Source organism: Cryobacterium sp. TMT4-31 (assembly GCF_004403385.1).
GTDB classification, from domain to species: Bacteria; Actinomycetota; Actinomycetes; order Actinomycetales; family Microbacteriaceae; genus Cryobacterium; species Cryobacterium zongtaii.
The window spans coordinates 112222-167097 of the sequence record NZ_SOGI01000010.1 but is presented as its reverse complement, the minus strand read 5'-3'; the positions used below and the strand labels follow the sequence as shown (position 1 = coordinate 167097).

Annotated in this window: 59 protein-coding genes (1 of these 59 only partly in view); 20 read left to right on the top strand and 39 right to left on the bottom strand. The window is 67.7% G+C overall.

Annotation, left to right across the window (positions count from 1 at the left end; all coding sequences use genetic code 11):
* Nucleotides 1-59: 59 nt before the first annotated feature.
* From E3T19_RS02760 to E3T19_RS02745, 4 genes are all read right to left on the bottom strand, one after another.
* Entirely contained in the window at nt 60-848 is a 789-nt protein-coding gene (locus tag E3T19_RS02760; protein ID WP_088456939.1) for an alpha/beta fold hydrolase, read from the bottom strand.
* Nucleotides 849-880: 32 nt separating this feature from the next.
* Nucleotides 881-2575: an alpha-amylase family protein gene (locus tag E3T19_RS02755; RefSeq protein WP_134408062.1), complete on the bottom strand. Its 1695-nt coding sequence runs from the start codon at nt 2573-2575 to the stop codon at nt 881-883.
* Entirely contained in the window at nt 2572-3552 is a 981-nt protein-coding gene (locus E3T19_RS02750) for a TIGR03885 family FMN-dependent LLM class oxidoreductase (protein ID WP_103461784.1), read from the bottom strand. Before E3T19_RS02750 ends, E3T19_RS02755 begins: the two co-directional genes overlap by 4 nt.
* Before the next feature lie 240 nt (nt 3553-3792).
* The gene (locus E3T19_RS02745) at nt 3793-5001 is read right to left on the bottom strand and encodes an MFS transporter (RefSeq protein ID WP_134408061.1); all 1209 of its coding nucleotides are present in this window, start codon (nt 4999-5001) and stop codon (nt 3793-3795) included.
* Nucleotides 5002-5409: 408 nt separating this feature from the next.
* On the opposite strand from E3T19_RS02745, the gene E3T19_RS02740 reads away from it, so the two are divergent.
* Nucleotides 5410-6210: a nuclease-related domain-containing protein gene (locus E3T19_RS02740; protein ID WP_166788774.1), complete on the top strand. Its 801-nt coding sequence runs from the start codon at nt 5410-5412 to the stop codon at nt 6208-6210.
* A gap of 59 nt (nt 6211-6269) precedes the next feature.
* On the opposite strand, the gene E3T19_RS02735 is transcribed toward E3T19_RS02740, so the two are convergent.
* The gene (locus E3T19_RS02735) at nt 6270-6755 is read right to left on the bottom strand and encodes a DUF2809 domain-containing protein (protein ID WP_134408059.1); all 486 of its coding nucleotides are present in this window, start codon (nt 6753-6755) and stop codon (nt 6270-6272) included.
* A gap of 121 nt (nt 6756-6876) precedes the next feature.
* Here E3T19_RS02735 and E3T19_RS02730 point away from each other — a divergent pair, with 121 nt between their 5' ends.
* Nucleotides 6877-7452, top strand: a complete 576-nt coding sequence (locus tag E3T19_RS02730; protein ID WP_088456934.1) for a dihydrofolate reductase family protein — start codon at nt 6877-6879, stop codon at nt 7450-7452.
* A 129-nt stretch (nt 7453-7581) separates the two neighbouring features.
* Here E3T19_RS02730 and E3T19_RS02725 read toward each other — a convergent pair whose 3' ends face one another.
* The 5 genes from E3T19_RS02725 to E3T19_RS02705 all read right to left on the bottom strand — a co-directional run bounded on the left by E3T19_RS02725 (nt 7582) and on the right by E3T19_RS02705 (nt 12938).
* Nucleotides 7582-9894 (bottom strand): bifunctional diguanylate cyclase/phosphodiesterase, encoded by a 2313-nt coding sequence (locus E3T19_RS02725; RefSeq protein ID WP_166788773.1) that lies wholly within the window; start codon nt 9892-9894, stop codon nt 7582-7584.
* Nucleotides 9895-10150: 256 nt separating this feature from the next.
* On the bottom strand, nt 10151-11131 hold the full coding sequence (locus E3T19_RS02720; RefSeq protein ID WP_088456932.1) for a hypothetical protein: 981 nt from the start codon (nt 11129-11131) through the stop codon (nt 10151-10153).
* Nucleotides 11132-11133: 2 nt separating this feature from the next.
* Nucleotides 11134-11484: a GntR family transcriptional regulator gene (locus E3T19_RS02715; protein ID WP_103461779.1), complete on the bottom strand. Its 351-nt coding sequence runs from the start codon at nt 11482-11484 to the stop codon at nt 11134-11136.
* Nucleotides 11485-11598: 114 nt separating this feature from the next.
* The gene (locus E3T19_RS02710) at nt 11599-11898 is read right to left on the bottom strand and encodes a CDGSH iron-sulfur domain-containing protein (protein WP_103478620.1); all 300 of its coding nucleotides are present in this window, start codon (nt 11896-11898) and stop codon (nt 11599-11601) included.
* Nucleotides 11895-12938: an iron-containing redox enzyme family protein gene (locus E3T19_RS02705; RefSeq protein WP_241979967.1), complete on the bottom strand. Its 1044-nt coding sequence runs from the start codon at nt 12936-12938 to the stop codon at nt 11895-11897. Before E3T19_RS02705 ends, E3T19_RS02710 begins: the two co-directional genes overlap by 4 nt.
* Before the next feature lie 293 nt (nt 12939-13231).
* Between E3T19_RS02705 and E3T19_RS02700 the strand changes: the two genes are divergently transcribed.
* On the top strand, nt 13232-14125 hold the full coding sequence (locus tag E3T19_RS02700) for a MerR family transcriptional regulator (protein ID WP_134408057.1): 894 nt from the start codon (nt 13232-13234) through the stop codon (nt 14123-14125).
* Between the two features lie 162 nt (nt 14126-14287).
* Here E3T19_RS02700 and E3T19_RS02695 read toward each other — a convergent pair whose 3' ends face one another.
* From E3T19_RS02695 to E3T19_RS02680, 4 genes are read right to left on the bottom strand one after another with little or no spacing between them, the layout of a single operon-like run.
* Nucleotides 14288-15097 carry an ABC transporter ATP-binding protein gene (locus tag E3T19_RS02695; protein WP_103461775.1) on the bottom strand — a complete coding sequence of 270 codons (810 nt, stop codon included), beginning with the start codon at nt 15095-15097 and terminating at the stop codon, nt 14288-14290.
* Nucleotides 15094-16149 carry an iron chelate uptake ABC transporter family permease subunit gene (locus E3T19_RS02690; RefSeq protein ID WP_134408056.1) on the bottom strand — a complete coding sequence of 352 codons (1056 nt, stop codon included), beginning with the start codon at nt 16147-16149 and terminating at the stop codon, nt 15094-15096. Before E3T19_RS02690 ends, E3T19_RS02695 begins: the two co-directional genes overlap by 4 nt.
* The gene (locus tag E3T19_RS02685; protein WP_241979966.1) at nt 16146-17147 is read right to left on the bottom strand and encodes an iron ABC transporter permease; all 1002 of its coding nucleotides are present in this window, start codon (nt 17145-17147) and stop codon (nt 16146-16148) included. The genes E3T19_RS02690 and E3T19_RS02685 overlap by 4 nt, the downstream gene beginning before the upstream one ends.
* A gap of 44 nt (nt 17148-17191) precedes the next feature.
* On the bottom strand, nt 17192-18220 hold the full coding sequence (locus tag E3T19_RS02680) for an iron-siderophore ABC transporter substrate-binding protein (protein WP_134408055.1): 1029 nt from the start codon (nt 18218-18220) through the stop codon (nt 17192-17194).
* Nucleotides 18221-18463: 243 nt separating this feature from the next.
* On the opposite strand from E3T19_RS02680, the gene E3T19_RS02675 reads away from it, so the two are divergent.
* Genes E3T19_RS02675 through E3T19_RS02660 form a run of 4 tightly spaced genes read left to right on the top strand, consistent with a single transcriptional unit; the run spans nt 18464 to nt 21452 of the window.
* Nucleotides 18464-19432 carry a hypothetical protein gene (locus E3T19_RS02675; protein WP_134408054.1) on the top strand — a complete coding sequence of 323 codons (969 nt, stop codon included), beginning with the start codon at nt 18464-18466 and terminating at the stop codon, nt 19430-19432.
* Nucleotides 19429-19812, top strand: coding sequence for a GntR family transcriptional regulator (locus E3T19_RS02670; protein WP_134408053.1), 384 nt, complete (start codon nt 19429-19431; stop codon nt 19810-19812). The genes E3T19_RS02675 and E3T19_RS02670 overlap by 4 nt, the downstream gene beginning before the upstream one ends.
* Before the next feature lie 9 nt (nt 19813-19821).
* Nucleotides 19822-20787: a TIGR03557 family F420-dependent LLM class oxidoreductase gene (locus E3T19_RS02665; RefSeq protein WP_134408052.1), complete on the top strand. Its 966-nt coding sequence runs from the start codon at nt 19822-19824 to the stop codon at nt 20785-20787.
* Complete coding sequence (locus E3T19_RS02660; protein ID WP_134408051.1) at nt 20784-21452, top strand: HAD family hydrolase; 669 nt, start codon at nt 20784-20786, stop codon at nt 21450-21452. The genes E3T19_RS02665 and E3T19_RS02660 overlap by 4 nt, the downstream gene beginning before the upstream one ends.
* A 106-nt stretch (nt 21453-21558) precedes the next feature.
* On the opposite strand, the gene E3T19_RS02655 is transcribed toward E3T19_RS02660, so the two are convergent.
* The 3 genes from E3T19_RS02655 to E3T19_RS02650 all read right to left on the bottom strand — a co-directional run bounded on the left by E3T19_RS02655 (nt 21559) and on the right by E3T19_RS02650 (nt 22957).
* The gene (locus E3T19_RS02655; protein WP_198415081.1) at nt 21559-22056 is read right to left on the bottom strand and encodes a hypothetical protein; all 498 of its coding nucleotides are present in this window, start codon (nt 22054-22056) and stop codon (nt 21559-21561) included.
* Between the two features lie 213 nt (nt 22057-22269).
* The gene (locus E3T19_RS19480) at nt 22270-22401 is read right to left on the bottom strand and encodes a hypothetical protein (protein WP_255578473.1); all 132 of its coding nucleotides are present in this window, start codon (nt 22399-22401) and stop codon (nt 22270-22272) included.
* Between the two features lie 4 nt (nt 22402-22405).
* Nucleotides 22406-22957 (bottom strand): hypothetical protein, encoded by a 552-nt coding sequence (locus tag E3T19_RS02650; RefSeq protein ID WP_134408050.1) that lies wholly within the window; start codon nt 22955-22957, stop codon nt 22406-22408.
* Nucleotides 22958-23004: 47 nt separating this feature from the next.
* Between E3T19_RS02650 and E3T19_RS02645 the strand changes: the two genes are divergently transcribed.
* Both E3T19_RS02645 and E3T19_RS02640 read left to right on the top strand, forming a co-directional pair.
* On the top strand, nt 23005-23595 hold the full coding sequence (locus tag E3T19_RS02645; RefSeq protein WP_134408049.1) for a MarR family winged helix-turn-helix transcriptional regulator: 591 nt from the start codon (nt 23005-23007) through the stop codon (nt 23593-23595).
* Nucleotides 23592-24521: an aromatic alcohol reductase gene (locus tag E3T19_RS02640; RefSeq protein ID WP_134408048.1), complete on the top strand. Its 930-nt coding sequence runs from the start codon at nt 23592-23594 to the stop codon at nt 24519-24521. Before E3T19_RS02645 ends, E3T19_RS02640 begins: the two co-directional genes overlap by 4 nt.
* 68 nt (nt 24522-24589) lie before the next feature.
* Here the strand turns inward: E3T19_RS02640 and E3T19_RS02635 are convergent, their stop codons facing one another.
* From E3T19_RS02635 to E3T19_RS02625, 3 genes are all read right to left on the bottom strand, one after another.
* Nucleotides 24590-25207, bottom strand: coding sequence for a hypothetical protein (locus E3T19_RS02635; RefSeq protein WP_134408047.1), 618 nt, complete (start codon nt 25205-25207; stop codon nt 24590-24592).
* 88 nt (nt 25208-25295) lie between these two features.
* Entirely contained in the window at nt 25296-26078 is a 783-nt protein-coding gene (locus tag E3T19_RS02630; protein ID WP_088456915.1) for a DUF4386 family protein, read from the bottom strand.
* A gap of 104 nt (nt 26079-26182) precedes the next feature.
* Nucleotides 26183-26923, bottom strand: a complete 741-nt coding sequence (locus E3T19_RS02625; protein WP_134408046.1) for an alpha/beta fold hydrolase — start codon at nt 26921-26923, stop codon at nt 26183-26185.
* 73 nt (nt 26924-26996) lie between these two features.
* On the opposite strand from E3T19_RS02625, the gene E3T19_RS02620 reads away from it, so the two are divergent.
* Nucleotides 26997-27692, top strand: coding sequence for a YafY family protein (locus E3T19_RS02620; protein ID WP_134408045.1), 696 nt, complete (start codon nt 26997-26999; stop codon nt 27690-27692).
* Nucleotides 27693-27781: 89 nt separating this feature from the next.
* Here E3T19_RS02620 and E3T19_RS02615 read toward each other — a convergent pair whose 3' ends face one another.
* The 6 genes from E3T19_RS02615 to E3T19_RS02590 all read right to left on the bottom strand — a co-directional run bounded on the left by E3T19_RS02615 (nt 27782) and on the right by E3T19_RS02590 (nt 33483).
* A complete protein-coding gene (locus E3T19_RS02615; RefSeq protein ID WP_103461758.1) occupies nt 27782-28570 on the bottom strand; it encodes a class I SAM-dependent methyltransferase in 789 nt (262 codons plus the stop codon).
* A 9-nt stretch (nt 28571-28579) separates the two neighbouring features.
* The gene (locus tag E3T19_RS02610; protein WP_134408079.1) at nt 28580-30118 is read right to left on the bottom strand and encodes a bifunctional diguanylate cyclase/phosphodiesterase; all 1539 of its coding nucleotides are present in this window, start codon (nt 30116-30118) and stop codon (nt 28580-28582) included.
* 39 nt (nt 30119-30157) lie between these two features.
* Complete coding sequence (locus tag E3T19_RS02605) at nt 30158-30529, bottom strand: STAS/SEC14 domain-containing protein (RefSeq protein WP_134408044.1); 372 nt, start codon at nt 30527-30529, stop codon at nt 30158-30160.
* Between the two features lie 398 nt (nt 30530-30927).
* Nucleotides 30928-31326 (bottom strand): HNH endonuclease, encoded by a 399-nt coding sequence (locus E3T19_RS02600; protein WP_134408043.1) that lies wholly within the window; start codon nt 31324-31326, stop codon nt 30928-30930.
* Between the two features lie 82 nt (nt 31327-31408).
* Complete coding sequence (locus E3T19_RS02595) at nt 31409-32467, bottom strand: magnesium and cobalt transport protein CorA (protein WP_088456908.1); 1059 nt, start codon at nt 32465-32467, stop codon at nt 31409-31411.
* A gap of 335 nt (nt 32468-32802) precedes the next feature.
* Complete coding sequence (locus E3T19_RS02590) at nt 32803-33483, bottom strand: TetR/AcrR family transcriptional regulator (RefSeq protein ID WP_134408042.1); 681 nt, start codon at nt 33481-33483, stop codon at nt 32803-32805.
* A gap of 135 nt (nt 33484-33618) precedes the next feature.
* Between E3T19_RS02590 and E3T19_RS02585 the strand changes: the two genes are divergently transcribed.
* Nucleotides 33619-34116 carry a DUF6326 family protein gene (locus tag E3T19_RS02585; RefSeq protein WP_134408041.1) on the top strand — a complete coding sequence of 166 codons (498 nt, stop codon included), beginning with the start codon at nt 33619-33621 and terminating at the stop codon, nt 34114-34116.
* A 115-nt stretch (nt 34117-34231) separates the two neighbouring features.
* Here E3T19_RS02585 and E3T19_RS02580 read toward each other — a convergent pair whose 3' ends face one another.
* From E3T19_RS02580 to E3T19_RS02540, 9 genes are all read right to left on the bottom strand, one after another.
* Nucleotides 34232-34885 carry a class I SAM-dependent methyltransferase gene (locus tag E3T19_RS02580; RefSeq protein ID WP_134408040.1) on the bottom strand — a complete coding sequence of 218 codons (654 nt, stop codon included), beginning with the start codon at nt 34883-34885 and terminating at the stop codon, nt 34232-34234.
* A gap of 95 nt (nt 34886-34980) precedes the next feature.
* Nucleotides 34981-35160, bottom strand: coding sequence for a hypothetical protein (locus tag E3T19_RS19295; RefSeq protein ID WP_241979965.1), 180 nt, complete (start codon nt 35158-35160; stop codon nt 34981-34983).
* A gap of 215 nt (nt 35161-35375) precedes the next feature.
* The gene (locus E3T19_RS02570) at nt 35376-36668 is read right to left on the bottom strand and encodes a family 1 glycosylhydrolase (RefSeq protein ID WP_134408039.1); all 1293 of its coding nucleotides are present in this window, start codon (nt 36666-36668) and stop codon (nt 35376-35378) included.
* 44 nt (nt 36669-36712) lie between these two features.
* Nucleotides 36713-37603, bottom strand: coding sequence for a carbohydrate ABC transporter permease (locus tag E3T19_RS02565; protein WP_134408038.1), 891 nt, complete (start codon nt 37601-37603; stop codon nt 36713-36715).
* Nucleotides 37600-38553 (bottom strand): carbohydrate ABC transporter permease, encoded by a 954-nt coding sequence (locus tag E3T19_RS02560; protein ID WP_134408037.1) that lies wholly within the window; start codon nt 38551-38553, stop codon nt 37600-37602. The genes E3T19_RS02565 and E3T19_RS02560 overlap by 4 nt, the downstream gene beginning before the upstream one ends.
* A gap of 11 nt (nt 38554-38564) precedes the next feature.
* On the bottom strand, nt 38565-39830 hold the full coding sequence (locus tag E3T19_RS02555) for an ABC transporter substrate-binding protein (protein ID WP_134408036.1): 1266 nt from the start codon (nt 39828-39830) through the stop codon (nt 38565-38567).
* 145 nt (nt 39831-39975) lie between these two features.
* Nucleotides 39976-41019: a LacI family DNA-binding transcriptional regulator gene (locus tag E3T19_RS02550; protein ID WP_241979960.1), complete on the bottom strand. Its 1044-nt coding sequence runs from the start codon at nt 41017-41019 to the stop codon at nt 39976-39978.
* A gap of 146 nt (nt 41020-41165) precedes the next feature.
* Entirely contained in the window at nt 41166-41417 is a 252-nt protein-coding gene (locus E3T19_RS02545; RefSeq protein WP_134408034.1) for a hypothetical protein, read from the bottom strand.
* Nucleotides 41418-41470: 53 nt separating this feature from the next.
* On the bottom strand, nt 41471-42181 hold the full coding sequence (locus E3T19_RS02540) for a GntR family transcriptional regulator (protein WP_166788772.1): 711 nt from the start codon (nt 42179-42181) through the stop codon (nt 41471-41473).
* 177 nt (nt 42182-42358) lie between these two features.
* Here E3T19_RS02540 and E3T19_RS02535 point away from each other — a divergent pair, with 177 nt between their 5' ends.
* Genes E3T19_RS02535 through E3T19_RS02510 form a run of 6 tightly spaced genes read left to right on the top strand, consistent with a single transcriptional unit; the run spans nt 42359 to nt 49558 of the window.
* Nucleotides 42359-43276 (top strand): ABC transporter permease, encoded by a 918-nt coding sequence (locus E3T19_RS02535; RefSeq protein WP_166788771.1) that lies wholly within the window; start codon nt 42359-42361, stop codon nt 43274-43276.
* Complete coding sequence (locus E3T19_RS02530; RefSeq protein ID WP_134408031.1) at nt 43273-44148, top strand: ABC transporter permease; 876 nt, start codon at nt 43273-43275, stop codon at nt 44146-44148. The genes E3T19_RS02535 and E3T19_RS02530 overlap by 4 nt, the downstream gene beginning before the upstream one ends.
* Complete coding sequence (locus E3T19_RS02525) at nt 44145-45776, top strand: ABC transporter ATP-binding protein (RefSeq protein WP_134408030.1); 1632 nt, start codon at nt 44145-44147, stop codon at nt 45774-45776. The genes E3T19_RS02530 and E3T19_RS02525 overlap by 4 nt, the downstream gene beginning before the upstream one ends.
* A 52-nt stretch (nt 45777-45828) precedes the next feature.
* The gene (locus E3T19_RS02520; protein WP_166788770.1) at nt 45829-47370 is read left to right on the top strand and encodes an ABC transporter substrate-binding protein; all 1542 of its coding nucleotides are present in this window, start codon (nt 45829-45831) and stop codon (nt 47368-47370) included.
* The gene (locus tag E3T19_RS02515; RefSeq protein ID WP_241979958.1) at nt 47367-48581 is read left to right on the top strand and encodes an amidohydrolase family protein; all 1215 of its coding nucleotides are present in this window, start codon (nt 47367-47369) and stop codon (nt 48579-48581) included. The genes E3T19_RS02520 and E3T19_RS02515 overlap by 4 nt, the downstream gene beginning before the upstream one ends.
* Entirely contained in the window at nt 48578-49558 is a 981-nt protein-coding gene (locus tag E3T19_RS02510) for an ornithine cyclodeaminase family protein (protein WP_134408028.1), read from the top strand. The genes E3T19_RS02515 and E3T19_RS02510 overlap by 4 nt, the downstream gene beginning before the upstream one ends.
* A gap of 23 nt (nt 49559-49581) precedes the next feature.
* Here E3T19_RS02510 and E3T19_RS02505 read toward each other — a convergent pair whose 3' ends face one another.
* Nucleotides 49582-50013: an anthrone oxygenase family protein gene (locus E3T19_RS02505; protein ID WP_134408027.1), complete on the bottom strand. Its 432-nt coding sequence runs from the start codon at nt 50011-50013 to the stop codon at nt 49582-49584.
* Complete coding sequence (locus tag E3T19_RS02500; RefSeq protein WP_134408026.1) at nt 50010-50816, bottom strand: SDR family oxidoreductase; 807 nt, start codon at nt 50814-50816, stop codon at nt 50010-50012. Before E3T19_RS02500 ends, E3T19_RS02505 begins: the two co-directional genes overlap by 4 nt.
* 80 nt (nt 50817-50896) lie before the next feature.
* On the opposite strand from E3T19_RS02500, the gene E3T19_RS02495 reads away from it, so the two are divergent.
* Nucleotides 50897-51832, top strand: coding sequence for an AraC family transcriptional regulator (locus E3T19_RS02495; RefSeq protein ID WP_134408025.1), 936 nt, complete (start codon nt 50897-50899; stop codon nt 51830-51832).
* A 49-nt stretch (nt 51833-51881) separates the two neighbouring features.
* Here E3T19_RS02495 and E3T19_RS02490 read toward each other — a convergent pair whose 3' ends face one another.
* Nucleotides 51882-52340 carry a hypothetical protein gene (locus E3T19_RS02490; RefSeq protein WP_134408024.1) on the bottom strand — a complete coding sequence of 153 codons (459 nt, stop codon included), beginning with the start codon at nt 52338-52340 and terminating at the stop codon, nt 51882-51884.
* On the opposite strand from E3T19_RS02490, the gene E3T19_RS02485 reads away from it, so the two are divergent.
* On the top strand, nt 52334-53035 hold the full coding sequence (locus E3T19_RS02485) for a DUF998 domain-containing protein (protein ID WP_134408023.1): 702 nt from the start codon (nt 52334-52336) through the stop codon (nt 53033-53035). The two genes, E3T19_RS02490 and E3T19_RS02485, sit on opposite strands and share 7 nt — an antisense overlap.
* Nucleotides 53036-53631: 596 nt before the next feature.
* A complete protein-coding gene (locus tag E3T19_RS02480) occupies nt 53632-54462 on the top strand; it encodes an HNH endonuclease (RefSeq protein ID WP_166788769.1) in 831 nt (276 codons plus the stop codon).
* 211 nt (nt 54463-54673) lie between these two features.
* On the opposite strand, the gene E3T19_RS02475 is transcribed toward E3T19_RS02480, so the two are convergent.
* Nucleotides 54674-54876, bottom strand: partial view of a hypothetical protein gene (locus E3T19_RS02475; protein ID WP_134408021.1) — the 3' portion only. 838 nt of this gene lie beyond the right edge of the window; the window shows 203 of its 1041 coding nt (coding positions 839-1041); the start codon falls outside the window, past its right edge; the stop codon is at nt 54674-54676.

The following is a 54876-nucleotide window of genomic DNA, read 5'->3' as shown; positions in this document are numbered from 1 at the left end:
GCTCGCGGGGTCTCGACAGGCTCGACCGGCGGGATGGTCGCGCCCGTGTGTAGGCGCGCTCAGTCGGAGCCGGGCAGCCCCAGGAACTCGATCGCGGCATCCCGGAACGCCCGGGAGGTCGGCGCATTGAAGTGGTTGCGGCCGGGGATCTCGAAGAACGCGGCCCGCGGGGTCGCCTCGGCCAGGGCGCGGGACGCCTCCAGGATGCGGTCCTCACTGCCGGTGGCGAAGAGCACCCGCTGCTCGGGCGCATTAGCCGCGTGCGGCTGGGGGCCGTCGCGCATCCCCTCGACCAGCGCGATGAGCGCTTCGAGGTCGTTGTCGCGGATGGCGCCGGCCATCTTCAGGTAGGCGGCGGTGAGTTCATCCGTCACCGGCACGCCGTCGCGCACCAGAGCCCGCGCCTGGTCGACCCGGAACCGGGTGAGCGGGTCGCCGTCGGGGATGCCGCCGAACACGGCGCGGTCGATGCGGGTGGGCATGAAGCGGGCGGCGTGCCAGCCGACCCGGGCGCCGAGCGAGTAGCCGACGTAGTCGACCTCGTCGAGCATGAAGGTGTCGAGCACGGTGAGCACGTCGGTGACGAGCAGGTCCATCGAGTACGCGTCGGCGGAGTGCGGCTTGTCGCTCTGCCCGTGGCCGCGCTGGTCGATCGCGATCACGTGGTAGCCCTCGCGCACCAGGTCGCGGATCCAGCCGGTGGCGTGGAAGTTCGCCAGCGCGCTGGACGCGAAGCCGTGCACCGCGAGCACGGTGGGGGCATCGGGGTCGCCGAATTCGTAGGTGGCGATCTGCACGTTGTCGGGGGCGATGACGGTGCGGGCGGGCGGGGCTGGGGGAGTATGCATCGGTTCTATTCGACCACACGACCGGGGGCGGGTCAGCCGAGTCGGGTGTCGGCGTCACTGGTGATGCGCAGCCACCGGTACCCGTACGGGTCGAGTCGCAGCGTTACCTCGCCGTCGTCGATTGCAGTGACGCCGTTGTGCAGCATGTCCACCAGCCGGGAACCCGGAGCGACGTCGGGCAGCGTGAGGGCGAGCTCCACGGGTGCGTTCGCGAAGTTGTGCACCGCCAGCATCGAGCCGATGTCCGCCCGCACAAGGTGGGCGAACACCCGGTCGTCGCCGTGCTTGAGGATGGTCAGGTCGCCCCAGCCGATCTCGGGGGAGTTGCGGTAAGCCTGAATCAGGGTGCGCATGAAGTGCGCGAGCGAGTCCGGGTCGCGGCGTTGAGCGGCGGCGTTCACCCACTCCGGGCCGAACGCTCCGGTGACAACCGGCGTCACGAGCTGATCGGCGGGCGCTCGCGAGAACCCGGCGTTGGGCCCGTCGGTCCATTGCATCGGTGTGCGCACCGCGTACCGGTCTTTCACCGCCAGGTTCTCGCCCATGCCGATCTCCTCACCGTAGAACAGCACCGGCGCGCCCGGCAGCGAGAACATCAGGCTGTACGCCATACGGATGCGCCGCGCATCGCCGCCCAGCATCGTCGGCAGCCGGCGCCGGATTCCCCGGTCGTACAGCCGCATGTCGGGGTCGGGTGCGAACGCGTCGAACACCTCCTGCCGCTCGGCGTCGCCGAGCTTGTCGAGGGTGAGCTCGTCGTGGTTGCGCACGAAATTTCCCCACTGGCAGTCGGCGGGCAGCTCCGGCCGGTCGGCCAGCGCTGTGGCCAGCGGCCGGCAGTCCTCCCGCACCATCGACAAGTAAATGCTCTGCATCACGACGAAGTCGAACTGCATCTGCAGTTCCCGCCGCTCGCCCGCACCGAAGTAGGCGAGCTGCTCCTTGTGGCTGAGATTCACCTCGCCGAGCAACATGGCCTCGCTGTTGCGCCGGGCGAGGAACCCGGAGATATCGGCGAGGTAGTCGTGCGGGTCGGGCAGCGGTTCGTCCGAGGCATCCGCGTCGGAGTCCTCGCCGCCGGCCTCGGACTTGGCCTCGATAAGGAACGGCACCGCATCCACCCGGAAGCCGGACACGCCCAGCTCGGTCCAAAAACCCACGATGCGGGCGATCTCGTCGCGCACCGGAGGGTGCGCGATGTTGAGGTCGGGCTGGTGCTTATAGAAGTTGTGCAGGTAGTACTGCTTGGTCTTCTTGTCGAACTCCCAGATGCTCTTCGCATCATTCGGGAACGCGGAGGGCTGGTCCTTGGTGGGCGGGTCGTCGCGCCACACGTAGAAGTCCCGGTACTTCGACTCGGTGCTCGAGCGGGAGTCCAGGAACCACGGATGCTGGTCGGACGTGTGGTTGATCACCAGGTCCATCACCACCCGGATGCCGCGGTCGCGGGCGGTGCGGATGACCTCGACGAATTCGCCGAAGTTGCCCAGCCGCGAATCGATCGCGTAGAAATCGGTGATGTCGTAGCCGTCGTCCCGGCCCGGGCTGGAGTTGAGCGGCATCAGCCACAGGCAGGTGATGCCGAGCTCGGCGAGATAGTCGATGCGCTGGGCCAGGCCGCGCATATCGCCGCAGCCGTCGTCGTTGCTGTCGAGGTAGCGTTCGACGTCGAGGCAGTAGATCACCGCGTTCTTCCACCAGCGGTCGCTGGTGTCCGAGATCCTCATGCCCCCACCGCCTTCGCCGTGAGCGCACTGGTGAGTTGGGGCAGCACCCGTTCGCCGAACGCATCCAGGAATCTCTGTTGCTTCCGGCCCACGTGGTGCAGGTAGATGTCGTCGAAACCCAGGCCGGCCAGCTCGGCCAGCTTGTCGGCATGCCAACCCAGGTCGCTGTTGATCAGTACGGATGCCCGCAGATCCTCCGCGGCGACGTGCTTGGAGATCTCGTCGAAGTTCTCCGGGGTGTCGATGTCCCACGGCACGGGTGGGTCGAAGGCGTTGGTGCGCCACTGGTCGTGCGCGATGGCGAGGGCTTCTTCGTCGGTGCTCGCCCAGCTCAGGTGAATTTGCAGGGCCCGTCGGCCGGTGCCGCCGGCCTGCTCGTACGCATCCAGCACCCGCCGGAGTTTCTCGGGCGGCTGGGCCACGGTGACCAAGCCGTCGGCCCAGGAGGCCGCCCAGCCGGCGGTCTCCGCCGACACGGCCGCGGCCACCAGCGGCGGCGGGGTGTCCGGCCGGCTCCACACCCGGGCCCTGTCGACGCTGACGTGGTGATCCAGGCTGACCTCCTCGCCGTTCAGCAGAGCCCGCATCACCTTTACGCACTCCTCCAGGCGGGCATTGCGCAGGTCCTTACGCGGCCAGTGTTCGCCGGTGATGTGCTCGTTCACGTTCTCGCCCGAGCCCAGCGCTGCCCAGAACCGGCCGGGGTACATCTGGCCGAGCGTGCCGATCGCCTGCGCGATCACGGCCGGGTGATACCGCTGCCCGGGGGCGTTCACCACCCCGAACGGCAGGTCGGTCGCTTCCAGGGCTGCGCCCAACCACGACCAGGCGAAACCGGACTGGCCCTGCCGCACGCTCCACGGCGCGATGTGATCCGAGCACATCGCCGCGGTGAAGCCCACCTCTTCGGCATGTTTCACCGCGGCCAGCAGTGCGCGCGGGTCGATTTGCTCGTGGGATGCGTGAAATCCGATCACGGCCGTGCCCTTCTCTGGGGAACTGCCCGCGGCGCCGACGGCTCGGGACTGGTTGCACCATGCAAGCAGACCTCGTCGGCCGGTTCAAGCCCCCGGCTTCGTGGCCCGCCCGGAGCTCACTGCCACACCGGGCGAAGTATCCCCGTCGTCGGTTGCCGGCCGAGTTGCCGCATACTGCCCCTTCCGGCCCGCTGAATGGGCACCTTCCGGCACGTCGCGGGTGCCGGTGCCAGGCGGGCGCTACAGGTGGTCGTGCTCGGCGTGCGCGCGGGGCACGACGGGCACCGCCAGTGCCGGGAAGACCGCCGCCACCGCGAACGTCAGCGGATAGCCGACCACCCCGATCAGGGCGCCCATCAGCGGTCCGACCAGGGACGCGGCGACGAACTGGCCGGTGTTCTGCACCCCGAGGGCCTTGCCCGACCAGCCCGGCCCGGCCATTTCCGCCACCGATGTGAACGCCAGCCCGTTCGGCGCCACGGTGCAGGTGGTCGCGAGCACGAACACCACGGCGGCGGCGCCCCAGTGCGCGGCATCCACCGCGGCCAGCACCAGCAGCACGCTCGCCACACTCACCGCCACCCAGCGCAGCGGCCGCACCCGGCTGCCGACCCTGTCGCTGACCACACCGATCACGATGCGCCCGATCGCGCCCACGAACTGCGCGGCGCCCACCAGCACGCCGGCGGCGAGCGCATCCCAACCCTGGTCACTGACCAGCCAGACCAACCCGAACGTCGAGATGGTGAACTGCGGCACTACCAGCAGAACGGATGCCGCGTGGATCCGCCAGAGGAACCCGCTGGACCGGTACGGGTTGCCGGCTCGCATGGACGGGGTGCCGGCGCGCGGGGCCGGCCGGGGCGGGTTGGCCATGCCGATCGCGCACGCCACGGCCAACACCGCGGTGAGCACGAACGACACGAACAGGGCCGCACCCACCCCGGCATCCGCAGCGATCACCGGGATGGTCACGGCCGCGATCGTCACGCCTAGTGGCTGCGACATCTGCCGGATGCCCATGGCCAGGCCGCGCTTGTGCTTGGGGAACCAGCCCACCACTATGCGTCCGCTGGCGGAGTTGGTGCTCGCCGACGCCATGCCGCCCAGCAGCAGGAACACGCCCAGCGCGAGGTATCCGTCGGCGAGGATCGCGCCGCCGGCCGCGAGGGCGGTGAGGATCAGGCCGCCGGTGATGACCCATTTCTCGCCGATGCGGTCGGCCAGGGCGCCCCAGAGGATGAGGGTGAGCACCATGCCGAAGGTGGGGATCGCGGCGAGCAGCCCGGCCTGGGCCAAGGAGAGGCCCCGCTCGGTGTGCAGCAGGGGGATGAGGAACGCGGGGGCGCTGACGAAGACGGTGCCCGCCGTCTGTGCGGCAACGCCGAGGGCGAGCACGACCCAGGCGCGGGCGCTGATGGTCGGTGTCGCGGCGGTGGCGGTGGCCATGGGGTCTCCTCGGTGTTCCTGCCATTTTGCCGGATGCCGCGCTCGCCGCTCGCCGGCGCTCGCCGCTGCACCGGGCCAACTGTTGCCGAAACGGACTTCTGCACCCGGTGCGCCGGACGCAGATGTCCGCACGGGCAACAGTTGTGCGCGCCGGCGCGGGTTTGCCGCGCGGCGGGCCGGGCGCACGCTCATCCGCTGTGCGCCGCCACCCACAATGGGGGTGCCGCCGGGGCCTGTCCGGTCGCTAACCTCGAACCACCGAACGTGGTGGGTGCCCCGCCCGCACCGCTCCCTGGATGGTCTGCACGCCCCGAAGCGGCGCACATCCGTGTGGTGGTCCCGGCGCGACCGCCCCGCCCACGCGGTCTCCCTGGCGCAGCCGCGTCCGGGCGCGTCCGAAGGAGCAACGTGACCCTGCACCCACCCGCGATGCGCAACCGCATCGCTGCTCAGCTGGTCATCGAACACCTCCTGTCCCGCCAATCCGCGGTGCCGCCGCGCACCAGGGTGGCCCGACTGTTCGGCCAGTCGCCGCTCTGCCCCGAGAGCGTGAGCTGGTACCTCGGCGCGCAGGGCGAGATCACGGTCGGCAAGATGCTCGCCACCCTGCCCCCCGACTGGACTGCTTTTCACGCCGTGCCGATCGGTAAGAACGACACCGACATCGACCACATCCTGGTGGGCCCCGGCGGCATCTTCACCATCAACACCAAGCACCACTGCGGCAAACACATCTGGGTGGGCACCCGCACCGTCACCGTCTCCGGCCACAAGAAGGCCTACCTGCCCGCCGCCGAGCACGAGGCCGAACGGGTCACCACGGTGCTGCGTGAGCGGATGCCGCTGGTCGCACCGGTGCAACCGGTGATCGCTCTCGTCGACCCCAAGCAGATCACCTTCCGCGACAAACCCGTGCAGGTGAAGGTGCTCGATGCCCGCACCTTACGCCGGTGGCTGCTCAAGCTGCAGCCGGTGCTCAGCGACGAGGAGATCGCCGAGGCCGTGGTGATCCTGGACAGCCCGGCCACTTGGCGCCAGCATCCGACCCCGGCCCCGGCGGATGTGATGACCCGATTCGCGGCGCTCGACGGGCAGGTGCGTCGGGCCCGGGTCCGCCGGGTGTTCTGGGCCGCCACCGGAACGACGGCGCTGTGCGCGGGCTCGGTGGGCGGAGCGCTGCTCGCGGCGCAGGCCCTGCTGGCCGGCTGAGGCGGCGCGAGACCGCGAATGCGGCGTCAGACCGGCTGCTAGCGGATAGTCAGCCGGCGTCAGCCCGGCCGTCGCCAGGTGCTCACGGCCGTGGCGGCGAGCACGCCGACGACGTAGGCGACCAGGTCGAGGGCGTTGAACGTGGTGCCGAGCAGGTACCGCACCGGCGCGAAGAGCTCGGCGAGGCTGCTGGGCACGCCGGTGAGCTGTAAGAGCTCCACGGCCACGCAGATCAGGATCGCGACGGCCGCCACCTGCCGGCTGGGCGTACGGACCGCGATAATCGACACGATCAGGTACACCAGGACCGCATAGAGCGCGTCGCCGACGAAATCGCCGACGATGCCCTCGGTCAAGAAGTGCACGACCAGACCGGTGGGCACTATCAGCACGCCGATCGCGGCCAGCTTCAGCCGGCGGTTGCGGAAGCCCAGGTTCCGGGCACCCTGGGCGGCCTCGGAGTCGCCCATCGCCTGCGGGTGCTCGTCGTCCAGGAATTCCGGCTGCAGGTCACCCCCGTGCGACATGTGGTGCGTCCGATCCATATGCTGACCGTACCGTGTGCCGAAGCGTCGACGAAAGCAGGATGCGTTCGAATGGTTTGCGGGTGGACCGGCAGCAGCCGCACCCCTCGCCTGTGTCGGCGGCCACTGCTACCGTGCTGGCATGACCCCCACCTCTGAGTCGGGCGGCGCCGTCCCGCCCCTGATCGGCTGCGTGTTCGTGGGCACCAGCCTCGACGGCTTCATCGCCCGCGAGAACGGCGACTTCGACTGGCTCGTCGCCGCCGGGGACGCCCTGGGCGAGACCGGCTACGACGAGTTCTTCGCCAGCGTCGACGCCCTCGTCGTAGGCCGTGCCACCTTCGACACCGTGCGCGGCTTCGTCGACTGGCCCTATACCGGCAAGCGGGTGCTCGTGCTCAGCCGCACCCTGCTGCGCAGCTTCGACGCCGAGGACGAGCCGGACACCACCGCACACGCCACGCTCGACGACGTGATCGCCACCCTCGTCGCAGAGGGCCGCCGCCGGGTATACGTCGACGGTGGCCGCACCATCCAGAGCTTTCTGCGGGCCGGGCTGATCCGCGAAATCACCATCACGCGCGCCCCGGTGCTGCTCGGCACGGGCATCCCGCTGTTCGGCCCGCTCGACGGCGACGTGCACCTGCGGCACGTGGGCTCCCGCGAGCTCGGCGCGGGCTTCACCCAGTCCAGCTACGAGGTGCTGCCCAGCAGCTAGCGGATGTCTCGTCGGTCGAGCGTGTCGAGACCTGGTGACCGGATCTGCGGGCCACAGCCTCGTGTGGGGCTGTCGGCTTGCGAGGTCTCGACAAGCTCGACCAACGGGTGGGCGCGCCTTGAGGTTGGCTTACGGGGTCTCGACGGGCGCGACGGGCTCCACCAGCGGGGGAGTGCCGGTGCGGGCCAGCCACTCACGCAGCTCGGCCAGCGGCACAGCCGAGCAGTACAGGTGCCCCTGCACCGCGTCGGTGCCGATCTGCGCCAGCAGCTCCTGCTGGTCCAACCGCTCCACACCCTCGGCGATGGTGTCGATGCCCAGCTTCGCGCTCATCTGCACGATGGCCTCCACCACCGTACGGTCCACCGAGTTGCTCAGCGCACCGGACACAAAACTCGCGTCGAGCTTGACCACCGAGATCGGCAGCGACCGCAGCGTCGCCAGGGACGAGTACCCGGTACCGAAGTCGTCGATCGCCACGCGGATGCCGTGGGCGGCGAGGGCCTTCAGCCGGTCCACCGCCGCGATCGACTCCAGCACCACAGTCTCGGTGAGTTCGAGCACCAGACGTTGGGCGGGCAGCCCGCTGTCGGCCAGGCACCAGAGCACGGAGTCCACGAAGTGATCGCTCTCGAGCTCCCGCGCGGAGATGTTCACGTTCACCGTCATCGGCACGCCCGGCCGGACCTCCGGCCAGGTCACGGCATCCGTGCAGGAGCGCCGCAACACAAACGCGCCGATGCCCAGGATGGCACCGGAAGTTTCGGCCAGCGGGATGAAGTCGCACGGCATCAGCATGCCCCGCTCCGGATGCCGCCACCGCACGAGTGCCTCGGCTCCGGTGCAGTGCAACTCGGGCAGGGACACGATCGGCTGGTAGTGTACCTCGAGCTGGCCGCCACCGGCGGCCCGGCCCAGCTGCCGCTCGAACGACACCAACGCTGACTCATTCTGCAGAAGTCCCGGCTGGAACAGCTGTACCTGGCCCTTGCCGTGGGCCTTGGCGGCGTACATGGCCACGTCGGCCTGGTGTACGAGCTCATCGAGGTTGGCGCCGGGAGCGGCCGTGGCCACCCCCACGCTGGCGCCCACCCGGCAGGGCCGTCCGTCCACGATGATGGGCGCGGCCAGCGACCCCACCATGCGTTGCGCAATCGCCTCGGCGGCGGCAATCGTGGTGCCGGTGAGCACCACCGCGAACTCGTCTCCGCCCAGCCGGGAGCAGATGTCCTGCGGCCGGGTGCAGTTCCGCAGCCGCTCGGCCACCTCGGTGAGCACGGCGTCGCCGGCACGGTGCCCCATGTGGTCGTTGACGTCCTTGAAGTCGTCAAGGTCGAGGAACAACACGTGCAGACCCTCGGTGGTGTCGGTGCGAGCGAGGAGGGCACCGAGCTGGGAGGTGAAGGAGAGCCGGTTGTCGAGTCCGGTGAGGGTGTCGTGCTGCGCCTGCGCGGTGAGCTGATGGTGCGAGCGGCTATTGCGCAGTGCCAGGTTCACCTGGTTCACCAGGCTGCGCACCGACAGAATGGTGCCCTCGGGAATCCGCTTCGGCGCCCCGACGAGCAGCCACGCGTCCTCCTCCTGCTCGGTGAGCGACACGCACTCCCAGAGCAAAGGCAGGCCTGCCGCATCGTCGAGCGGACCGGTTCGCATGATTTGCGCGTCGCCGTTGGTCCCGATGGTCCGCAGCACGTCGCCGGGAAATGACGTTGGCGGCGGCACGATGAAGTCTCCGGTGTGGGCTCCGACCAGCAACAGCTCCTCGTGGCGCACGACCTTGACCACCCGTAACCCGGGGGTGGTGGCACCGAGCTCGCCGGCGGTGGTCCAGGAGAGAAGGCGGATGGCGTTGGCGTCGGTCATGCCGAGCAGCCTGGAGCCGGTCTCGGTGAGTGCCTTGTCGCGTTCGATGGCCCAGTCGTTGGCCTGCAGCACGGTGCGCAGCTGTTCCGCTACCAGGATAATGAGCAGCATGATGGAGATAGTGGCGGCCTGGCGAGCCATGTCGGGGGCGGTGGGGTGCCCAGGCGTCAGCGGCCAGAGCACCGTGATGGTGAGCACCGCAACCGTGTAGAGCGCGCCGCGAATCGCGGACCGCCACGACGTGCCGTAGAGGGTGCGCAGCCAGGCGGCGGCGAAAAAGACCGGGGCTGCCGCCAGAGGCACCGGCCCGGCCAGGGCGAACGCCGTGAGAGCGAGGGCATCGAGAACCTCGAGGGCGAACGGCACCCGCTGCCGCATCAGGCTGTATATCCACGAGCCGATCAGTGCAACTGTGGACACGGATGCCAGCAGCAGGTCCAGCCGGCTTGCGGTGACGTTGGGGATGATGCCGGGCAGGCTGAACACCACCGACAGTAGCGCCAACCAGGTGAAGAGCCACCGAGTGCCCTCCAGCACTCCAGCGGGTCGGTCCAGCAGCGCGGATCCGAACGTGGTCATCCTGTGACCGGCTCTGTTCAACGTGGATCGTTCCCCGACTGCGACCATCTGACTGCTTTCTTTGGATCGTGTCGGAGCAGCACCTGGTGGCGGCGGCGACACATACCTTGAACGTACCAGTGAGTCGCTCTCACTCTTGACGGATGACGGTGCCCGAGCCGTGCGGGTTGCGGCACCGCCGTCACTCAATTGCGGACATCCCCCCTTCGTGGGCGCTGCGACGGCGGGAAGTCCGCAAATGAGAATGCAGACGTGGTCAGCGCGCCGCGAGGGTGGTCAGCAGCGCGGCCGGCAGCTCGGGGTCGGGCACGGTCACGGCGAACAGAGTGCCGTTGTGTCGCTCGACGACGATGCCGGGGCCGCTCGTGAGCACCACGGCCGAGCGGCCGGGCAGGACCCGGTAACCCCAGCCGCCCCATTCGAGCGGGCGGATGGTCTCGGCCCGCGCCGAGGCGACCTGGTCGAGGGCGATCTGCTTGATCGGCAGCCGCAACAGACTCGAGACCACCCGCAGCCCCCGACGGTCCACGCTGACTCGCAGTCGGGCGAAGGTGAGGCAGATGCCGGCCGCCAGCAGCAACGTGAGGACCCCGCCCGTGCCGGCGCCGTCCTCGAGGATGCTGAAGACTGTCAGTCCGACCGCGCCGAGTGCCAGCCCGCCGGCCAGCCAGAGGAACATCGGCACGGTCACGGTGGTGAACCAGGCGCCGGACTCGGTGGCGCCCAGCGGGACCGAAGTCGGGCCGGCGGTTGCCGCCAGCTCGCGGCGGTGCGGGCGGCGCGGTGACAGCGCGAAGGGGATCAGCCCGTAGCCGAGGGCCAGCACCGCGAACAGCGGCCAGGCGCCCGCCTCCGGTTCGGCTGAGCCGGTGGCGATGACTAGGCCGGCGACCACCAACCAGACGCCGGCTGCCAGACCCGCGGCGCAGCCGGCCGCGAGCACCAGGCCACGACGGATGTCGGCCGCGGCGTCGGAAAGGGCGACCAGCCCCGCCAGAGCGGCGAGGAGCGCGATGGTGCCCGTGATGCCGATCATGACCTCGGTGCCGGCGGTCGAGGTGATCTCCGCGCCGTTCCACTGCTTGGGCAGCACGGCCGGCAGCCGGTCGTACCAGAGCGTGGCCGTCAACGAGATGGCGACCACCGGCAGCCAGAGCGTGGCGGCGGCGAACCGTTCTCGCCCGGTGGCGTGCGGGGTGAGCGCGGGTGTGGCCTCGGGGATGGTTCGGGTGGGCATGGTCAGCCTCTCGTCTGGATCAGGGTGAGGACGTCGGGCAGGGCGACCCCCATTTTGCGCGCCTCGGCGAGCAGCGCGTCGGCGAGTTCGACGAGGCGCACGGTGCCGGCGCCCGCATCCGCTCGCACAGAGGCGCCACGGCCCTGGCGCATCTCGAGGATCCCGTCGTCGCGCAGCTGGGCGTAGGCGCGCAGCACCGTGTGCATGTTGATGTCGAGCGCGCTGGCCAGCTCCCGGGCCGGCGGCAGCCGGGTGCCCGGCGCGAGCGTGCCGTCGGCGACGCCGGCTCGCACCTGCACGGCGAGCTGCTCGGCAAGCGAGACCGTCGAGGCCGGATCCACACGAAACAACATGTTTGCAATGTTAGTAGAACAATGCCGTTGTGTCGAGGGCTGCGGCGGCTGGCGCACCTCTCAGGAGGTCTCGACAGGCTCGACCGACGAGCAGGCGATCAGGTGATCAGCCGACTAGGCGGACAGTGGCGGCTGCGGAGCCGGCGGTTCCTGCTCGGTCTTGAACCCGATCGCCTTGTGGCTGCCGTCGCAGAAGGGCTTGAGCGTCGACACCCCGCAGCGGCACAGCGCCACGGTCTTGCGCCGCGGCGGGATCACCTCGCCCGACGGGGTGAGGATCTCGAAGGTGCCGCGCACCAGCAGCGGGCCATTCGGGTACGCGGTGATGCTCACGGGCTCGTCCGCACCGGCAGCGGGCTGATCGGCCCACTGGTCGTCCCACCGAGTGGCGGGCTGCTCGTCGGGCTCGGTCATGCCGGCAGGCTCGCGGTGTCCGCAACGCGCAGCGTCGACGTGCCGGCGGTCCAGGCGTCGAGCTGCTGGGTGCCGGCCAGGCCGTCCACGAAGAGGCCGGACGCCGCCCCGAAGAACACGTCCTCGAGCAGCTCGGGTTCGTCGGTGGCCAGGGAGCCGGCCAGGTCGCGGGCCGCGATCTGCTCGTGCACAGCATCCGCTTCGACGTGCTCGTCGAAGTAGAAGGTGACGTCCTTGTCGTAGCCGAGCCGGCGGAAACCGTTGCCGTAAAGCCGGTTGGGCTGGGACGAGGTCATCTCGAACGCGGCGAGGTGCCCGGCGATGGCGCCACGCAACCGCCGGTGGGAGCCGAACATCGTCATCATGTTGCTGGAGGCCAGCGTGATCGCCGGCACCACGTCGACGTAGTGACCGTTGGTGGCGTCCAGGCCCACGCCGCGCATCGTGCGGGCGAACAGCTCAGAGTGCATGCGGTCGAACCGACCGCCGCCGTACTCGTCGGCCTGAATCTCGACCAGCGCGGCCTTGGCCCGGCTGCGCAGGCGCGGGATCGCCCAGCTGTGCGGGTCGGCCTCCTTGAGCTGGTAGATCGAGCGCAGGATGAGGAACTCGTGCGCCTGCTCGTCGGTGGCCTTCTTCGCCATGTAACGCGAGACGCTCGGCCCGGTGTCTGACCCGGTGAGCTCGAACAGGGCGGCGGCGACACTCTCCACGCCGGGTGCGGGCAGCTCGGGCATCGGGGCGCGTTCGCGCAGGGCCTTCTCAAACTCGAGTTCGATGCCGGCGCAGAGCGCGAGCACCTCGGGGTGCCATTCCCAGTCGTCGTCGACGCCGCGCAGGCCGCTGTAGCGCAGCTCGTAGGCCAGGAACAGGGCGGTCTGCAGGTCATCATTCTGCAGGATGTCGGCGGTTTCGCCCAGGGCTGCGGCGGTGAGCTCGCGCAGCGTTGTGGCGAGGTCAGTCTCGGCCGCAGTAGGAGAAGTTTTCAGGAGTTCAAGCAGGGCGGCGCTCACCGGACCTCGGGACTGGGGGATTCTCACGTGCCATACCTCGCTCTTATCGACCGGCTCGCACGCCCGAGTGGCGGCGCGGCCAGGGAGTGACCATAGCAGGGGAGGTTGGGAAGGACCCGAGGCTGAAACGGGTTTCGGGGTCCTCCAACGACTCGTCGCCCGTGCTCGTCGCCCGTGCTCGTAGAGACCGCGCGACCCGACCTCGGGAACGTCCCCCTTGCGTCGGTCGAGCTTGTCGAGACCCCGCCGCCGGCTTGACCTCGCCCCAGGGGCGACGCCCATGATGGGGAGACACCCATCAACCCAGAGCCAGGAGCACCATGACCGATGACCTGACCGCCGGCGAATTCCAGGCGATGACCGGACTCACCGCCAAGGCACTCCGGCTCTACGCCGAACGGGGGATTGTGACGCCGGCGTGGGTCGACCCCGGGTCGGGGTACCGCTACTACGCCCGGCAGCAGCTCCAACACGGCGCGACCGTCGATCTCCTGCGCCGCGCCCAGGTGCCGCTGGCTGAACTGGCCTCGGCACCGGACTTCCCCTTCGACCGGTGGCGGCAGACCGTGGCGCTGCGGCGGCACCTGGAGGACTTCTCCCTCGCCGTGGCCGAGAAGATCAGCACTTTCGACGCCGACGACTTCATCGCCCACAGCACTCCCGCCGCCGCCCAAGACTGGGTCGGCATCATCGTCGATCTCGACCTCCCCGAGGATGCCGAGGGCCGCGTCGAGACCTTCACCGGGCTGGCCGTGGACATGCCCGCCATCGAGGTGGGCCTGCGCGACGCACTGACTGACCTCGGGGCAGAGCCGGCCACCGTGTGCTGGACCGCGGTGCCCGACACCGGAGTCCGGAACGCCAGCGGGCAGATGCTCCTGGCCCGCTCCGGCGGGGCCGGCCTCGACTCGGCCGCCCTCGCGCGCATCGAGAAGGCCGTGCACGCGAGCACCGGGAGCACGGTCACCGCGGTGGCCGGCACTCTGCCGCGCCGCGTCGAGGTCACGTTCGCCGCTGCATCCGCCACCGAGCCGACCCCGGTCGACGAGGCCGCCGCCGGAAACCTGCACCTGCTGGCCTTCGAGGAGCACCGCGCCCGGCACCATCTGACCGCGATCCGGCCCACGGCCCGGCAGGTTGTGCACGGGCCGTCGTTGTTCACCGGCGACGGTGGCGGTGCTCCGATGAGCGTCTTTGACGTGCAGCCGGGGTGAGTGCGGGGGCATCCGTGCCGGCTGGCCTGGCGCAACGGATGCCCGATTCGCGTTATGCGGGCACGGCGCCGCTATGCGCGTGGCGCGCCACCCGCATAGCGGCGGGTGACCCGCATACCTCGGGCCGACCGTGGCCTCGACGAGCTCGACCCCGAGAGAGCGCTAGACCGGCACCACCACGTTGTGCCGCCCGATCGGCAGCATCATCGGGCGGCCCGACGTCGGGTCGACCAGCACCCGGCTCGACAGCCCGAAGACCGCCTGCACGGTCTCCTCGGTGAGGACCTCGTGCGGCTCGCCCACCGCGTGCACCCGGCCATCCGCCAGGGCGATGAGGTGGTCGGCGTACCGGGCGGCGAGGTTGAGGTCGTGCAACACCATCACGATGGTGGTGCCGCGGGCCCGGTTGAGGTCGGTGAGCAGGTCGAGCACCTCCACCTGGTGGCTCACGTCGAGGAACGTCGTCGGCTCGTCGAGCAACAGCAGGTCGGTCTGCTGGGCCAGCGCCATCGCGATCCACACCCGCTGGCGTTGCCCGCCGGAGAGTTCGTCGACGGACCGGTCAGCCAACGACGCGGTGTCGGTGGCATCCAGCGCAGCGGCGACGGCCTCGTCATCGAGAGCGCTCCAGCGGGAGAACATCCGTTGGTGGGGGTTGCGGCCCCGGCCGACCAGGTCGGCCACGGTGATGCCCTCGGGCGCGATCGGCGACTGGGGCAGCAGCCCCATCGTGCGGGCCAGCTCCTTGGCGGGCATCCGGTGCACCTGGGTGCCGTCGAGCAGCACCTGGCCACCCCGCGGCACGAGCAGCCGCGACATCGAGCGCAGCAGGGTGGACTTGCCGCAGGCGTTCGCGCCGACGATCGCGGTGATCCGGCCGGTCGGCACGACCAGGTCGAGGCCGTCGATCACGGTGCGGTCGCCGTAGCCGAGGGTGAGGTTCTCCACCGTGAGGGTATGAATGAGTGTCACAGGGAGCCTCCGGCGCGGTTGGTGCGGATGATGAGGTAGATCAGGTACGGCGCCCCGAGCACGCCGGTGACGACGCCCACCGGGAACCGGGTGCCGAACGCGTACTGACCGGCGAAGTCGCCCACCAGCACGAGCAGTGCGCCCACCATCCCGGCCGGCACGAGCAGCGAGACGCCCGGCCCCACGATTCGCGACGCGATCGGCCCGGCCAGGAACGCCACGAACGCGATCGGCCCGGCCGCCGCGGTCGCGAACGCGATCAGTCCCACCGCGGCGACGATCAGAATCACCCGAGACCGCTCTACCCGCACCCCTAGAGCGGATGCGGTGTCGTCACCGAGCTGGCTCATCGACAGGTTGCGGGACTGCCCGAGCAACACCGGCGCGAGCACTACCAGCGCGGCCAGCACCGGCAGGGTCTGCGCCCAGGTGCTGCCGTTCAGGCTGCCGGTGAGCCAGCGCATGGCCACCTGCAGGTCCCACTCGGCGGCCTGGGAGAGCACGTACGCGGTCATGCTGTCGAGCATCGCGGCCACACCGATGCCGATCAAAATCAGCCGGGTGCCGGCCACGCCGCCCTTGTACGCGAGCGCGTAGACGGCCAGCGCCACGGCCAGCCCACACACGATCGCGACCACCGACACCGCGGTCGAACCCAGCCCCAGCACGATGATCGCGAACGCGGCCGCGGCGCTGGCGCCCGAGCTGATACCGATGATGTCGGGGCTGGCCAGGGGGTTGCGCAGCATGGTCTGGAAGGTCACGCCACCCAGCCCGAAACACAGCCCGGCCAGCACGGCCAGGGTCGCCCGCGGCAGCCGCAGCCGGCCCACGGTGAAACCGGCGCCGGGAACGTCCTGACCGAGCATCACGGCGAGCACCTCGGCGGGGGAGTAGATGGTCTGGCCGACCATGAGGCTGACGAGGTAGCCGACGGCGATACCCAGCGCCAGCACGGTGATCACCCGGCGACGACGGATGCCGCGGCGCGCGCGGCTGCGGGCCACCGCATCCGCTGTCGACAGCGGCTTCACGGCAATGGCGGCGCTCACAGCTCACGCACCTTGCGTCGGCGCACGATGTAGATGAAGAACGGGGCGCCGATCAGGGCGGTGATGATGCCAACGTCGATCTCGCTGGGCCGCGCCACGATGCGGCCGAGCACGTCGGCGCCGGTGAGCAGCGCGGCGCCGAGCACCGCGGAGAACGGCAGCAGCCAGCGGTGGTCAACGCCCACCAGCAGCCGGCAGGCGTGCGGCACGACGAGGCCGACGAAACCGATCGGCCCGGCCACGGCCGTGATCGAGCCGCACAGCACGACGGCGCCAAGCGCGGCGGCGGCGCGGGCCACGGCCACGCGTTCGCCCAGCCCCGCGGCGAGGTCGTCGCCGAGCGCGAGCGAGTTCAGCGCCCGGGCGGAAAGGAAGCAGAGCACGAAGCCCACCAGGAGAAACGGTGCCACCTGGCGGATGCTCTCCATCGTGGCGCCGCCGACGCCGCCGATCTGCCAGGACCGCACCCCGCCGGCGATGTCGTTGCGGGGCAGAACCACGGCGGTGACGAATGAGGCCAGCGCCGCGGAGGTGGCCGCACCCGCCAGTGCCAGTTTGAGCGGGGTGGAGCCGCCGCGACCGAGCGACCCGATCGTATAGACGAACACGGCGGTGATGCCGGCGCCGACGATCGCGACCCAAATCATCGACGAGGCGGAGGTGAGCCCGAAGTAGGCCATGCCGCTGACCACGGCCAGTGCCGCGCCCACGTTCACGCCCAGGATGCCCGGGTCGGCCAGCGGGTTGCGGGTCACGCCCTGCATCACCGCGCCGGACATGCCCAGGGCGGCCCCGGCGACCACGGCCAGCAGGGTGCGCGGGATGCGGGTGGCCACCGCGGCCCGGTCGAAGCCGTCGGTGGCGCCGCCGAGCGCGGCGAGGATGTCGTCCCAGCCCACCGCGCGGGAGCCGATGGTGATCGAGGCCAGCATCAGCAGGGCGAGTACCCCGAGCGCGGCGAGCAACCACAACGACCGCAGCCGCTTCGGGCGTCGCACGGTGGCGACGCTCGAAGCGGCTGATGAAGCAGTGGTTGTTGAGGTCACCGAGCGTTGTCGGCCGCCGCGGCGAGCAGGGCGGCGTAGTCGTCGAGGATGTACGAGATCGACAGCGGGGTGGGGTTCGCGGCGGTGCCCATGGGGCCGTCGCCGGAGAGGTTCACGATGGACTTGTTGGCCACCGCGGGAATCTGCGACAGCAGCGGGTCACCCTCGAGGGTGGCGACCAGGTCGGCGCCGCCGTAGGTGACGATGAGGTCCACGTCGCTGAATGCATCCGACTGCTCGGCGCTCACGGTGAGGGAGTACTTGTCGGTGGCGTCGGAGGCCTCGATGATGCTCGGTGCGCTCTCCATGCCGAGGTCGTCGAAGAACATCGTGCGGGTGTCGTGGGTGGTGTAGAAGCTGACCTCGCTGAGGTCGGCCTCGTCCACGTGGGTGAGGAACATCGCGGTCTTGCCCTCGAGCGACGGGTACTTCGCTGCGGTGGCGGCGATCTCGGTCTCGAGTTCGGCGATGAGGTCGTCGCCCTCGGCGGCCATGCCCATGCCGGCGGCGTTCTGCGAGATCATGTCGCGCCAGGAGGTGCCCCAGGCGGTCTCCGGGTAGGCCACGACAGGTGCGATGGCGGTGAGGGTGTCGTAGTCCTCCTGGGTGAGGCCGGAGTACGCGGCCAGGATCACGTCGGGCTTGGTGTCGGCGACGGCTTCGAAGTCGATCCCGTCGGTTTCGTCGAACAGCACGGGGGTCTCTGCATCAAGCTCGTCGAGCTTCTCCTTCACCCAGGGCAGCATGCCGTCGGTGTCGTCGTCGCCCCAGGTGGCGGCGGCCATGCCCACGGGTACCACGCCGAGGGCCAGCGGCACCTCTTGGTTGGCCCAGTTGACGGTGGCGACGCGCTCGGGCTTGGCCTCGATGACGGTCTCGCCGAAGGCGTGCTCGATGGTGACCGGCGTGAAGTCGCCGGATGCGGCCTCGGCGGTGTCGGCGGCGGGGGAGGTGGAGCAGCCGGCCAGGCCCAGGGTGAGCACGGCGGCGGCCGAGAAGGCAATGAGAGTGGATGCGCGGGGCATGGTTTTCCTCGTGATCGTGATGCAGGGGTCAGGGACGGACCGGCGGCAGCTGTGATGCCGCACCCGTCGGCCGTGCGCAGAGGTCCAGTCCGGCGCGGTCGTAAGGGTTGCCTAACCTTACCAGTGCGTTCGCATGCAAAAGCAAGTCGTTTCTGCGCCGGTCGACTCGACCGGACGGCGCTGTATCAATCACCTGACACAGCTGATACTGTATTGACCACTTGGTACAGAAGGGTGCCGCTTATGGGTTTCATCCCGCTCGTCGTCATCATCGCCGCGTTGGCCCTCGTCTGGCTGGCGGTCGCTCGGCTGCGTTCCACCGAGGCGTTCCGGCGCGTCACCGTGCCGGCCGGTTTGGCGCCCAGCCTGCACGCTGCGCGGCGCGCCTTCCGGCGTCGTGCAGCCCTCGCGACCACGGCGGCGGTTGTGGTGGGTGCCCTGGCCCTTGCCGTCGACCACGCGATGCCCGCCGGCTACGACCTGGTTTTCCTCCTGGTCCCCGCCCTGATGAGCCTGGCCGGCCTGCTCGTCATCGCCGCCCTGCCCGGGGTGCCGGTGGCGGAATCCGGTAGTCAACGCAGTGCCGACCTCGCGCCGCGGCACCCCTGGAGTTTCGCACCGGCCTGGGCGCGGGTGCTGCCGGCCACTGCCGGGGTGCTGTTGCTCGGCATGATCGTCGCCTTCGGACTCACGTCTGAGGCGGCCGAGGACGGCCTGTTCCGCGCCATCCGCATCGACAGCGGCGCCTACAGCAGCACCGCGACCCCGTACCCCGGCTGGTACTACGGCGTGCCCGTGCTGCTCGTCACCGTGGCCCTCGCGATCGCGGCCGCGACGGCACTGGCGCGGGTCGCCGCATCCGCCCGCCCCACCCACACGACACTGCGCGAGGCCGACCAGGTGATGCGACTGCTGATCACCCGGGTGATCGTGAAGCTCACCACCGGCACGTTCATCGTTTATCTGGGCGGGCTGATGTTCATGGGTGGCAGGGCTATGAGCGCGGCGAGCGGGCAGTGGTTCGACGGCAGCTACGCCGAGATCCAACCGTGGTTCACGGTGGCGCTCACCCTGTTCTGCGTCGGGCTCATCGTGGTGGGCATCGGTGTGGCTCTGCTGCTGCTGGCCGTACTGGATGCCGTGACGCCGCCGTTCACCGTGCGCCCTGCGACCAGCACCCTCCAGCCCGCCGGACCGACCACGCGCGCATGATCACCATCGACGAGGCCAGCCCCACCCCGCCGTTCGAGCAGATCAGACAGCAGCTCGCCGACGAGATCCTCTCCGGCAACCTCGCGCCCGGCGACAAGCTCGCCTCCGTGCGCCAACTGGCCGGCGACCTGCGGCTCGCCCCCGGAACCGTGGCGCGCGCCTACTCGGAGCTGGAATCCGATGGTCTGCTCGTCTCCAACCGCTCGGGAACCCGGGTGCGCGATGTGACGCCCCTGCCCGCCGAGGCCCGAGCGGCCGCGCGTGAGTACATCGCCGCGCTCGGCGGGCTCACCCTCGCCGAGGCCATCCGTGCCGTGCGGGTGGAGTGGACCGAGCCGATGCCGCCGCAAAGGCTTGCACCGGCGCATCCGTCTGCGTAGCGTCGAAGGATGAAAATCGGATACAAGCTGATCGCTGAAAGCTTCGGACCTCAGGAACTTGTTCGCCAAGCCGTGCGCGCCGAACAGGCCGGCTTCGATTTTGTGGAGATGAGCGATCACTTCCACCCCTGGGTGGAGGCCCAGGGCCATTCACCCTTCGTCTGGAATGTGCTCAGCTCCATCGCCGCCAAGACCACCACCCTCGAACTCGCCACGGGCGTCACCTGCCCGAGCGTGCGGTACCACCCGGCCATCATCGCGCAGGCCGCCGCCACCCTGGCGCTTCTCTCCGACGGTCGCTTCACCCTCGGCGTCGGCTCGGGCGAGCGCCTCAACGAGCACATCGTGGGCCGGGGATTCCCCGGCATCCACGAGCGGCACGCCACCTTCAACGAGGCGCTGGACATCATCCGCCTGCTCTGGAAGGGCGGCTTCCAAAACTACGACGGCAAGTACCTCAAGCTCGAAGACGCCCGCATCTACGACCTGCCCGACGTGCTGCCCACCCTGGCCGTCGCGGTGAGCGGGCCCAAATCCGTGGCGCTCGCCGCCGAGCACGGCGACGGCCTGTTCGCCACCGAGCCCAAGGCCGACCTGGTCACCGGCTACCGCGATGCCGGCGGCACCGGCCCGCTCTACGCCGAGGCGCCGCTCGCCTGGGCGCGCACCGAGCAAGAAGCCGTCACGGCCGCCCACCGCACCAATGCCTGGGCGCTGAGCGGCTGGAAGGTGATGAGCGAGCTGCCGAACCCGGTGAACTTCGAGGCCGCGGCCGCCACCGTGCGCGAGGACGACATCCGCGAGCAGTTCGCCTGCGGCCCGGACGTGGAGCGACACCTCGAGGTGATCGGTGAATTCACCGAGGCCGGCTTCGACCACATCGCCCTCATGAACGCCGGCCCCGACCAAGACGGCTTCTTCGACTTCTTCGAAAACGACCTCCGCCCCCGACTGCTCGACGAAAGCACCCGATGACCACACATGCGCCCCAGGCCGTGCTCTTCGACATCGACGGCACCCTGGTCGACTCCAACTACCTGCACGTCGATGCCTGGCATCAGGCCTTCCAGACCCTCGGCGTCGACGTCGAGGCCTGGCTCATCCACCGCTCCATCGGGCAGGATGCCGGTGAGCTGTTGACCTCGCTGGTGGGGGAGAGGGACGAGGCCTGGATCACCCGCGCCAAAGACCTGCACGCCGAGAACTACAAGGCTCTCGCCCCGCGGCTCAGGCTACTGCCGGAGGCCCGGTCACTGCTCGAAGCCCTGAACGACGAGGGCATCATCGTGGTGCTCGCCACCTCCGCGCCCGAGGATGAGCTGGAAGTCCTGCTCGATCTGATCAACGCCGACGACGCCATCCATGCCACCACCAGCTCTGACGACGTGGATGTGGCCAAGCCCAACCCCGACATCGTGCGAGTGGCTCTCGACCGTGCCGGTGTCGAAGCCCACGAGGCCGTCTTCGTCGGCGACTCGGAGTGGGACATCAAGGCCGCGTCCAGCGCGGGTGTGCGCTCGTTCGGGGTGCTCACCGGCGGCGTCGCCGGAGAGCTGCTCATGCAGACCGGTGCCGAGAGGGTCTTCGCCGGCCCGGCCGACTTCCTCGACCGGCTCGACGAGATGGGCTGGATCGACTAGGCGGGCTGAACCGATCTCGATGCCACGCCCCTCTCCGTTGGTCGAGCTTGTCGAGACCCCGCGGGCCGACCGCGTTCGCAACCAACGGCCGCCCCGGGCCTGACGGCTACGCGCGCCGAAACGTCATTCGCCAGTTCGTCTCCCACGACAGGCCCGCATCGTTCGAAAACGCCTGCTCCCACGTGGGCTGAAGCCCGGTCGCATCCCAGATGAAGCGCACGCGGATGGGCACTCCCTCCAACACGTCCTCCGCCAGGAAGGTTCCGATACCATCCCTGAACGCTCCGCGCACGGGCGTATCGAGTTGCGTGGGGTTACGTCCGTCGAGCCACCAGATGCTCCACTCGCCATCGGCGACGGAGTAGGAGCGCAGCGCCACCGCATGAAAGTCGCCCGACGGATGTCTAAGGAGGTTGTCCTCGAGGTTGCCGTGGCCACCGAGGATTTTGTTCGTGGAGGAGAGCCCCTCGAATGCCGTCCAGGTGTCGGCGCCGACGAAGATCCCGTCCAAGCGTTCGTGGTGAACGGTCCAGTCGCCGATGACGAAGTCGAAGTCGGTCGGCGCGGGGTGGGAAGCGGTGGAGGAGATGAGCGGTCCGTTCAATCGGTGGCGCAGAACTCGGGCAGTGCGACTGCACTATCGACGGCTGCGACGAGCGGATGCTCGATGGAAACAACCCTTCCAGCAGCGATGGTCCTTTGCTATGGCCAATTGTGGGAAGGATCGCCGGACCGGTTCCGGTCGAGCCACCGACCGTCCCGTTCTCGTGCCGTTTTTTGGGCCCCAGCCCCGGCCAGGCCCGGGAGCGGGTCAGGGCTAGTAGAAGAGCGACACCATGCCGCCGACGATCAGTAATCCGAGCGTGATCAGCCCGATGAGCTCACCCGCGCCGAGGCTCATCCGCAGCCGCCGGCCGGGCCTGGCCACCCGCCGCGAACCTGAATTCACGCCGTCAGTCGAGCGCGACAGAACCCAGTGCGGGGAAGTCGGGTGGGGTGTAGTCCATGACGGTGAGCGAACGGATCTCCGGCATGTCCCACGCGCCGGGAACCTCAATCTCTTGGGTCGTCGCGTCCGGATCGATCACGGCAATTTCGTAACCGCCCTCGGCGGAGCCCCAGTACCCGTCCGCATCCTGAACCAGCGCGTCTTCCTTCAGATACAGACGCAGGTCTGACGCGTCTCCGGTGTGGAAGTCGTCCAGCAAGACCCAGACGGACCCGTCACTACGGCGCTCAATGTCGACGGTGCCGTCAGTGGCCGTTGCTTGCGAGACGAACTCCCCGCTGAGCGGTAGCTGCTGTTCGAACGCGCTGAGATCCGACGCCGGGTCATCTGCCGAATCTGTCGCAGAGTCGGAGGCGGTAGCCGGTGGCGGCGAGACCGCATCTGCAGTCGATGTGCATCCGCTCAACACCAACGCGACCGGAAGCCCAACCACGCCAACCCATCGAAGTCCCCATGTTTGCCCCATGCTGTTCACCCTAGAGGTCGGTGCCTCCACAGATACCTTCTGGCTCTGAGATGATCTGAAACTGATACGATCTCTGCATGCACGCATCACTCCCAACCTCGCCCACGGATGCCGCGGCGCAGATCGACTGGACCGCCAACGGCATCGAGACCGAGTTGGGCTGGTCGCTCGCGTTGATGTTCCATGGCTACTCCCGGGCCGGCAGCGTCGCCGTGGCCGATGTCCCAGGCGGTCCCCGCGGCTACCAGGTGCTCGTGGCGATCACGACCGAAGAGCCCACGTCGCAGCTCGCGCTGGCGCACCGGCTCGGCATCGACAAGACCGCGATGACCTACATCATCGATGCGCTCGAGACGGATGCGCTCGTCGAGCGTCGCCCCGATCTGCGCGACCGGCGCATCCGTCAGGTGCACCCCACCGAGGCGGGCCACGCGCTGCTCCGCACGGCCCGCGTGGCTCTCCGCACGGTTGAAGGCGCCCTGATGGGCGGCCTGTCCGCCGACGAACAAACCCAACTGCGGCAGCTGCTGGCCAAGGCCGCTCTCGGCGCCGGCGCCACCGCGGCTTCCCTCCCCGACACCAACTCCGACCTCAACCTTCCGGTGCCGGCCCCGGAGCGATCCCGCCGCCGCCCCCAGCCCACGACAGAAACCGAGACCCGCCCATGACCACATCCGTTCTCGTCGCCGGCGCCACCGGCGACCTCGGCCAGCGCATCGTGCGCGAACTGCTCACCCACGACACCCGCATCCGCGTGCTCACCCGACCGGGCAGCGCCTCGGCCGCCGGCCTCTACGCCGCCAACGACCGCGTCGACATCGTCACGGCCGAGTACACCGACCATGCGGCGCTCACCCAAGCCGTCTCCGGCTCCGACGTTGTCGTGTCGGCCGTGAGTGGCACCCGACCGGTGATCGTGGATGCGCAGCGCGCGCTGCTGGCCGCGGCCGTGACCGCCGGCGTGCCCCGGTTCATCCCCTCGGACTACTCGTCGGATTACCGCCAGATCGCGCTGGGCACCAACCGCAACTTCGAGCTGCGCCGCGAGTTCGCCGCCGACCTCGACGCGGCCCCGATCAAGGTCACCTCCGTTCTCAATGGCGCGTTTGCCGACATGCTCACCGGCACCGCGCCGATGATCGCGTTCGGTCGCCGCAAAGTCATGTACTGGTCCTCGGCCGACCAGATCCTCGACTTCACCACCAAGGACGACGTCGCCCGGGTGGTGGCTCTCGTCGCCCTCGACCCCGACGCGCCCCGGGTCGTGGAGATCGCCGGCGACCGGGTCACCGCGCGTAGCGTGGCCCAGACGATGTCGGAGCTGACCGGCACCAAATTCACGCTGCAGTGGGCCGGCACCACCGGCACCCTCTCGGCGATGGCCAAGGGCGTGCGGCGCCTGTCGAAGAGCGAGGATGCGACCTTCCCCGCCTGGCAGGGCATGCAGTACTTCGTGAGCATGTTCAGCGGTCAGGCCCAGCTGCATCACGTCGACAACGACCGCTACGGGGTCCATGCCTGGATATCAGTGCGGGACGTGCTCGCCGCGCACCTGGCAAGCCAGCCCGAAGTCGCTGCGGCAACCGGCAAGTAGGTCCGTCGCCTGCACGCACTCCTTCTGTAAACGAGAGCGGGGGAGCGCCCGAGATCACCCCTAACGGATCAGCCCAGACTTGAACCGCGGGGAGGCGCCGGGCGGCGCGTACGCAGGTTGATGCGGAACTCGGCGTCTGGCGGAATTCCCTCCAGGTCGACCGGAACGACATCGACGTGCCGATCGGACCGTGCCGTCGCGCGCTCCAGCACGCGCTCCTGCACATCGTCAAGGTCGATTCGCCCGCCGCCTTCCAGCTGCACCACTCGATGAGTGCCCACCACCCGGCCCTCGTCATCAAAGATGGCGAGATCCCGACTGTAGGTCACCTTGGCTTCGCTGCCTGCTCCCGCACTCAGGTCGTGGATCAGACCGAACGCCGAAGCGGTCACCACGCCGTCGACCTGCAGCTGGAACGTGAGATGGTCCGTCGTGAGCCAGACGTTGTTGTCCGTCTCTTTGTTAGGGTTCGGGATCCCCCAGATTCCGCTGGGAGTATTCACCGTCTCGATATAGGCCAGCGCGTATTGCTGACGAAACATTTGGAACCTGTCACCGTCCTGCAGGTGAACGGAGCTCAATTGGATGTGAGCCAGAATCGGGAGGGTGGGGAACTTCGCCTCGTGCGTGGCCCAACCCAGATCTCCCCGCCGAACCAACCAGACACCGTAGAACACATGGGACATCCGAGGACTCCTTCCGAGGCGTGCCACACCGACACGGCGGAACATAGCGCCGTGGTTTTGTGCGGTCAAGCCCCCGCTTCGACGTAGCTCACGGCACCGAATCGACAGGTTTCCGCTTGCGGATGGGGCGGGACGTGACCAGCAGCACCACCCCGAGCCCGAGCCACCACAGCATGGACAGCGGAATCAGAGCCACCGAGCCCAGCCAGAAAATCTCGGGCAGGTCGAGACGTGCTGCCGTCAGGATCGGACCAGCGACCACCACCACAAGCCGGAGGCCGGTGACGATTCCCAGGACGCACAGCCAGATCGGCAGGGCACGGGAGCGCGCCCCGGCGACACTGATGCCCACGGTCCAGACACAGAGCGTGAGGAGGCTCGCTTGGGCGAAACCGTGGATTCCCAACGTCTGAATGGTGAGGTAGGCGGACTCACCCCAGCTGCTGTTCATTCCGTCGATGTAGAGCAACGGCCCCACCGACAAACGCAACACCCCGTGCATGAAGAGAAACGCCGCCGACAGGACTCCGACCGCGCTCAGGCTTCGGCGCGTGATGCTGCTGGCGCGGGGTGCGAGCGCATCCGAGACGGCGAAACTCGCCACCACGAATGCGAGAGCCATGGTGACAAGTACGACCCCGGCCAGAGGGTAAAACTGGGGGTACTGGCGCAGGTAGTCGAGGCTCACCGCGGGGTTGTCGGTGTCATCGAAGCCGAGCACCGGTGGCAGCAGCTCGAGGGTGAACCAGACGATGCCGCCGAGCCCGGCAATGACCACCGTGATTCCACCGGCACGCAACGCTGCCCGATTGGTGTTCGCGGCGATCCCTGCAGCCGCGGTCCCGCTGTTGTCTTCGTTGGATGCGCGCACCGTGCGTTCCTCTGGGTGGCTCCGCGCTGGCAGTGATGGCGAGCCGGTCACGGATCAGTGATGCCCGGAATGGTACTCGCGAGGTCGGCCGCGCGCATGCGGGCTCAGTCGATTCGAGATGCCGCCGACTGAATGGTCTTGGCGAGGTCGCCGGGGCGGCTCCACATCGGCCAGTGGCCTGTCGGGAGGTCGACGACGTCGAGGTGCTCGAGGTTCGCGACCTCGGCGAACATGGCATGGCCTGCTCGGGCCAGCTCCAGCACCTGCGCGCTCGGGAGCGAGCAGCACACCAGGGTGGTTCGCACCGTGCGACGGGCGTCGTTTGTGAGCTCGACGGGCTGACGAAGCACGGGGCCGGGCTCAGGCACCGCCCGGGCCCGAAAACGCTCGAGGACCTCTGCGCTGAGGCCTTCGAGGCTCGCCTGCTGGGCGAGAACGTCGAACGGCGGCAGCGGAAGCTCCTCCATTCCCTCCGGGAGGTCGGGAGCGTAGACGCTTCCCGTCGCCACTGGGCCGGAGTCGACCCACACCACCCGATGGACAAGCTCAGGGTGCCGGTCGAGGACGAGGCTGACGGGGGCGTTTGCGCCACTGTGAGCGACGATGATCGTGGGCCGATCCTCGAACTTCCCGAGTCGAGTGATGGCGTCCAGGATCGCTGCGGCTTGATCGTCGAGGGTCTTCGCCGCACGCTCAGGATCGTCCCCGTCGAGACCGGGCAGAGTAAGCGCGATTGCCCGAGAGAGGTCTGTCTTCAGGTGTTCAAGGACTTCATCCCACGCCCAAGCGCCGAGCCAGTGACCGGCGATGAGAATGATGGTGGGACTGCTCGATGTAGTTGTCATGTCACTACTCTCGTAGGCACTACCGGCAGGTGTATGTCACTATTTGTGTCATGAATTTGATGCGGGCTGAACGGTGAAGCGAACAGAACGACTTCATGCGTTGACCGAGATGCTACGCCGCAACGGATCGCGGGGTTGCTCCGCCGAGCGGCTGGCGAGAGAGTTCGAAGTGTCGGTGCGCACCGTCAAGAGAGACCTCGCTGCGCTAGAGAACAGCGGCGCGCCTCTCTGGTCGCGCCCAGGTCCGGGCGGCGGCTACGGATTGGCCATAGGCGCGTCCCTCCCGCCGGTCAGTCTGTCCCCAGCGCAGGCCGTGGCGCTCATGGCAGCCGTGTCCGCTGCGTCCGATGCCCCCTACGCCGATCTGGCCGCAGCCGGCATCAAGAAGATTCTGGACGTCCTCGATCCCCGAACCCGAGCACGAGCCGACGAGCTGGCCGGCCGAGTGTGGGTCAACGCGCCGACCTCCGCTTCACGAGCAATCAGATCGGCACTGGAGGAGGCGATGGCTGAGCAGCGAGTAATCCGTCTTCGCTACACAGCGAGAGACGGGACCTCGACCACACGCGATGTCGAACCCGTGCTCTTCGCCTCCACAAACGGCCAGTGGTACCTGGTCGGGTGGTGCCGGCTGCGCGACGGCATGCGGTGGTTCATCGTGTCGAGCATCGAACGGGCCAGCGTCACCAAGACGGCCTGCGGCGGTCATTCGATCCAAGAGGTCGGAGAGCCCCCGGCGAGTGCCAGACCGGTGCACGAGCGGGGCTGAGCAGAGAAGGAGCCACAGGGCGAAAACGACACCCGCGGATGGAGTGGAGCGGGGACCATCACCAGCCATAGCCGCTCACGGCGAGGTGTTTAGGCGCCGGCTAATAGAGCGAAATATCCCGGAACATGCTGCGAATGGCCGTTGGCGTTCATAGGAGTCACTTCGATGTGTGCCGGCCCGTCGGCGATCAAGTGCCAGTCCGAGTCCGGGAAGGTGTTGTGCCGTTCCTGCGTGCCAAAATGTCCGGGGCGGGGCAGGTTTTCCAGCGCCCTTTGCAACTGCCGTGGCATGCTTCGCCGGGTGGCGCCCAGCTCTTGCAGGTAGGCGAGACTGCTTCCGGGAAAGTTGGTTTCGGCTAGGAATACCCGGCCGTTGTTCCCGACAACGGTGCGTAGGTTGGTAGCCAGGCTGGCTTGCTGGTCTGGTTTTAGCACATGAAAAACTCCGCGAACAAAAACGTTGGCAGGCCCCACTGACTCCAGCAGGTGCTCTCCAGCACCAGGTTCCGTTGCATCCATAGCCAGGAACTCAACGTTGTGGAGGCCTGCGGCTTCCCGCCTCGCTAGCGCGATGGCGCCGACCGATACATCAATGCCGATAGCCCTCGGGAAAAGACCAGCAAGCCAGCGGGTATTGGTTCCGTTGCCACATCCAATGTCGATGACGGGAAGAGCCGGATTGAAATGGCCCAGGACGGCGTCGGTGTACTGCTCGAGCTCGGTCTGGGATCCGGAGTCCCACAGCACGTCTCCCGAACGGCCGGTGGTGCGGATTCCGCGCCAGTACCCGTCCCACGCCGCTGACGGGTCCTTCGGTGCCCGGGAGGTGAGGCGCACTACCGATGGGACAAGTAGCATTTGCTCCCAAAGCTTTGACATGCTCTCACTCTACTGAGGGTGCGCGAGACTCCTGAGCCTCCCCAGAACCATCTCGGGCGGTAGCGGGCGGTCATAGAAATAGCCTTGTCCGTATAGGCAACCCATCGTCTGCAGCAGAATCGCCTGTTCGGCGGTCTCAATGCCTTCGACGATCGCCTTCAGGCCCGCCGAGTAAATCAGTTGGAGAATGGCAGCAACGAATTTTTGCTGCTGAGGGTCCGATGCCATGTCCTGAATCAGGGAACGGTCGACTTTGACCGTGTCTGCTGGAAGCGTTCGGAGATAGCTGATGGACGAATAGCCGGTGCCGAAGTCATCAATTTGCAGCCCCACACCGAGATCTCGCAGCTCGCCCAAGACCTGTTCTTCCGCCGTTCCCTTCGACATCAAGACGGTCTCGGTGATCTCCAGAACCAATCGCGGCGGAGCCACATGATTCCTAGCGAGCGTCTCCCTGACATCTTCCAGCAGGTCACCGCGCAGCAGTTCGGCGGCGGAAAGATTGATGTGTAGGCAGAAGTCTGTGAGCTCAGGCTCGGTTTCGCTCCAGCGACGCAACTGGGCGACTCCTTCGTGAAGCACCCAACGTCCTAATTCCAGGATCAGGCCGGTTTCTTCCGCGATGGGAATGAAGCTATCCGGCATGATGAGTCCGCGCACCGGATGGTGCCACCGAAGGAGGGCTTCGAAACCTATGACTGTTCCTGAGGCCAATTCAACCACCGGCTGGTAACGCAGCGCCAGCTCGCCGCCGGCGACGGCGTTACGAAGCTCGGCTGTGATGCGTGAGCGTTCACGGACAGAGTCGAGCATGTCGGGGTGGAACAGCTGGATGTTGTTGCGGCCATGCGCCTTCGCCTGGTACATGGCGATGTCAGCATCCCGAATCAGCGACTCAGCTGGATGGCCCGGCGTGCCGATACGCACCCCGATGCTGGCCATCGCCCAGACGGTTTCGGTTCCAACCTGCACGCTGTCCTGAAGCTGCGCCGACGCCCGGTGCGCAATATTCAGGACTTCCTCTTCCGTCGCTTCGATGATGAGGATGGCGAACTCATCCCCACCCAGACGTGCCACGGTATCGACGGCCCGTACGGCGCGCTTGAGGCGCCGGGCAACCTCGATCAGTACTGCGTCACCGGCCCCATGGCCCAGAGCGTCATTGACGGCTTTGAAGGAATCCACGTCCAGCACCAGCACAGCCGGGGGTTTTCCACTGTCCGTGCTGGCCAGGATTGCCTCGTTGATTTGTTCGTTGAGCAGGGTCCTATTCGCAAGGCCCGTCAAGTCGTCAGTCTTTGCCATCTGTTCCAGCTCGGCCTGAGTTTGCCGCAGCATGGCGGTACGGTCAGAAACCTGCTGTTCCAGATTCGAGTAGATGTAACTGAGTTCCTCGGCGAGGAGGTTGACGCCGGTGATCACAGCGTCGATGTCATCCCTCAAGTCAGACGGCTCTATCCGCGCGTCCAAGTCGCCGGCAGCCAACCGGACAACACCCTCCACCAACTGCTGCAAACGAGGGTCATCGGCGTCGACTCCCGAGCTCATATCACCCAAAGACGCACTTTGCGCAGCGCTTCTGCACGCTTAGACACCGGCAGCAAGCCATTTCATGGCTTCGCTGCGCGAGGTAAAGAATTTGGTCGGACACGGCGGAATGTGCACACCGAGAAAGAAATTCGCCAAGACTCGGTCAACAGGTGACTTGCCCAGAAGAGCAATGCGCGAGGCGCTGCAGGGAATAGACCACACGGACCTGGCCTCTCGGCTCACCGACCCGACCGCTGCCATATCGACGAGCATGCCCCGACGTTCGTTCCCGCACGCGTCGTTAACTTTCGCCATCGCGACGTGGGCATCTTCGATCTGAATGTGAGCCCCGGGCTGCCAGCGCAGATGGAGAATTCCATCGACCGTTTCGAGAGTCTCTTTTGCGCCGTCTGCAGCGACCGGACCCATTGCAACGTCCTCCCCCGGGCACGCAGCCGAACCGTTCAGCCACTCCTCAAAGCTACTCGTGTTCAGGTGCTTATCAAATCAATCCCCGACCAATATTCACGGCAGTGTCATCGACGGCGAAGACAGCTTCGCATCGGGCACCAGCCGAGCCTGGGTCGCGTGCCGCTGAAAGGTATCAGCCACGGGGTTGCGTCGCCGGGCCAGGCTCCCCGACGGCGGCTTCGGTACCTGCCCGGCCGCAGCGGGCCGGCCCCCGCCCAGCTCCATTCAGCAGGTTTAAGGTGCAAGCCATAGCCGGCAGAGAGCGTCCGCCGATCGTGGCCCCACGAACCCCCGAAGAGGCAACCTATGGCAGAGAGCGCCCGCCCGGGGCCATGCGCCCAAGAGCGTTGGCAGCCCTAACCTGCAGGGAGGAGCGTCGGCAGTATCGTCGCGTAACGGAGCAGGAACGCGCGCTCGTCGAGATGCTTGCGCCGGAGCCACCCGGTGACTTCGTTGTTGTGTTTGCTCGCGTTGCAGGACGGGCAGGCGGGAACCACGTTCTCGAGGGTGTACCGGCCGCCCCGAGAAATCGGCATGATGCAGTCACGCTGCAGGGCCGGGCTCTCTGCTTGGCAATATGCACACCCTCCCCAAGCGGCGAGGAGGTCAGCCCACTGTGACGCGGTGAGGTCGTTGTCGACGCGGGCGAGCCGTCGTTGCCGGCGCTTCGCGTAACGCGCACGCGCTGCGGGTGAAACGGCTGAGAACTTGCGGCGAGGGGGCACGACTAAACGGTACTCCGGCCGCGCGGTCATCCGTTCGCTCGTTCGCTTCGGAAGGGTGCGCGACGAACCAGCCAAGCCTCCTTCGGCGCCCTGTACGGTTTCGGAGCCAGCCTTACAACCACTTCCGCCTCTTGAAGATCCCCCACAGCCCCAGCCCCATCACTCCCATCGCCGCCACGGCCACCGGGTACCCGAACTGCCAGTGCAGCTCCGGCATGTTGTCGAAGTTCATCCCGTAGATCGTGCCTACCAGCGTCGGCGCGAACAGGATCGCCGCCCACGAGGAGATCTTCTTCACTTCCTCGTTCTGGGCCAGGCCCACCTCCGACAACCGTCTGGTCTCCTCATTCTGGGCCAGCCCGGCCTCCGAGAGGCGACGCATCTCGTCGTTCTGCTGCTGCGTCACCAGGGTGGCGTGCACGGTGAGCGCGTTCTCCAACAGTGCCCGGAATGAGGCGGCGTGCTCGGTGACCCGCAGCACGTGGTCGAGCACGTCCCGGAACGAGCGCTGCAGTTCCACGTCCACCTGGTACTTCTCCGAGCCGCGCAGCAGCGCCTCGAGCATGCCGCGCAGCGGCCCGGTGGCGCGCTGGAAGTCGATGACCTCGCTGAGAAGTTCGTAGATGCGCCGCGACACCGACGGGTCGCCGCCGAAGAGTTGGTTCTCGATTTCGTCGATGTCGTTCTCCAGGCCGGCGACGACGGGGGAGTAGGCGTCGACGACCTCGTCGAGCACGGCGTGCAGCACTGCTTCGGGTCCGAGCGCGAGCAGCGCCGGGTTCTGCTCCATCCGCCGGCGCACGTTGGCCAGGTCGGGGTTCTCGGCGTGCCGCACCGTCACCACGAAGCCCGGCCCGATGAACACGTTCACCTCGCCGAACTCCACTCGCTCTTCGGCGTCGAGGTACCAGGCGGGCCGCAGCACCACGAAGAGGGTGTCGCCGAACCGCTCCAGCTTGGCCCGCTGGTGGCCCTTGAGCGCGTCTTCCACGGCCAGCGGATGCAGCGAGAACTCGTCGGCAACGCTGCGGATCTCGTCCGCATCGGGCCGGTACAAGCCGATCCACGCCATTCCCTCGCACTCGCGCAGCTGGCGGTACGTCTCGTCGAGGCTGTGGGGGCTTGAGGTGCGCTGCCCGGTCACGTAGATGCCGTTGTCGATGAGTGCCATGGTCCTACTCCGTCGGTCGGTCGACGAGAGCACGTGAGTAAGCCGGAGGCGACTGGGCAGACGTCGGGATTCGACCGTGTACCAGAGGTCACCTCGCAATGGAGGTTCAGTTGCGCGCCACTCCCAGCGCGACGCCCGGCCTAGAAGGTCAGAGCGATAACGACATTCGCCGAGGGAGTGGAGCGCGGACTATCACCAGCCATGGCCGCTCACCTGCCTTCGATCGAAGATTGTCGTGGCCCTGCGTGGGCCTCGGATACCGTAGCACCCCAGGGCATCGAGATTGGAAATCTGACTTGTGACTAGCGCTTATGGGTAGCGCTGACTCAGCCCCATCAGGGATGCGTTACCCGCCCAGGTAGCGCGGGGCTCGCGTCGGCGACCCGACGCCCCAGGCCCTCCAGCAGCAGCTCCAACCCATAGTCAAACTCGTCCGCGAACGCATAACCGCCCCCGCCGAACAGCTCGGCGCGCGAGCGCGCAATGTGCGGATACAGCTCCGCCGGCGCCGCGACCTTGACGGCGAACGCCTCCTCGGCGCCGTCCCCCGGTTCGAAGGGCAGGCTCGTCTCGGTCAGCGCGAACCCATACACGTAGGCGTCGATCGCGGAGAACGCGTGTGTCGCGAGCGCGGCGCTGAAGCCCTCGGTCAGGAGTACGCCGAGTAGCCGGTCGTGGTGCTGCAGCAGCGCCGGGCCGGGATTGGGGCGCGATTCCATCATCCCCAGCGCCCACGGATGAGCGGTGAGCACCGACCGTGCCGATCGTGCCCGGGCGGTGATCGCCTCCCGCCAGCTATCGCCGACCTCGGGCAATTCGATCCTCGCGAACACCCAGTCGGCCAAGTCGTCGAGGAGCGCCTCCTTGCTCGGCACGTGATGGTACAGCGACATCGCCTCAACGCCGAGAACCTTCGCGACACTGCGCATACTCACGGCGGCGACCCCCGCGCCATCAGCGACGGTGGCGGCGGCGTTGATGATCCGATCCCTGCTGAGCGGTGTGCGCGATGCCATAGATCCATTCTTGTGCACTTACGGACGTAAGGCTAGCATGGCTCTCATCCTTACAACCGTAAGGATAGAAAGCGCCCGCGGTCGTTGTCAGCGATCGTGGTCCAACCCATCCTCACCACAACAACGGAGTACCTGATGAAAACACGTCAACAAACCACCACCACGCTGGAAGACCAGCGGATCCCAGTGCAGGCCAAGCTCGCAGCAGCCTGGACCAGCTTCATGTTCCTCGTCATATACATCGACTACTTCCACCTCTACCAGCCCGGCGAAATCGACGAAATCCGGGGCGGCGACATCTTTGCGTTCGAGATCAGCGGGACATTGATTTCAATTTTCTTCGCGCTCATAGCGATCCCGACCCTGATGGTGCTGCTCTCCATGACGCTGCCCGCCCGGGTGAACCGTGCCACGAACCTCGTCGTTGCCTTGCTTTTCATCCCCATCTGCGTGTTCAACGCGGCTGGGGCGTCATGGGACTGGGCCTTCTACTACGGCTTCACCATCGGAGTCGAGGTGCTGATCCTGGCCTTCATCCTGCGCTCCGCCTGGGCCTGGCCCCGCACCGCACCGCCGGCAGACATGGCGATGAGCCCCGAGCTTGGGGTCATTCGCATCAAGCAGCACGATTGAACGGGGTAGGCAGTGCCCGTGCCGCTTGGAACCATCTGCCGCGGTGCCGCGGTGGGGGATCCGTGGGTGTGGCACACCACCGACTGCTACCGGGCGGTAGGGGCTTCCATGGCCCCTACCGCCCACTCTCCAACTGACTGGTGTCTGGCAACGATCTCGCGGCATCCGCTCTGGCGGAAAGGCAGGCGCGGAGTGCGCCGTGAGGCCGGTGACCGGGCCCGGTGCGGGTGTGGGTCTCGATGATGTCGTAGTGAGCGGCGCGGAGTTCGTCGCTCAGGGCGGCTACGGGCCATCGATACGCCGTCGTGATCGCGTGCTCGAACGGTTCGACCACCGGGCCCTCGAAGAAGCCGAGCAGAAGCTCGCCTCCCGGGCGCAGCACACGCGCGAACTCGGAAAGCGCATCCCGGAGTGATTTCGGCTCGTGGTGAATGAGCGAGTACCAGGCGAGCACTCCCGCAACGCTGCCGGATGCTTCCGCCAGTGCACCTATGTCGCCGACCGCGAAAGACACCTCCGGATAGGCCTGTCGGGCGTGGTCGATGAAGCCCGGCACCAGGTCGACACCTCGAATCCTCACCCCACGCTCGGCGAGCTGCCCGGTCCATTGCCCGGGGCCGCAGCCGGCGTCGATCAGTGGCCCGTCGAGCCGCTCGGCCCAGCCGGTGACAAGCTGCAGGTCCGCTGGATGCACCGACGTGATCGAGCCCAGGTGCTCCGCATACTCCGCCGCACGGCGGGCATACGCGGCTCTGATCTCGGGTGCCATACCTCTGAGCCTAGGATGCTTCGCGCCCTCTTCACTCAGCACCGGGCGTGCGCCCGGGGGCTCGACCAAGCCGCAGCATCCCGGCTCTTACAGGATTAGAAGCCGATCCAGTCGCCGTTCGAGTCCAGCTCGTAGTCGGCAACGCTCGCCTCAATGATGGTGAGGGTGCCGCTCTTCATGACGTTCATCTCCACAGAGGCGAACGCGTCGATTGTGCCGTCGGTCTCGCCACTCTCACCACGTTCCGGGTGGTAGGCAGGCGGCGGTACCGGCATGGGTTCGGCGGTGCGCCGCTGATCTGACCGCTCAGCGCCTGTCCACCAGCGCAGCAGCGCGCCGTCTTCAGGGTCTCGGTACCAACCGGCTAAAGGCAGAGTGTGGGCGCGCCAACACGACGCAGATTGGAGCGTATGAGCGCACGGGGCGCATCCGCTAACCCCCAGTGTGGGTACCCACGGCCCTGGTCGAGGTGACGTATCTGTTGCCGGTGTCAGGCGACGACGTCAGCCGCATCCTCGACCTTCGCATCGGGCGCCAGCCGAGCCTGGGTCGCGTGCCGCTGAAAGGTATCAGCCACGGGATTGCGTCGCCGGGCCAGGCTCCCCGACGGTGTTTCCACCAGGTCATGCAGACCCATCGTCAGCAAGTGGTCTGCCCGGGGTGCCTCGGTGTGGCGCCAGGTCCATTCGTACATATCGAACAGCGGCCACCAGGTGTACCCCACAACGTTGACGCCGTCGGCCTTGAGCTCGTGGAGCGCGCCGACCGAGGCATCGAGCCATCGACGCCGTTCATCGACCGTGCCGGTCACGCTCGTCTCCGTGAGCATCACGGGTGCGCCATACCGGTCGGCCCAGGTGGTGAGTACCTCCTTCAGGCCCTCCGTGCCGGTGTCCTCATAGGGCCGAGGATCGGCGAATCCGCCGCCGTGATGGATGCCCGCCTCGAACACCTCGGTGGAGTGCAGCGGGTAGTAATTGACGCCCATGACATCGGGCCGAACCGGATGCGCCCGGAACCAGTCGAGGAGGGTGTCGTCGGCGCCGCCCCGTTCCAGCTGGCCCAGCAGAGGGTGGTCCGGCCCGACGGCGCCGGTGACGAGATCCTCGACGAGGAATCCCTGGTGCCGAAGCCGCGTGACGGTGTCCGCGTGCTCGGGGGCATCCAGGGCGCCCGAATACCGGATGCCCGCATCAACGTGCACAAAGGTGGCCCGGTCACCGAGCACCGACGCAATCGCGTGCTGAGTCTTCACGAACCCCTCAGCGAGGGCGGTGGCGATGCTCACCATGCCGGTCGGGCCCGAGAGATAGGGCGGCCAGTACGCGTACTCGCCAGAGAACAGGGCGTGGATGACGGGTTCGTTGACCGGCGTGTAATCGGTGGCGACGTCGCCGTACCGTTCGGCGAACCGCTGTGCGTACTCGGTCACGTGGTCGGGATAGTCCGGGTTGGAGAACTGGCCCTCGAGCCAGAGAGGCGTGCCGTAGTGCATCAGATCGATCACCGGGCGCAGCCCCAGCTCGGCATACCGCGCCATCACGCCGTCCACCCACGACCAGTCCCACCGGCCCTTTTCGGCGGCCACCCGATGCCACGGCACCCCCCAGCGCACCAACTCAGCGCCCACATCGCTGGCCAGCTGCAGATCGCCGGAGTACTGCGCGTAGTGCTCGGTGAGCTCGTATTCATCGATGGCGCGTTCGCCCGGGCGGGCCTGCGGCACGAAGGTGTCCTCGATGCCGACCGCGAAGTGCAGTCGGCCGTCGTCAAACCAGGTCATGTTGCTCGATTCGGTGGTGATGGTGGTCAGTGGATGGCGGCGGGCTATTTCAGGCCGCTGCTCGCGACGCTCTCAATGAAGCGCCGCTGAACCAGCAGGAAGAGGATTGCGAGGGGCAGCACGGCGATGAGGGCGCCGGCCATCATCACGCCCTGGGGGATGATGCCGCCGGGGCCGGTCAATAGGGTCAGGCCCGAGGTGATGGTGCCGTGGTCCGATTCGGTGGTGAACACCAACGGCCAGAGCAGGTCGTTCCAGTTGTTGACGAAGGTGAAGATGCCGAGCGTGAGCAGCGCCGGGATGGCGTTGGGCAGCACCACGCTCCAGAACACCCGAAACTCTGAGGCCCCGTCGATCCGGGCGGCATTGTCGAGGTCCCGCGGGAGGGACAGGAAGAACTGCCGGAGGAAGAAGATACCAAACGCGTCGGCCGCCCGCGGCAGGATCAGCCCAGCAAAGGTGTTCACCCAGCCCAGGTCGGAGACCAGCTGGTAGATCGGGATCAGCGTCGCCTGAAACGGGATCATCAGGCTGGCGATGATGACGATCAACAGCACCTTGCTGCCCCGGAAATCCAGCCGGGCCAACGCGTAGGCGGCGAGCGAGTCGAACACCAGGGCGAACAGGGTGACCCCGCCGGCGAAGACGAAGCTGTTGCCGATCAGCCGCGCGAATGGCAGCTCGGAGAAGATCGCCCGAAAGTTGTCGAGCGTCCACTGGGTCGGGGTGAGCGTGGGTGGGAAGGCGTTAACTTCGGAGGCCGGCTTGAACGCGGTCAACACAATGATGATGACGGGCAGCATGATCGCCGCCGTCACGACCAGGAAGCCGACGAAATAGAGGGCCTGGGTCAGGCTGATCCGTGATGGGCGTCGGCGAACGGTGCGGGTGGATGCCGGGGTCGGGAGCGCCGCCCGGCTGAGGGTGCTGGTCATGAGCTGGTGTCCTCTCCACGCCGACCGAAGAACAGGAACTGTACGAGGCTGAGCAGCAGTGTGGCCACCAGCAGGACGTATGACAGCGCGGAGGCGAAGCCGAGTTCGAGGTCCTTGAACCCGGACTGGTAGATCTCCATCACGATCGTCTGCGTGCTCCGGTACGGGCCGCCTCCGGTGAGCACATAGATCTGGTCGAACGCCTGCAGCGCGGCGATCAGTGCGATCACGACCACGAAGGCCATCGTGTTGCTGAGCATTGAGAAGGTCACGTTCGTGAACCGGCGCCATCCGTTGGCACCGTCGAGCGCCGCCGCCTCATACAGGCTCTTGGGAATGTCCTGCAGGCCGGCCAGAAAGATCACCATGTAAAAGCCGAAGCTTTTCCACACGGCCACGAGCACCACGGTGGGCATGGCCAGCGCCGGATCCTCCAGAACGTTGCCGATCCGGATGCCCACTGCCTGCAGCCAATAGTTCAACAGCCCGATCTGCGGGTCGAGCAGGTACGACCAGGCGAACGCGGCGACGGCCAGCGACACAATGAACGGAAGGAACAGTGTGGTGCGGAAGAACCCGCGGAACGGCAGCTGCGGACTGTTTACCGCGAGGGCGAGCACCAGCGCCACGATCAGGGCGACGGGCGTGAACAACACGGCGTACAACCCGGTGTTCCCGATCGACTGCAGGATGCTCGGATCGGTGAAGACCCGCGCGTAGTTCTCCAGACCCACCCAGGTTTCCTGCCCGAAGCCGCTGGCGTCGGTGAAGGAGAGCCGGAGGGCCGAGAACATCGGCCAGCCCACGAAGGCCGTGAGGATGATCAGGGCCGGGGCCAGGAACCCGACGACGACGGCCCGCCGGCGGAAGCCGTCGTTCAGCGGTCGTCTGCCGCCGAGCTGACCGGGCGGGCGCCACGGTCGGCGTCGTTGGAGAGATGAAGTCGTCATCGGATTCCGGCTCAGTTGTCCAGCGCCTGCTGCACGGACGCCTGTGCGGCGGCGAGCAGCTCGGCAGGCTCACCGCCGGCAAGTGCCTTCTGGGTGGCCTCGTCCACGGCGGTCAGCACGTCGGTGCTGTTCACGACGCCGGGCAGAAGCGCCCGGCTGGTGTCGGAGATTTCGGTGAGGGCGGCGACGGTGGCGTTCGCGCTGACGTCTTCCGCGGTCACATCGGTGCGCAGCGCCGGCCAGCCGGAACCGAGCGACCATGCTGTGGCCACATCCTTCTTGTTGAAGTAAGCCAGGAAGTCCTGCGCGGCGGCTTGTTCGGCATCCGTCGCCTGAGCGGTGACGGCCATCGAGACACCGATCGCCGACGCGGCCTGGGCGTCGGGGCCGGCCGGAATGGCCGCGATGCCGTAGTTGATACCGGCGTCGGTGGCGAGACCCGTCATCCAGGGGCCGCCGATGTGCATGACAGCCTTGCCCGAGGTGAAGAGGGCGTCGGCGTCGATGCCGTCCAGACCGGTGGGGGAGATCAAATCCTGCTGCACGGCGTCGGACCAGTAGGTGAGGGTGTCGATGTTGGCGGCCGAGTCCACGGTGGCCTTGGTGCCGTCGTCGTTCGTGATCGAGCCGCCGCCGCCCTCAAAGAGGCTCGCCCAGACGCCATTGCCGACGGTGCCGTGGTCGGGCAGCGCCATGCCGTACTGTTCGGGCGTGCCGTCACCGTCCGCGTCGATGGTGGTGGCCTTCGCGGCCGCGACCCAGTCGTCCCAGGTGGTCGGGAACGTCGTGACGCCCGCCGCGGCCAGCTTATCTTTGTCGTAGAAGACCGACAGCGGCACGAAACCGGTCGGGACGCCGTACTTGGAGCCGTCGACGGTTTCCATCGCGACGGCTTCAGCGTTCAGTTCCGTCGTGTTGCTCGTGTCATCCGCGTAGAAGTCATCGAGGTTGACCAGGGCCTTCTTGGATGCGTAGACCGGGAGGCGCTCGGCGGGCATTGCGACGATCTGCGGGCCTTCGCCCGACGACAGTGCCGTCAGGAGGGTGTCGTCGATGACCGCCCAGGTCTTGGTCTGGGTAGTGACCACCACGTCGTCCTGCGACGCGTTGAAGTCCTCCACGATGCCGTTGAGCACATCGCCGTCGGCCTCGGTGTAGCCGTGCCAGAAGGTCAGGGCGACGGGCCCCTCGCTAGCGGCGGGGGTGGCGGCGGCGCAGCCGGACAGACCGGAGACGACGACGGCGGAAGCCGCAAAGGCGGCCAACAGCTTCTTCACTGGGTACCTGCAATCTGCTCCCCACAACGCTGTCGGGAAGCCACTTGAAATGGGTTTCGACGTAATTTACATCGATGTAAATTTGAAGGTACGGCATGATTTGAGCGCTGTCAACACCGCGGTGCAAACGGGCGCATCGGCCGGCTTAGTCGTGGAGCAGGGGCTCCATGGCGGCGGGGACGGGCTTCGCGGAGGGGCTAACGGTAGACGCGCGCACCTCGAGCGAGTAGCCGACCTCCACGTGCACCGATTCCGCGGCGTCGCCGCCGGCTTCGATGCGCGCGAGCACCCGGTCAACGGCCAGGCGGGCCAGTTCCTCGCGGCCGGGGGAGATGGTGGTAAGTGCCGGGCTGGAAAAACGCGCGTCTTCGATGTCGTCGAAGCCCACAACTGCGACATCCTGCGGAACGCGCAGGCCGGCAAGCTGCAAGGCGCTCATGGCGCCGAGGGCGAGGGCGTCGTTGAAACAGACGACTCCGTCGAAATCCGTGCCGGCGGCCAGCAACTGCGTGACGGCGGACGCGCCATCGGCGCGGTGCCAGAGCGGCACATCGGCGACCAGCTCGGGCGAGATCTCGAGGCCCCGAGCGGTGAGTGCCTCCGCATAACCGTTGAACCGAAGGGCGCTGGTGCCGACCGGCCCTTCCGGATGCGCGCCGACGACGGCGATGCGGCGGCGCCCCAGGTCGAGCAGGTGCTCGGTGGCGGTCCGGATCGCGGCCGTGTTCGGCAGGGTGATGTGGTCAGCAGGGCTGCCCTCGACCCAGTCGCCCAAAACGACTACGGGGAAGTCCACCGACAGGCCGCTGACGTCGCCGGGGCCCAGCGCGATGGGGCTGAAGATCAGGCCGTCGATGGCGTGGCGGCGCATGGCGGCGACCGTGGCGATCTCGTCGTTGTCGGTGCTGGTCTGCTCGATCAGCACGGTGTAGTCGTGAGCCTTCGCGGCCCGGATGACGGCATCCGCAAGTTCGGCGAAGTATGCCTGGCTGAGTTCGGGGACTGCGAGCCCGATGACCTTGGTGCGACCCGATCGCAGGTTGCGGGCCGAGATGTTGATCTCGTAGTCCAGCTCGGTCACGGCGCTCATGACCCTGTCGTGCATGCGCATGCTGACGTGCTCGTAGCCCGAGAGAACGTTGGAGACGGTCTTGACCGAGACACCAGCGAGGCGGGCGACATCCTGCATGGTCGCGGGAGAACCGTTGCCTCTCACCGTTGCCCCATTCCCCACGCGCCGTTGTCCGGATCTCACCATGACGGTACAGCACCGGGGCTGCCTCGTTGGGGAGCGATGGCGCCTCGGGTAGTCGGAGATGCCCAGCGTGATCGGCTTCAGAGCTCCTTATCGTTGGCTCTGAATGCGAGGGGTGGGATCCGCTCCCGCGGAAACGCGAGCCAGGATCGCCCCATGGGCCCCGTCCAATGCCCCGGACCGCAGCCAGCATCGATCGCTGGGTCGTCGAGCCGATCGGCCCACCCGGTGACCAGCTGCAGATCCAAGGGATGCACCGACGTCATCGAGCCCAGTTGCTCGGCGTACTCCGTCGCCCGCCGGGCGTACGCTGTCGTGATCTGGAGTGCCATACTCCCGAGCCTAGGATGCCCCGCGCCCGGGAACCGTCGGGCGACGCTGAGTGCTAGCTCGCCTTCCGCCGTCTCCGGAGCGAGGCGGGTGCCGCGGAGGGCAGTAGTTCGGCAAGCAGCGGCATCGACTCGAAGCGTCCCCGCTCCACGTGGGCCGCGGTGAGGAGCTCGGCGACGTCGGCCTGCCCGGCGACGATGGCGTCGACGATTTCGCGGTGTTCAGCCCACATTGCCGTGGTGTCGCGCTGAGGAGTGAGCCGGAAAAGCCAGCGAACGCGCCCACTCATGAGTTTGGTCACGCGCTGCAGCAGGGCGTGATCGGCGAGTGCGATGATCTCCTCGTGCAGGTCGGAATTTCGTGTCGACGGTGGGGCGCCCTCGTCGAGGGTGTCCAGCGCCTTGACCGGAGCGATGGCGCCACGGGCGGTGCGGAGCGCGGCAAGCATCGGCTCGACGTCGGCGCCCGCGGCGGCCCGTCGTGCGGCGAACGCCGACGCCATCGGTTCGAGTTGACGGCGAAGATCGAAGAGCTCGGCGGCGTCGGTGAGAGTGAGCGCGTGCACGACCGCTCCGCGCCGCGGTTGTGAGCTGATGAAACCCTCGGATTCGAGGATCGGCAGTGCTTCTCGTACGGGAATGCGCGACACCTGCAGTCGCTCGGCGATCTCGCGCTCATTGAGCTTCGACCCCATCTTCAGCTCGCCCGTGATGATCTGCTCGCGCAGAACGTTGGCGATGCGCGCTGGAGTTTGTTCGAGGCTCATGGACACCATTCTGACACGTCCATCACGTCGCCTTTGGAATACCAAAAGCGGCATTCCGAGCGAGAAGCACCGATTTAGGCGCGTTTTGGTATGCGAGAGTGACGCTGACGTAAGAAGTATGTGACGAGCGTGTTACACCGGCCCGAGCCGGGCAGACGGTCACATAGCGTCAGTGACGTGCTCCTATTCATCGCCCGCCGATTGGCCCTCGCCGTCGCCACAGTGCTCGCCGTGGTGACGATCGCCTTCGTGCTCGGCCGTGCTACCGGTGAACCCGGTGCGCTGCTCCTGCCCGACAACGCGACCCAGGCCGATGTCGAAGCGCTCAATTCCGCGCTCGGCTTCGACCGCCCCCTCCTCCTGCAGTACCTCGACACCCTCGCCGGCCTTGTCACCGGCGATTTCGGCGATTCCTACCGCCTGCGCGAATCCGCACTGGGACTCGTTCTCGAACGAGTACCCGCCACCATCGAGCTCGCGTTCTGGGCATTCGTGATCGGCCTCGCACTCGCGGTCGTCGCGGCCCTGGCCATCCAGCTCACGGGCAGCCGGGTGTTGCGGGCCATCGTGGGCTGGGCCGGTGCCCTGCGCCAGTCGGTGCCCGACTTCTTCTTCGCCCTGCTGCTGGTGCTCGTGTTCTCGGTTCTGCTCGGCGCCCTCCCGTCGCTGGGTCGCACAAGCTACGCGAGCCTCGTGCTGCCTGTCGTCACCCTGGCCACCGGCCAGTTCGTCATGTACCTGCGACTGCTGGATGCCGCGCTCAGCGAGCAAGCCGGGCAGGACTTCGTTCGCACCGCCATCGCACAGGGCCAACGCCGCTCGACAGTGCTGTTCACCCGGATGCTGCCCAACGCGATCGTGCCGGTGCTCGGCATGGCCGGCCTCAACCTCGGCGGCCTGCTCGGCGGCACCGTCGTCGTGGAGGTCGTCTTCGCGTGGCCCGGTCTCGCCAAACTCCTCACGGACGCGGTCAGCCAACGCGACTTCCCGATCGTGCAGGCTGGCCTGGTCTTCGTGGCCCTCGCCTTCGTAATCGTCAATACCGCGGTAGACGTCCTCGTGCGCCGCATCGACACCAGGACGGCGGCCGCATGACCACCTCACTCACCCTGGCCACGGCCCCCGTTGTGCAACGCTGGCGGCCACGGCCCGGTGCCATCGTCGGCGCGCTGATGCTCGGCACGGTGCTCCTGCTCACCGCCCTCGTGCCGCTGCTGCCCGGCTACGACCCGATGGGCCAAGACCTGCGCGCGGTCCTGCTGCCGCCCTTCACCGACCCGGCGCATCCGCTCGGCACCGATGCGCTCGGCCGTGATCTGCTCAGCCGTCTCGCGCTCGCCTCGGCCGTGACCCTGGGCATGACCGTGCTGATCGTGATCATGAATGCCGTTCTGGGCAGCCTGGTCGGCATTCTCGCCGGGTACTACGGTGGCCGCCTCGAGGCGCTCATCACCCTGGTGAGCAACGTGACCCTGGCAATGCCCGTCGTGCTGCTGCTCATCGCCATCTGCGCGGTGCTGCAACCCAGCGCCGGCCTGACCATCCTGGTACTCGGCTGCACCTGGTGGGTGGGCTACGCCCGGGTCACCCGAAACATCGCCGCGGCGCTCCGCCGACAGGACTTCGTGGTCTCCCCGCTCACCCAGGGCGCCGACTCCGTGTGGGTGCTCACCCGGCACATCGTGCCCAATGTGTGGCCGCACACCCTCATCATCGCGGCGACCGACGTCGCCACGATCGTGCTGATCACGTCGTCGCTCGAGTATCTCGGCCTCGGCGTGCAGCCGCCCGTACCCAGCTGGGGCTCGATGATCTTCGACGGCCAGCGGCACCTCGCCAGTGACCCGTGTGTGGCTCTGCTGCCCGGCCTGATGCTGCTCCTCGCCGTCGGCGGCGTGCAGTTTCTGAGCCAGCAGTTCACGGCCGAGACCCGCGGCGGCCTGCTGCGAAAGGGAGGAATGCGATGAGCGCCGTTCTACGTATCGACGATCTGCGCATCGAGACCGACGGTGAGACACCACGCGTTCTCGTCGACGGCGTCTCTCTGCGGGTCGACCGAGGGGAGTCCCTCGGCGTCGTGGGGGAGTCCGGTTCGGGCAAGAGCCTCACCGTGCTCGCCGCCCTCGGCCTGCTGCCCGTCGGCACCCGCGTCACCGGGGGCCGCATCGTTCTCGACGACCGCGTGCTCGTCGAAGTGGAGGCGGGCGTCTGGGCGGGCGAGCGCGAACTCCGCGCCCTGCGCGGACGCACCGCCGCCATGGTCTTCCAAGACCCGATGTCCTCCCTCGACCCGCTGCGAGCCGTCGGCGCCCAAGTGGCCTCGGCCGTGCGGGTACACGCCCCACGGCTCGGCCGGCGCGCCACCCGCGAGCGCGCCATCGAACTGCTCACCTCGGTGGGCGTGCGCGACGCCGCCGAGCGCGCCGCCACCCGCCCGCACCAGTGGTCGGGAGGAATGCGTCAACGCGCGATGATCGCCATGGCCATCGCACACGACCCGCTGCTCCTGATCGCCGACGAGCCCACGACCGCGCTCGACGTGACCGTGCAGGCGCAGGTGATGGACCTCCTCGCCGAGGTGCGCGAGCGCACCGGCTCCGCCCTCGTGCTGATCACCCACGATCTCGGCCTCGTCGCCGAGAACAGCGACCGACTCACCGTCATGCACCACGGCCGCGTCGTCGAAACCGGCGCCACCCGCGCGGTGCTCGCGGCACCGGCCGAGGACTACACCCGACGCCTCATGGCAGCGATGCCCGCCGAGCAGGAACGGGCGACCCCCGCGGTACGCGCCGGTGAAGCGGATGCGCTGGACGCCGAGAACATCGTCGTCGACTACAGGGTGTCCGGCCGCAAAACCCCGGTCCGCGCCGTCGACGGCGTCTCGGTGCGCATCATGGCCGGCGAAACCGTGGCGGTAGTCGGGGAATCCGGCTGCGGCAAGTCATCGCTCGCGAAAGCCGTGCTCGGCATCCAACCCGCCGCAGCGGGCACGGTCATCGTCGGCGGAGTCCCGGTGCGCTCCGAACTCGCCGCCCGCACGGCCGCGGAGCGCGAGCTCGCCCAGATCGTCTTCCAGGATCCGTACTCGGCGCTCGACCCGCGCCTGACCGTGCACGAGCTCGTGGCGGAACCGTTGCGCATCCGCCGCGTCTACGACCGCCGCACCGTCGGGGCGCTGCTGGCGGACGTCGGCCTCGACGAGTCCTTCGCCAAGCGCCTGCCCGGTCAACTGTCCGGCGGTCAGCGCCAGCGGGTCGGCATCGCACGTGCTCTCGCGCTGCGGCCCCGACTGCTGGTGCTCGACGAACCCGTCTCAGCACTCGACGTCTCGATCCAGGCCCAGGTTCTCACCCTGCTCGACACCCTGCAGCGCGAGCACGGCCTCGGTTACCTCTTCATCTCGCACGACCTCGGCGTGGTACGCAGCATCGCCGACCGGGTGATCGTCATGCAGCACGGCCGTGTCGTGGAGGAGGCGCCGACGGCGCAGATCTTCAACGACCCACAGCATCCGTTCACCCGCCAGCTGCTCGCCGCGGTACCGCGCCTCGACGGACCGCGCCGCACCGCCGGCGCAGCCGTCGCGTCCTAACCCCCACAGCCACCCTTCGACCCCTGTGTCACCCATCGAAATGAGGATCCCCATGCCCACATCCACCTTCCGCCGCCGGATGCTCAGCGTCGGCGCGCTCGCCGCCACCGGAACCCTGATGCTCTCGGGCTGCGCCGGAGGCTTCGACGGCGACGCCGCTGCCTCGGGGGACACCCCTACCCGGATCGTCGCCGCGATCCCGACCGACCCCACCTCGATGGACCCGATCCGGTCGGGCGCCCTCGTGGTGCTGTCGGTGTTCTTCCACACCTTCGACCAGCTCGTCACCATCACCGCCGACGGCGAGCTCGCGCCCAAGCTCGCCACCGAGTGGACCGCCAACGACGACCTCACCCAGTGGGACTTCACCCTGCAGGAGGGCGTCGAGGCCAGCAACGGCGAAGCCATCACCGCCGAAGATGTGGCCTTCTCGTACCAGACCATCCTGGCCGACCCCACCGGCGAGAACTTCGCCTACCTGAGCTCGGTCGCCTCGGTCGAGGCGGTCGACGAGCTCACGGTGCGCTTCACGCTCACCTCGCCGTTCTCGGCGTTCCCGCGCAACACCTCGCTGATCTCGATCGTGCCCGCCGACACGTACCAGGAGATGGGAGCCGACGCGTTCGCGCAGGATCCGATCGGCTCGGGCCCCTACGTCTTCGACAAGATACAGACCGGCGTCTCCTACGACCTCGTGCGCAACGACGACTACTGGGGCACGGCTCCGGCGATCGAGTCGATCTCGCTGCAGCCGGTCTCCTCCGATGAGTCCCGCGTCAACGGGGTGCTCTCCGGCAGCCTGGACGTGGCCCCCATCGGCCCGACGCAGGTTGAGTCGGTCGAGGGTCAGGATGCCGCGCAGGTGTTCTCCGCGCTCTCCAACGGCGTCGTCTTCCTCGGCGTCAACTCCACCAGCGGCGTGCTGACGGATGCGCGCATCCGCGAAGCCATCGGCCTCGCCATCGACAAGGAGGCGATCACCGAGGGTCTGCTCTCCGGGCTCGCCGAGCCCGCCGCCACGACCCTCGCCCCCGCCGTGGAGGGCTACAGCGAGGATGTCGCCGACCCGGGCTACGACCCCGAGCGTGCCCGAGAGATGCTCGCGGAGGCCGGCTATGCCGGTGAGCCGATCCCGTTCGACTACGCGACCGACGGCCGCATCCCACTCTCCGCCGATGTGGCCCAGACCATCCAGGCCTCACTCGAGGAGGTCGGCATCACGATCGACCTGCGCGGCGCCGACCAGCAGGCGCATACCCTCAAGGTGCGCGGCCGGGAGATGGAGGGGATCTACCTGAACACCTGGGCGCCCTCCACCGTCGACGGCGACCTGCCGCTCACCGACCTGTACGAGCCGGCCGGCAACAACAACTACGCGCAGGACCCCCGCACCGCCGAACTGGCCGCCGAGCAGCGCGGCGTCGAGGGCGACAGCCGCCTCGACGTGTTCGCGGAGCTGCTCAACTACAGCAACGAGCAGGGTTACTACGTGCCGCTCTACGTGCCGATGAACAACTACGCCGCAGACGCAAACCTCGACTGGACGCCCCGGGCCGACGGTCTGTTCGACTTCACCCAGACGAGCTTCAAGTGAGTCGCGCGCTGATCACCGACGCGCGCCCCTGGGGCGGCGCGGCGGCCGATATCAGACTGATCGATGGGGTCATCGCCGAGGTCCTCACACCCGGCACCGCTCCGCAGGCCGGAGAGACGCTGATCGAGGGCCGGGGCCGCATCCTGCTCCCGTCGTTCGCCGACGTGCACGTGCACCTCGACTCCACCCGCCTCGGGTTGCCGTTCCGGGCGCACACGGGTGCGCCGGGGGTGTGGGGCATGATGCTCAACGACCGGGCCAACTGGCGCGGGGCAGAAGTACCGATTGCCGAGCGCACCACCGAGACCCTGGGCCGGATGGTCGCGCACGGCACCACGAGCGTGCGCAGCTACGCACAGGTCGATGTGGATGCGGGCCTGGAACGGTTGCAGGGCGTGCTCGCGGCCAAGGAGGCACACCAGGATCGCGCCAAGGTCGAGGTGATCGCATTCCCGCAAGCCGGTCTGCTGCGCGAGGAGGGCTCCTTCGAACTGCTCGAAGAGGCCATGCGCCAGGGCGCGGACGTTGTCGGCGGCATCGACCCGTGTTTGCTCGATCGCGACCCCACCAAGCACCTGGACCTGGTCTTCGGGCTGGCCGAACGCTTCGACGCTCCCATCGACATCCACCTGCACGAGCCGGATCAACTGGCTAAGTTCTCGGCCGAGCTGATCGTGGAGCGCACCCGCGCCCACGGCATGACCGGCCGGGTCACCATCTCGCACGGCTACGGCCTCGGCCAGCTGCCCCAGGCGCAACTGGTGCCTCTGCTCGAGCAATTCACCGAACTCGACATCGCCTGGGCGACCATCGCCCCCGCGACGCCGTTGCCGACGCTGCTGCTCGCCGAACACGGCATCCGGCTGGGCCTCGGTGAGGACGGCCAGCGGGACTACTGGTCGCCGTACGGCAACGCCGACATGCTCGACCGCACCTGGCAGATGGCCTTCACGAACAACTTCCGTCGCGACGAAGACATCGAGCACTGCGTCGCGGTGGCCACCGTCGGCGGGCGCTCGGTGCTCGGCACCGCACCGGCGCTGCGGGGGCACCTCGACCGCCCCGGTGTCGCCGTCGGCGACCCCGCCGACCTGCAACTTGTCACCGGCGAGACCGTCACCAGCGCAGTGATGGACCGGCTGCCCGACCGCACCGTCCTGTTCCGCGGCGCGGTCGTGGCACACAGCCTCGAGCTCACGGCTGCCGCATGATCGTGCTCACAGCGTCCCAACTCGAAGACCTGGTCGACCGGCCGGCCACCGAGCGGGCCGTCGCACAGGTCTTCACCGACATCGCGAGAGGGGCGGCCGACCAGCCGCGGCCCACCTCGATGGGCACGAACGCGGGAACCGGTCGCTACGTGCTCATGGCGGCGCTGTCGGACACCACCGGCACCGCGGCGGTGAAACTGCTCGCCGACGTGCCTGACAACTCCGCTCGTGGCCTGCCCACCCAGCGCTCGATGATCGTGGTGCTCGACCGCGAGGACGGCGCCCCGGTGGCCCTGCTGCACGGCGGCGTGCCCACCCGGGTGCGCACCGCCGCGGCCAGCGCGGTCGCGACCCGCGCCCTGGCCCGTGAAGACAGCCGCGTGCTGGGCCTGGTGGGAGCGGGCGGGCTCGCCCGCGAGCACGTTGAGGCGCTGCGGGGGGTGCGGGACTGGAACCGGCTGGTGATCTGGTCGCGCACCCCGGTGCGCGCGCAGGCCCTCGCCGACTCTCTCGAATGGGACGGTGCCATCGAGGTGGTCGAGGAGTGCGCGGCGGTCTTCGCCGAAGCGGATGCGATCTGCACGCTCACCCCCTCCGTCACCCCGATCATCCAGGGCGAGTGGCTGCGACCCGGCCAGCACCTCAACGTCGTCGGCGCCCGCCCGCGGCCGGACGAACGCGAGGTCGACTCCAGGGCGATGGCCCGTTCCTCGGTCTGGGTCGACGATATGGACACGGCCGAGACCAAATCAGGTGACCTCATGCTGGCAGTGGCGGAGGGCGCACTCACCCTGCACGACGTGGTCGGAACCATCGGCCAGGTCCTCGCGGGCCTGCGCCCGGGCCGCACAAGCGCCGAACAGATCACCCTCTTCGACTCGGTGGGCATCGGCGCGCAAGACCTCGCGATCGCCGATCTGCTCGTGCGCGAGGCGCGTGCACGGGGCGTGGGGGTGGATCTCGATCTGAATGGCTGAATGCGTGCTCGACGGAGTCGGGCTCAGCTGTCGACCCAGTGCGCGCCGGCGGCGATCACCGCAATGGCGGCACAGCCGGCGCGCACCGTGTTCGCCGCCGTCCATCGGCGGCTGTACTCCGGCCAGAACCGAGCGCCGTCTCGCTCGAGCCGCCGGTTGAGGGGCACGTTGACGGCCACGGTCACGATGGTGCTCGCCAGCGACGCCCCGGCTATGGCGAGTTCAACACCGGCTCCACGGGGCACCGCCGCCACTGCCAGACCGGTGGCGGCTACCGCTGCGGATGCGAAGATCACGATGAACGGTCCACGTTCGGCCTTCCTGTTGATCTGTACCATCGCGGCGGTGGCCTCGTGATTTCCGAGCCGATTCAGTGCGGGCATGACCATGGTCGAGAACGCGGCGTACACGCCGCTGAGCAGCCCTGCTCCCACGACGGCAATGACCTGGATCACGACCAGACTCCAGACGCGGCGGTGCGCCCCGCGTATGCCTTCAGCGAGGACGGTTGGCGCCCCAGCAGGGACTGGACGCCGTCCGCGAGCGAGGCGTTACGACCATCCAGAATGTCGGTGAAGAGATACGCGAGGGGTGTGGCGTCCTCGGTGGGAACTCCGTCCGCGGCGAGGTCGTCAACGAATGTCGGAACGTCGACCGATTCGAACACGATCCTCCGCGCACAGGCGTCGGTGAGAACCTCGGCTACCTGCGCGAAGGTCAGCAGCTCTGGCCCGGACAACTCATACGTGGCGTCGAGCGGGTCCGGTCGGGTGAGGGCCAGAACAGCGGCATCCGCGACGTCGTCGAGATCGACGAAGGCTTCAGGCACGTCGGGTGCCGGAAGGCGCAGTCGACCGCGACGAACCGGACCGGCGAGAAAGTGTTCGGAGAAATTCTGTTGAAACCAGGAACAGCGCAAGACCGTGGTCGGAACCCCACCGCTGCGCAGGGCCGCCTCGCTCAATCTTGCGCCCTCCTCGCCGCGACCCGAGAGCAGCACGAGCCGCTCGAGCCCATGTTGTGCGGCCAGTACGCCCAGTGCGGCCATCTTGTCGGGCGTGCCCGGGAAGGCGAGGTCGGGGGTGAAGCAGACGTACGCCGCCGAGGCGCCGCGGAGAGCGGGAGCCCAGGTCTCGCGGTCTTCCCAGTCGAAGCCTGTGCGGCGTGATGCGGGCCGCGCCGGCAACCCGGAGGCGGTGAAACGGTCGAGGATGCGCGTGCCGGATCGTCCGGCTCCGCCGAGGATGAGACTAGTCATGACTTCAGTACACCGGCATCGGCTTGGACGCGGAATGGGTCACACTGCACAAACCCTTTGTCAGCGTCTAGTCTGGGGGCATGGATCCGTTGACACATTTCCTGGATGGCCCTCGTGCAACGGGCGCTTTTGCTCTCTCCATGCATATGAGCGCCCCGTGGGGCATCTGCGTTCGAGACAACGCCGCCCTGACTGTGCTCGCCGTGACCCGAGGGCAGGCCCGCGTGGATGGAGTGCTGCTCGTTGCCGGTGACGTCGCTCTGATTCGTGGCCCCGAGCCATACACCGTGACGGACGCCTCCGCCAGCCCACCGTCGATCGAGATCGGCCCCGGCCAGGTCTGCACCACCCTGGATGGCCGCGATCTGCGGGATGAGCTGCGACACGGCATCCGGCGCTGGGACAATGCGTTCCCTGGCGAGACCTCGATTCTGGTCGGCACCTACGAACGAACCACTGAGGCCGGCGGCCTCGTCTCCCGCGCCCTGCCTCGACTCGCCCTCGTGCCGAACGACCGCGCCGACGGCTCGCTCGTGGGCCTGCTCGAACGTGAGATCGCGAACGATGATCCGGCAGCCCAGGTCGTCGTGGACCGGCTCCTGGACGTGCTGGTGATCAGCACGATCCGGAGTTGGGTCAACGATCCCGACCGCGCGAGAGAGGCAACCTGGCTTACCTGCTCTGACCCTGTGGTGGCGCAGGCTCTCGAGTGTTTGCATGCCGAACCCGCAGCTCCGTGGACAGTGGAGACCCTTGCCCGTCGGGTCAACACCTCACGGGCCTCGCTTGCCGCACGGTTCAGGACCGGTGTTGGCGAACCGCCTATGAGCTATCTCACCCGCTGGCGACTCACCCTCGCGGGCGACTTGCTGCATTCCCCCGAACACACAGTCTCAGAAGTCGCTCGCAGCGTCGGCTACACCAACGCCTATGCCTTCAGCACCGCCTTCAAACGCCAGGTCGGAGCGACACCGTCGGAGTTCCGCCAGCACCGCCCTGCGCTCTCAAGTCCATAGCCGGCGCCCACCGGCACCCCCAGTCGATACCGGCGTGCAGCAGCGGGCCCTAAAGCGACAGCGCGATCGCGCCGCCGATCATCACCACTGCGAAGACGAGCAGCCCGATCCACTCACCCACGCCCAGGCGCATCCGTCGCCGTCGGCCGCGTTTAGCCACCCGACCGGATCTCGGGGCAGGCTTCAGCCCGACCGCGGCCGTGCCGGCACCCGTGCCCGTTGTGACCGGCGGCACCGTCGGCAGCCGGTCGTCGCGCCAGCGCTCCCACCGGTCGATCTTGTCGCTCAGGGCGCCGACTGCATCGAAAAGTTTCTGCCAAGATTCTGGGTCGAGGGTCACCACGTCGCGGCTGCTGACCAACAACAGCCAATCGTCGATGATCTCCACATCGAATCCGCGCACTCGATCGATCAGGCGCGCCATCACATCCGGGGTGAAGAGGTACAGCGCATCCCGCTCGTACTCCTCGGGGCAATACAGGGTGAATGTAGGGTCGTGGGATGACACGACTTCGATGGGGCGCACTGCTCTGGATCGCCGGCCTTGTAACGGTTCCCGCCCAGCTGATCGCGGCCGCGCAGTGGCCACAGCGGTACTCGTGGACGTCGAACCTGATCAGCGATCTCGGCGTCACCACCTGCGACACCTTCGATGTCGGTACTCGCGTGGAGCGTTACATCTGTTCGCCGGCGCATCTGCTGGTGAACGGATCGTTCATCGTCGTGGGAGCGACGCTCCTGATCGGCTCACTCCTGCTCTGGTCGGCCTGGGCACGGCTGCGCACGGGGCGAGTGGCCATGGCGTTCCTCGCGGCGGGCGGTGTGTTCGTGATGCTGGTTGGTGTGTTCCCCTGGGACACGCATCCTGAAGCGCATGATGTGGTGGCCCTCGCGCAGGCCGTCACTCAGTGGGTCGGCATGATCCTGCTCGCTGTCGCCTCCCGAGGCAACTCTGCTGCGCGCTGGATCTCCGCACTGACAATCGTGAGCCTCATCGTGTCCCTTCTGGGGTTCGTTCTCTTCGTCGATGTCCTCGGTGGCGAGCCTGTCCAGGCGTTGGGCCGGGGACTCATCGAACGTGTCGCCTTCGATACCCTCACGCTGTGGAGCTCCGCCGTCGGGGTCGTGCTGCTCAAGACGTCTACCCGCACCTCGACCGGCGTTGGCGCGTCGCGCCTGGGGAGGCCACTGCGGGCGAGGTGACGGGCAGCTCGCGGCGCTCGACTACAACCATCCGATCGCAAGATGCTCTCACTCTGATGCGATCCGACTATGCCCGCACCAGACCCCACCCCGGCCCCGGATGCCGCCCCCGAGATCGACTGGACCTCCAACGGCATCGAAACAAAGCTGGGCTGGTCCCTCACCGACATGTACCAGGGCTACTCCCGGGCCGGCAGCGTCGCCGTCGCCGATGTGCCCGGCGGCCCCCGCAGCTACCAGGTGCTCGTGCGATCACCACCGAGCAGCCCACCTCGCAGCTGGCCCTGGCGCACAGGCTCGGCAAGTGGAGAATATGCCAGAGCCCCTCCTTCATGGCCGGCCTCGGTCTTTGGAGGCACACACAGTCGTAGCGCGAGGCCCCGAACTGGGGCACCAGCTACTGGGGGATGATCGTTTTCCGACAGCCGTGCGCTGCTAACTTGTGGTTGCTGCGCCCTTCCGACCTGTCAGAGACCCATGAACTCGCGGCCCGTGCGCGTGACCATCCATCATCTCGACCGCGAAGGAATCGCTTGCGCACTCTAGGCCATCTGTCCCCGTACGAATTAGAACCCGCGGTTCCTGCGGATAGCCTGATGGCTGCTCTAACGTTCGTCTTTGTCGCAGTCGCTATCGTTCTCGCAGTTACCCTGGCCTGGGCGCTGGTGACACTTAGACGGCGGCATCTCGTGCGTGGTTCGAGCGACGCCTTGAAGCGGCTCGAGGAGCTGAACTTGCGATCTCAATCACTCATACCGAGCACCGCGCCGATTCACCACTCGTACTCTGTGTCCGTTAACACCAAGGCGAAATTTGATCGCTTCGATCTGTCTTCACGGATGAGTGTGAATGTCCTCGAGAGTGAGCTGTGGTACCTGCAGGAGATCGAGACGCGGCTGGTGCCGACGAGGCAATTCAGAAGGTACACCCACGACGTCGAAGCCATCGAATTTGGCTCGCTCGGCAGAAGCAGCCATCGCCGCCTCAGCGACGCGAGATTCGCTGCAATCGAAAAGAAGGACTTCAATCGCCGCAAGCTGGCGTATCCAACACCGACAGCAAAGGTAACCACAACGGTGAAGTACACGAGCCCAAAGGGCCAGAACTCGTATTCACGGCACGTCAACTGGAACTTCGAACAGCTCCAGCAGGGCCTTGACGCCGCGCAGGCGTCTCGTGCACGACAGTCCACGACAGCCGCCCTGCGGCAGCGGGAGCGAAGCCTGATGACCTCAGGTCTCCGTGTGACGATCTTGCGAAGAGATGACTACCGATGCCGGATGTGCGGCGCCTCGGCAGCAGACGGGGCAGTATTGCACATCGACCACATCACGCCGGTAAGCCGCGATGGCCTGACCGTGCCGGAGAATCTGCAGACGCTCTGTGAGTCGTGCAACCTCGGGAAGAGCAACAGGTTTATCGGCTGAACGTCGGGTGCTTCTTTGGGCCGCGGTAGTCCAATTATTCATGGTCCTGCGTGGGCGACGGGTCAAGTCTCGCGGGAGGGCACCCGCGGCAATCGAACAGGCAGTGGCCCGGGCTCAGGGCCGGTTGGCTGACGCGCCTCTCACACGGAGGGTAATAGACGCGGCTCCCACCTGCCGCCCACATGAGGGGACGCGTGTCAGAGCGGTTCTCTCAGTTCGGAACCGTCACGTCGGACTCGAACCGGCTCCAAGTGAGTGATGCATGCGCTCCAGCCACCTTCGCGAGGCCGTCCAGCATCGCTTCGGTACTGGTGCCGCCGAATCGGGGGGTGACCCAGGTGATTCCATCTTCGATGATGTCGAGGTCGAACCAGAGATGAGCGGGTGTGCGGGCTGGGTGTTCGCGAATGAATG

Bases quoted from the DNA above. Each gene is read 5' to 3' on its own strand.
- E3T19_RS02760 (WP_088456939.1), bottom strand. From the start codon at position 848: ATGCATACTCCCCCAGCCCCGCCCGCCCGCACCGTCATCGCCCCCGAC.
- E3T19_RS02755 (WP_134408062.1), bottom strand. From the start codon at position 2,575: ATGAGGATCTCGGACACCAGCGACCGCTGGTGGAAGAACGCGGTGATC.
- E3T19_RS02745 (WP_134408061.1), bottom strand. From the start codon at position 5,001: ATGGCCACCGCCACCGCCGCGACACCGACCATCAGCGCCCGCGCCTGG.
- E3T19_RS02735 (WP_134408059.1), bottom strand. From the start codon at position 6,755: ATGGATCGGACGCACCACATGTCGCACGGGGGTGACCTGCAGCCGGAA.
- E3T19_RS02730 (WP_088456934.1), top strand. From the start codon at position 6,877: ATGACCCCCACCTCTGAGTCGGGCGGCGCCGTCCCGCCCCTGATCGGC.
- E3T19_RS02725 (WP_166788773.1), bottom strand. From the start codon at position 9,894: ATGACCACGTTCGGATCCGCGCTGCTGGACCGACCCGCTGGAGTGCTG.
- E3T19_RS02720 (WP_088456932.1), bottom strand. From the start codon at position 11,131: ATGCCCACCCGAACCATCCCCGAGGCCACACCCGCGCTCACCCCGCAC.
- E3T19_RS02715 (WP_103461779.1), bottom strand. From the start codon at position 11,484: ATGTTGTTTCGTGTGGATCCGGCCTCGACGGTCTCGCTTGCCGAGCAG.
- E3T19_RS02710 (WP_103478620.1), bottom strand. From the start codon at position 11,898: ATGACCGAGCCCGACGAGCAGCCCGCCACTCGGTGGGACGACCAGTGG.
- E3T19_RS02700 (WP_134408057.1), top strand. From the start codon at position 13,232: ATGACCGATGACCTGACCGCCGGCGAATTCCAGGCGATGACCGGACTC.
- E3T19_RS02680 (WP_134408055.1), bottom strand. From the start codon at position 18,220: ATGCCCCGCGCATCCACTCTCATTGCCTTCTCGGCCGCCGCCGTGCTC.
- E3T19_RS02675 (WP_134408054.1), top strand. From the start codon at position 18,464: ATGGGTTTCATCCCGCTCGTCGTCATCATCGCCGCGTTGGCCCTCGTC.
- E3T19_RS02670 (WP_134408053.1), top strand. From the start codon at position 19,429: ATGATCACCATCGACGAGGCCAGCCCCACCCCGCCGTTCGAGCAGATC.
- E3T19_RS02665 (WP_134408052.1), top strand. From the start codon at position 19,822: ATGAAAATCGGATACAAGCTGATCGCTGAAAGCTTCGGACCTCAGGAA.
- E3T19_RS02660 (WP_134408051.1), top strand. From the start codon at position 20,784: ATGACCACACATGCGCCCCAGGCCGTGCTCTTCGACATCGACGGCACC.
- E3T19_RS02645 (WP_134408049.1), top strand. From the start codon at position 23,005: ATGCACGCATCACTCCCAACCTCGCCCACGGATGCCGCGGCGCAGATC.
- E3T19_RS02640 (WP_134408048.1), top strand. From the start codon at position 23,592: ATGACCACATCCGTTCTCGTCGCCGGCGCCACCGGCGACCTCGGCCAG.
- E3T19_RS02635 (WP_134408047.1), bottom strand. From the start codon at position 25,207: ATGTCCCATGTGTTCTACGGTGTCTGGTTGGTTCGGCGGGGAGATCTG.
- E3T19_RS02625 (WP_134408046.1), bottom strand. From the start codon at position 26,923: ATGACAACTACATCGAGCAGTCCCACCATCATTCTCATCGCCGGTCAC.
- E3T19_RS02615 (WP_103461758.1), bottom strand. From the start codon at position 28,570: ATGTCAAAGCTTTGGGAGCAAATGCTACTTGTCCCATCGGTAGTGCGC.
- E3T19_RS02610 (WP_134408079.1), bottom strand. From the start codon at position 30,118: ATGAGCTCGGGAGTCGACGCCGATGACCCTCGTTTGCAGCAGTTGGTG.
- E3T19_RS02605 (WP_134408044.1), bottom strand. From the start codon at position 30,529: ATGGGTCCGGTCGCTGCAGACGGCGCAAAAGAGACTCTCGAAACGGTC.
- E3T19_RS02600 (WP_134408043.1), bottom strand. From the start codon at position 31,326: ATGACCGCGCGGCCGGAGTACCGTTTAGTCGTGCCCCCTCGCCGCAAG.
- E3T19_RS02595 (WP_088456908.1), bottom strand. From the start codon at position 32,467: ATGGCACTCATCGACAACGGCATCTACGTGACCGGGCAGCGCACCTCA.
- E3T19_RS02590 (WP_134408042.1), bottom strand. From the start codon at position 33,483: ATGGCATCGCGCACACCGCTCAGCAGGGATCGGATCATCAACGCCGCC.
- E3T19_RS02585 (WP_134408041.1), top strand. From the start codon at position 33,619: ATGAAAACACGTCAACAAACCACCACCACGCTGGAAGACCAGCGGATC.
- E3T19_RS02580 (WP_134408040.1), bottom strand. From the start codon at position 34,885: ATGGCACCCGAGATCAGAGCCGCGTATGCCCGCCGTGCGGCGGAGTAT.
- E3T19_RS19295 (WP_241979965.1), bottom strand. From the start codon at position 35,160: ATGCCGGTACCGCCGCCTGCCTACCACCCGGAACGTGGTGAGAGTGGC.
- E3T19_RS02570 (WP_134408039.1), bottom strand. From the start codon at position 36,668: ATGACCTGGTTTGACGACGGCCGACTGCACTTCGCGGTCGGCATCGAG.
- E3T19_RS02565 (WP_134408038.1), bottom strand. From the start codon at position 37,603: ATGACCAGCACCCTCAGCCGGGCGGCGCTCCCGACCCCGGCATCCACC.
- E3T19_RS02560 (WP_134408037.1), bottom strand. From the start codon at position 38,553: ATGACGACTTCATCTCTCCAACGACGCCGACCGTGGCGCCCGCCCGGT.
- E3T19_RS02550 (WP_241979960.1), bottom strand. From the start codon at position 41,019: ATGCAGGATGTCGCCCGCCTCGCTGGTGTCTCGGTCAAGACCGTCTCC.
- E3T19_RS02545 (WP_134408034.1), bottom strand. From the start codon at position 41,417: ATGGCACTCCAGATCACGACAGCGTACGCCCGGCGGGCGACGGAGTAC.
- E3T19_RS02540 (WP_166788772.1), bottom strand. From the start codon at position 42,181: ATGAGCCTCGAACAAACTCCAGCGCGCATCGCCAACGTTCTGCGCGAG.
- E3T19_RS02530 (WP_134408031.1), top strand. From the start codon at position 43,273: ATGACCACCTCACTCACCCTGGCCACGGCCCCCGTTGTGCAACGCTGG.
- E3T19_RS02525 (WP_134408030.1), top strand. From the start codon at position 44,145: ATGAGCGCCGTTCTACGTATCGACGATCTGCGCATCGAGACCGACGGT.
- E3T19_RS02520 (WP_166788770.1), top strand. From the start codon at position 45,829: ATGCCCACATCCACCTTCCGCCGCCGGATGCTCAGCGTCGGCGCGCTC.
- E3T19_RS02510 (WP_134408028.1), top strand. From the start codon at position 48,578: ATGATCGTGCTCACAGCGTCCCAACTCGAAGACCTGGTCGACCGGCCG.
- E3T19_RS02500 (WP_134408026.1), bottom strand. From the start codon at position 50,816: ATGACTAGTCTCATCCTCGGCGGAGCCGGACGATCCGGCACGCGCATC.
- E3T19_RS02495 (WP_134408025.1), top strand. From the start codon at position 50,897: ATGGATCCGTTGACACATTTCCTGGATGGCCCTCGTGCAACGGGCGCT.
- E3T19_RS02485 (WP_134408023.1), top strand. From the start codon at position 52,334: ATGACACGACTTCGATGGGGCGCACTGCTCTGGATCGCCGGCCTTGTA.
- E3T19_RS02480 (WP_166788769.1), top strand. From the start codon at position 53,632: ATGGCTGCTCTAACGTTCGTCTTTGTCGCAGTCGCTATCGTTCTCGCA.